Annotated in this window: 47 protein-coding genes and 1 riboswitch (2 of these 48 cut by a window edge); of the genes, 8 read left to right on the top strand and 39 right to left on the bottom strand. The window is 60.3% G+C overall.

Annotated features, from left to right (window positions below):
• The 10 genes from CIC07_RS05850 to CIC07_RS05815 all read right to left on the bottom strand — a co-directional run.
• On the bottom strand, nucleotides 1-234 hold the start of the coding sequence (locus CIC07_RS05850) for an amino acid deaminase/aldolase (RefSeq protein ID WP_076359350.1). The gene continues 954 nt to the left of window position 1, outside the view; 234 of the gene's 1,188 nt are visible here — the first part of the coding sequence; the start codon lies at nucleotides 232-234; its stop codon lies beyond the left edge, outside the window.
• A gap of 602 nt (nucleotides 235-836) precedes the next feature.
• Complete coding sequence (locus tag CIC07_RS25345) at nucleotides 837-1,196, bottom strand: CTP synthase (RefSeq protein ID WP_234993091.1); 360 nt, start codon at nucleotides 1,194-1,196, stop codon at nucleotides 837-839.
• The gene (locus CIC07_RS25340; protein ID WP_234993090.1) at nucleotides 1,175-1,459 is read right to left on the bottom strand and encodes a glutamine amidotransferase-related protein; all 285 of its coding nucleotides are present in this window, start codon (nucleotides 1,457-1,459) and stop codon (nucleotides 1,175-1,177) included. The genes CIC07_RS25345 and CIC07_RS25340 overlap by 22 nt, the downstream gene beginning before the upstream one ends.
• Entirely contained in the window at nucleotides 1,416-1,565 is a 150-nt protein-coding gene (locus tag CIC07_RS25335; protein WP_240923523.1) for a hypothetical protein, read from the bottom strand. Before CIC07_RS25335 ends, CIC07_RS25340 begins: the two co-directional genes overlap by 44 nt.
• Nucleotides 1,566-1,971: 406 nt before the next feature.
• A complete protein-coding gene (locus CIC07_RS05840) occupies nucleotides 1,972-4,044 on the bottom strand; it encodes a beta-galactosidase (protein WP_076359349.1) in 2,073 nt (690 codons plus the stop codon).
• Between the two features lie 199 nt (nucleotides 4,045-4,243).
• Nucleotides 4,244-5,821 (bottom strand): extracellular solute-binding protein, encoded by a 1,578-nt coding sequence (locus tag CIC07_RS05835; RefSeq protein WP_076359348.1) that lies wholly within the window; start codon nucleotides 5,819-5,821, stop codon nucleotides 4,244-4,246.
• A gap of 383 nt (nucleotides 5,822-6,204) precedes the next feature.
• On the bottom strand, nucleotides 6,205-7,029 hold the full coding sequence (locus tag CIC07_RS05830; protein ID WP_234993097.1) for a carbohydrate ABC transporter permease: 825 nt from the start codon (nucleotides 7,027-7,029) through the stop codon (nucleotides 6,205-6,207).
• Between the two features lie 121 nt (nucleotides 7,030-7,150).
• Nucleotides 7,151-8,071: an ABC transporter permease gene (locus CIC07_RS05825; RefSeq protein ID WP_076359346.1), complete on the bottom strand. Its 921-nt coding sequence runs from the start codon at nucleotides 8,069-8,071 to the stop codon at nucleotides 7,151-7,153.
• A gap of 132 nt (nucleotides 8,072-8,203) precedes the next feature.
• Nucleotides 8,204-9,778 carry a response regulator gene (locus tag CIC07_RS05820; protein ID WP_076359345.1) on the bottom strand — a complete coding sequence of 525 codons (1,575 nt, stop codon included), beginning with the start codon at nucleotides 9,776-9,778 and terminating at the stop codon, nucleotides 8,204-8,206.
• Nucleotides 9,775-11,538, bottom strand: a complete 1,764-nt coding sequence (locus CIC07_RS05815) for a sensor histidine kinase (protein ID WP_234993089.1) — start codon at nucleotides 11,536-11,538, stop codon at nucleotides 9,775-9,777. Before CIC07_RS05815 ends, CIC07_RS05820 begins: the two co-directional genes overlap by 4 nt.
• Before the next feature lie 409 nt (nucleotides 11,539-11,947).
• Between CIC07_RS05815 and CIC07_RS05810 the strand changes: the two genes are divergently transcribed.
• Complete coding sequence (locus tag CIC07_RS05810; protein ID WP_076359498.1) at nucleotides 11,948-12,949, top strand: glycoside hydrolase family 53 protein; 1,002 nt, start codon at nucleotides 11,948-11,950, stop codon at nucleotides 12,947-12,949.
• Nucleotides 12,950-13,655: 706 nt separating this feature from the next.
• Here the strand turns inward: CIC07_RS05810 and CIC07_RS05805 are convergent.
• The 8 genes from CIC07_RS05805 to CIC07_RS25810 form a co-directional block, all read right to left on the bottom strand.
• Nucleotides 13,656-15,284: an ABC-F family ATP-binding cassette domain-containing protein gene (locus CIC07_RS05805; RefSeq protein WP_076359343.1), complete on the bottom strand. Its 1,629-nt coding sequence runs from the start codon at nucleotides 15,282-15,284 to the stop codon at nucleotides 13,656-13,658.
• Between the two features lie 296 nt (nucleotides 15,285-15,580).
• A complete protein-coding gene (locus CIC07_RS05800) occupies nucleotides 15,581-16,405 on the bottom strand; it encodes a hypothetical protein (protein WP_076359342.1) in 825 nt (274 codons plus the stop codon).
• Nucleotides 16,406-16,563: 158 nt separating this feature from the next.
• On the bottom strand, nucleotides 16,564-17,418 hold the full coding sequence (locus tag CIC07_RS05795) for an IS3 family transposase (protein WP_234993122.1): 855 nt from the start codon (nucleotides 17,416-17,418) through the stop codon (nucleotides 16,564-16,566).
• A gap of 11 nt (nucleotides 17,419-17,429) precedes the next feature.
• Entirely contained in the window at nucleotides 17,430-17,726 is a 297-nt protein-coding gene (locus CIC07_RS05790; RefSeq protein ID WP_076360304.1) for a transposase, read from the bottom strand.
• A 914-nt stretch (nucleotides 17,727-18,640) separates the two neighbouring features.
• Nucleotides 18,641-19,402, bottom strand: a complete 762-nt coding sequence (locus CIC07_RS05785) for an SDR family NAD(P)-dependent oxidoreductase (RefSeq protein WP_076359902.1) — start codon at nucleotides 19,400-19,402, stop codon at nucleotides 18,641-18,643.
• Between the two features lie 8 nt (nucleotides 19,403-19,410).
• Nucleotides 19,411-19,737: a Dabb family protein gene (locus tag CIC07_RS05780; RefSeq protein ID WP_076359874.1), complete on the bottom strand. Its 327-nt coding sequence runs from the start codon at nucleotides 19,735-19,737 to the stop codon at nucleotides 19,411-19,413.
• A 443-nt stretch (nucleotides 19,738-20,180) separates the two neighbouring features.
• Entirely contained in the window at nucleotides 20,181-21,248 is a 1,068-nt protein-coding gene (locus CIC07_RS05775) for a Gfo/Idh/MocA family protein (protein ID WP_094248348.1), read from the bottom strand.
• A gap of 122 nt (nucleotides 21,249-21,370) precedes the next feature.
• Nucleotides 21,371-22,696, bottom strand: a complete 1,326-nt coding sequence (locus CIC07_RS25810) for an MBL fold metallo-hydrolase (RefSeq protein ID WP_442953373.1) — start codon at nucleotides 22,694-22,696, stop codon at nucleotides 21,371-21,373.
• Nucleotides 22,697-22,891: 195 nt separating this feature from the next.
• Between CIC07_RS25810 and CIC07_RS05765 the strand changes: the two genes are divergently transcribed.
• Nucleotides 22,892-24,055, top strand: coding sequence for a virulence factor (locus tag CIC07_RS05765; RefSeq protein WP_076359870.1), 1,164 nt, complete (start codon nucleotides 22,892-22,894; stop codon nucleotides 24,053-24,055).
• Between the two features lie 153 nt (nucleotides 24,056-24,208).
• On the opposite strand, the gene CIC07_RS05760 is transcribed toward CIC07_RS05765, so the two are convergent.
• Entirely contained in the window at nucleotides 24,209-24,583 is a 375-nt protein-coding gene (locus CIC07_RS05760; protein WP_076359868.1) for a DoxX family protein, read from the bottom strand.
• A 241-nt stretch (nucleotides 24,584-24,824) separates the two neighbouring features.
• Between CIC07_RS05760 and CIC07_RS05755 the strand changes: the two genes are divergently transcribed.
• Nucleotides 24,825-25,400 carry a TetR/AcrR family transcriptional regulator gene (locus CIC07_RS05755; RefSeq protein WP_139334467.1) on the top strand — a complete coding sequence of 192 codons (576 nt, stop codon included), beginning with the start codon at nucleotides 24,825-24,827 and terminating at the stop codon, nucleotides 25,398-25,400.
• A 540-nt stretch (nucleotides 25,401-25,940) separates the two neighbouring features.
• Here CIC07_RS05755 and CIC07_RS05750 read toward each other — a convergent pair.
• A complete protein-coding gene (locus CIC07_RS05750) occupies nucleotides 25,941-26,795 on the bottom strand; it encodes a transglutaminase domain-containing protein (RefSeq protein WP_076359864.1) in 855 nt (284 codons plus the stop codon).
• Nucleotides 26,796-27,012: 217 nt separating this feature from the next.
• A complete protein-coding gene (locus CIC07_RS05745) occupies nucleotides 27,013-27,819 on the bottom strand; it encodes an RDD family protein (protein WP_076359862.1) in 807 nt (268 codons plus the stop codon).
• A 77-nt stretch (nucleotides 27,820-27,896) separates the two neighbouring features.
• Here CIC07_RS05745 and CIC07_RS05740 point away from each other — a divergent pair, with 77 nt between their 5' ends.
• Entirely contained in the window at nucleotides 27,897-28,871 is a 975-nt protein-coding gene (locus tag CIC07_RS05740; protein ID WP_076359860.1) for a stage II sporulation protein M, read from the top strand.
• Here CIC07_RS05740 and CIC07_RS05735 read toward each other — a convergent pair.
• Genes CIC07_RS05735 through CIC07_RS05715 form a run of 5 tightly spaced genes read right to left on the bottom strand, consistent with a single transcriptional unit; the run spans nucleotide 28,831 to nucleotide 33,880 of the window.
• Nucleotides 28,831-30,201, bottom strand: a complete 1,371-nt coding sequence (locus CIC07_RS05735) for a DUF58 domain-containing protein (RefSeq protein WP_076359858.1) — start codon at nucleotides 30,199-30,201, stop codon at nucleotides 28,831-28,833. The genes CIC07_RS05740 and CIC07_RS05735 overlap by 41 nt on opposite strands.
• Entirely contained in the window at nucleotides 30,152-31,069 is a 918-nt protein-coding gene (locus tag CIC07_RS05730) for an AAA family ATPase (RefSeq protein WP_076359856.1), read from the bottom strand. Before CIC07_RS05730 ends, CIC07_RS05735 begins: the two co-directional genes overlap by 50 nt.
• Nucleotides 31,066-32,268: a DUF4350 domain-containing protein gene (locus CIC07_RS05725; protein ID WP_076359854.1), complete on the bottom strand. Its 1,203-nt coding sequence runs from the start codon at nucleotides 32,266-32,268 to the stop codon at nucleotides 31,066-31,068. The genes CIC07_RS05730 and CIC07_RS05725 overlap by 4 nt, the downstream gene beginning before the upstream one ends.
• Nucleotides 32,265-32,882 carry a DUF4129 domain-containing protein gene (locus CIC07_RS05720; RefSeq protein ID WP_076359852.1) on the bottom strand — a complete coding sequence of 206 codons (618 nt, stop codon included), beginning with the start codon at nucleotides 32,880-32,882 and terminating at the stop codon, nucleotides 32,265-32,267. Before CIC07_RS05720 ends, CIC07_RS05725 begins: the two co-directional genes overlap by 4 nt.
• On the bottom strand, nucleotides 32,879-33,880 hold the full coding sequence (locus tag CIC07_RS05715) for a hypothetical protein (RefSeq protein ID WP_076359850.1): 1,002 nt from the start codon (nucleotides 33,878-33,880) through the stop codon (nucleotides 32,879-32,881). The genes CIC07_RS05720 and CIC07_RS05715 overlap by 4 nt, the downstream gene beginning before the upstream one ends.
• 287 nt (nucleotides 33,881-34,167) lie before the next feature.
• On the opposite strand from CIC07_RS05715, the gene CIC07_RS05710 reads away from it, so the two are divergent.
• A complete protein-coding gene (locus tag CIC07_RS05710) occupies nucleotides 34,168-34,791 on the top strand; it encodes a flavin reductase family protein (RefSeq protein ID WP_076359848.1) in 624 nt (207 codons plus the stop codon).
• Nucleotides 34,792-34,867: 76 nt separating this feature from the next.
• Here CIC07_RS05710 and CIC07_RS05705 read toward each other — a convergent pair whose 3' ends face one another.
• The 9 genes from CIC07_RS05705 to CIC07_RS05665 all read right to left on the bottom strand — a co-directional run bounded on the left by CIC07_RS05705 (nucleotide 34,868) and on the right by CIC07_RS05665 (nucleotide 48,298).
• On the bottom strand, nucleotides 34,868-36,568 hold the full coding sequence (locus CIC07_RS05705; protein WP_076359846.1) for a glycerol-3-phosphate dehydrogenase/oxidase: 1,701 nt from the start codon (nucleotides 36,566-36,568) through the stop codon (nucleotides 34,868-34,870).
• A 153-nt stretch (nucleotides 36,569-36,721) separates the two neighbouring features.
• Nucleotides 36,722-38,218, bottom strand: coding sequence for a glycerol kinase GlpK (gene glpK, locus CIC07_RS05700; protein ID WP_076359844.1), 1,497 nt, complete (start codon nucleotides 38,216-38,218; stop codon nucleotides 36,722-36,724).
• 175 nt (nucleotides 38,219-38,393) lie between these two features.
• Entirely contained in the window at nucleotides 38,394-38,981 is a 588-nt protein-coding gene (locus tag CIC07_RS05695) for a glycerol-3-phosphate responsive antiterminator (RefSeq protein ID WP_076359842.1), read from the bottom strand.
• Between the two features lie 157 nt (nucleotides 38,982-39,138).
• Nucleotides 39,139-41,949, bottom strand: coding sequence for a DEAD/DEAH box helicase family protein (locus CIC07_RS05690; RefSeq protein ID WP_094248347.1), 2,811 nt, complete (start codon nucleotides 41,947-41,949; stop codon nucleotides 39,139-39,141).
• A 63-nt stretch (nucleotides 41,950-42,012) separates the two neighbouring features.
• Nucleotides 42,013-42,384 carry a VOC family protein gene (locus CIC07_RS05685; protein WP_076359838.1) on the bottom strand — a complete coding sequence of 124 codons (372 nt, stop codon included), beginning with the start codon at nucleotides 42,382-42,384 and terminating at the stop codon, nucleotides 42,013-42,015.
• Nucleotides 42,385-42,568: 184 nt separating this feature from the next.
• Entirely contained in the window at nucleotides 42,569-42,928 is a 360-nt protein-coding gene (locus CIC07_RS05680) for a fluoride efflux transporter FluC (protein ID WP_076359836.1), read from the bottom strand.
• Nucleotides 42,925-43,326, bottom strand: coding sequence for a fluoride efflux transporter CrcB (gene crcB / locus CIC07_RS05675; protein WP_076359834.1), 402 nt, complete (start codon nucleotides 43,324-43,326; stop codon nucleotides 42,925-42,927). Before crcB ends, CIC07_RS05680 begins: the two co-directional genes overlap by 4 nt.
• 69 nt (nucleotides 43,327-43,395) lie before the next feature.
• Nucleotides 43,396-43,455: riboswitch (Fluoride riboswitch) on the bottom strand.
• Nucleotides 43,456-43,583: 128 nt separating this feature from the next.
• Nucleotides 43,584-45,257, bottom strand: a complete 1,674-nt coding sequence (locus CIC07_RS05670; RefSeq protein ID WP_076359832.1) for a glycoside hydrolase family 3 protein — start codon at nucleotides 45,255-45,257, stop codon at nucleotides 43,584-43,586.
• A gap of 143 nt (nucleotides 45,258-45,400) precedes the next feature.
• Nucleotides 45,401-48,298: an alpha-L-rhamnosidase gene (locus tag CIC07_RS05665; protein WP_076359830.1), complete on the bottom strand. Its 2,898-nt coding sequence runs from the start codon at nucleotides 48,296-48,298 to the stop codon at nucleotides 45,401-45,403.
• A 347-nt stretch (nucleotides 48,299-48,645) separates the two neighbouring features.
• Here CIC07_RS05665 and CIC07_RS05660 point away from each other — a divergent pair, with 347 nt between their 5' ends.
• The 3 genes from CIC07_RS05660 (at nucleotide 48,646) to CIC07_RS05650 (ending at nucleotide 51,767) form a co-directional block, all read left to right on the top strand.
• Nucleotides 48,646-49,995, top strand: a complete 1,350-nt coding sequence (locus tag CIC07_RS05660) for an ABC transporter substrate-binding protein (RefSeq protein ID WP_076359828.1) — start codon at nucleotides 48,646-48,648, stop codon at nucleotides 49,993-49,995.
• Nucleotides 49,996-50,070: 75 nt separating this feature from the next.
• Nucleotides 50,071-50,937 carry a carbohydrate ABC transporter permease gene (locus CIC07_RS05655; protein ID WP_076359826.1) on the top strand — a complete coding sequence of 289 codons (867 nt, stop codon included), beginning with the start codon at nucleotides 50,071-50,073 and terminating at the stop codon, nucleotides 50,935-50,937.
• Nucleotides 50,934-51,767 (top strand): carbohydrate ABC transporter permease, encoded by an 834-nt coding sequence (locus CIC07_RS05650; protein ID WP_175619223.1) that lies wholly within the window; start codon nucleotides 50,934-50,936, stop codon nucleotides 51,765-51,767. The genes CIC07_RS05655 and CIC07_RS05650 overlap by 4 nt, the downstream gene beginning before the upstream one ends.
• A 64-nt stretch (nucleotides 51,768-51,831) precedes the next feature.
• Here CIC07_RS05650 and CIC07_RS05645 read toward each other — a convergent pair whose 3' ends face one another.
• From CIC07_RS05645 to CIC07_RS05630, 4 genes are all read right to left on the bottom strand, one after another.
• A complete protein-coding gene (locus tag CIC07_RS05645) occupies nucleotides 51,832-53,151 on the bottom strand; it encodes an ABC transporter substrate-binding protein (protein WP_076359824.1) in 1,320 nt (439 codons plus the stop codon).
• A complete protein-coding gene (locus CIC07_RS05640; protein ID WP_076359898.1) occupies nucleotides 53,144-54,670 on the bottom strand; it encodes a response regulator in 1,527 nt (508 codons plus the stop codon). The genes CIC07_RS05645 and CIC07_RS05640 overlap by 8 nt, the downstream gene beginning before the upstream one ends.
• Before the next feature lie 2 nt (nucleotides 54,671-54,672).
• Complete coding sequence (locus CIC07_RS05635) at nucleotides 54,673-56,436, bottom strand: sensor histidine kinase (protein WP_076359822.1); 1,764 nt, start codon at nucleotides 56,434-56,436, stop codon at nucleotides 54,673-54,675.
• A 247-nt stretch (nucleotides 56,437-56,683) separates the two neighbouring features.
• A protein-coding gene (locus tag CIC07_RS05630; RefSeq protein ID WP_234993117.1) for an alpha-L-rhamnosidase-related protein crosses the window boundary here: on the bottom strand, nucleotides 56,684-57,671 show its 3' portion. The gene runs 560 nt beyond the window's last position; only the last 988 of its 1,548 coding nucleotides appear in the window; its start codon lies beyond the right edge, outside the window; the stop codon is at nucleotides 56,684-56,686.

Genomic DNA, 57,671 nt, shown 5'->3' with positions numbered 1-57,671 from the left:
ATAGGCCGCTTCCGCGGCTGTGAAGCACATGATGCCCTGGAAGACCGGGCTGGAGCGGAGGATCCGCCTCAGCACCTCGACGCAGCGGATCGACTTGCTGGCGATTCTCACCTTCTTGTCCCCGGCTTCCCGGGCGATGGCCGCCGCATTGGCGTCCAGCAAATCCAGATCGACGAAGGCGAACGGCTTCGGAAGCGATTCAAACATGCCCTTGTAATACGCGTACCTGTCCATTCCAGCCCTCCGCTCCGCGGCGCAAAGACTCGCCATAATTTGAATCCCCGACGATGTGAGCCACTGTTCCTACAGTTAAATCCTAGCCCCCTCGGAAGATTCTGTAAATACGCTTTCAGCAGAAAAATCGTTGCGTGTAGAATTTCTTTCCCATTCGATCGCCCTATCGGACATTGGTTCCGCTATTTCCGCGTTCCTGTTGAATTTCACCACTCTCGATCGCCCTATCGGACATTGGTTCCGCTATTTCCGCGAAAATGCCCATTCAAAAAAATTTAACGGACATGAGTTCCGCTATTTCACAGATTCACCTCAAAATGGAGGCATCAGCCTAAAATAACGGATCGTATGTCCGATACGCAGCAAATATGAGGATTTGATCGAAAATAACGGATCGTATGTCCGATACGCCTTGGATATTCGGATATTCACGTCCAAAACGCTTTAGATTCTAGGATATTGACGTCCGCTGCCGGCAAGCATCCCGTCCTGCCACGCAAAAAAAGCTTCGCACGTCCTGCGTGGCAGTTCGGCGAAGCTTCTATGTCTTACTCCATCCTGCCGGACAATCGTTCAGCCCTGGCGATGGCGGTCCGATCCTTCTATGTCTTTAATCCACCCATGCCATCGTATCCAACAACGCTGCGGACGAATTCCGTAATGAGCGGATGGACAAGCCCCTGCAAGGCGGAACGCTCCGGCTGGAACAAGGTTCCCATAAAAAAGGGATGTCCGTTCAATTCCATGATGCGGATTTCGCCGTTCAGATCGGTTCCGGATACCTTGAAGCCCGCTGCTTCCAGCCTATCGATATAGATAGGATTGGGACCGTAATTGCAAATGCCGTAAGGCTCGGAAATTTCGTCGCTGTCATAGATTCCTTCCACCCTGGAGCCTGTCGCCAGCTTGAAGCGATGAGACTGATTGCTCACCGAGCAGGTCAGCGGAGCGACCAGCAGCACCTCCGCATCCGGGTTTTCTTCCGCATGATCCGCTGAGGCATCCCTAGCCGGTTGCGGGCGAACTCGATTACCATGTGCTGGAAGCCTCCGCAGCTGCCGATTAGCGGAATGGAATGCTCCCGGGCATGCCGGATCGCGTTCAATGCGCCCTGCATGCTCCGGTAAGGACTGCCTGGAGTGATCCACATGCCTTCATAAGTTGCCAGAACATCCGCACTGTCATCTGCCTGCAAACAATCCGTCGAAACCCACTCCGGCTCCACGGCGGCTCCGATGGCTCCGGCAGATAGCCGCAGCGCTTGCGGTCGCCCCGTGGGCCACAACTTCCTCGTTGAAATCGCCGATCAGAGCTATTTTGACCCCGTTCATCCCCGCACCTCTTCCGCAGATAAGATTTGTCCTACGGAATTCAAGTATAAGTCGGGTGCTGCTGTCGGGAAAACAGGAAGGAAGCAACGGATTGCTGCATCAGGTTCCCTCTTTTCCCGGAACATGTCCGAAGAGGCTGATCCCAGCTCACCGCTGCGCATTCCCAAGTCACATTGCCCTGCAAATAATAGACTGGCCGACATCTCGGCATGAAAAAAGCAGAAACGGCCGAAGCTTTCGCCGTTTCTGCTCTTTGTCCTGCTATCTGCCTGCTATCTGACTTCTATCTGCCTGCTATCTGCCTGCTATCTGCCTGCTATCTGCCTGCTTTCTGCCTGCTAGCTGCCTGCTTTCTGCCTGCTAGCTGCCTGCTATCTGTCCCGCTCTCTTCGCCTTACCAAACCTTCTAGCCGATCTCCCTCACCAAGATGCTCGCGCCGTTGACCGGCAGGAAGATCTCTCCTGCCGCCGCTTCCCCCGTCGAGGAGTCCGACCATCCGGCCTCGGATTTCTCCAGCCGCACGACCGCTTCCTTGGCGGAGAAATTAAGCAGGAACAAAAACGCCTTGCCGCCGCCGCAGCGCAGCTGGGCCGTCACTCCCGGAGGCAGCTCCGCCTTCACGGCGCGCCTGGCTCCGCTCTCCTCGACAAGCCGCTCGTAGTATGCGCGGTAGAACTCATCGTCCTTCACTCTCGCGGCCAAATAATAAGCTTTGCCGGCGCCGAAGGCGTTCACGGTCAGAGCCGGCCTGCCGGCGTAGAAATCGTCGCCGTACACCGCCAGCACCTCGGCTCCTTCGGCATGGATCAGCTCGCACAGCTCATGCACTTCATGCGAGCCGCCAAGCCCGAGCGCGTTGCCGTCCCGCATGACGATAGCGTTGCGGTCTCCGTCGTGGAGCCCTTCGATCTCTTCCGCCCAGATGCCCGCCACCTCGCGCAGCGGACCCGGGAATCCGCTCAGATAGCACAGATCATGCTCGTCCACGACTCCGCTCCAGTAGGTGATCGCCGCCGTGCCGCCTCCGCGCACGAACGCTTCGATCTTCCTTCCCGCTTCTTCACGCAGCAGGTAGGCCATCGGCACGACCAGCAGCCTGTAGCCGCTCAGATCGTCCTCCGAACCGACCACATCGGCCGGAACGCCGAGCTCCCACAGGGCGCGATAATGCTGCACGACCGTATCCTCGTAACGCAGGCCGCCGTTGCGCGGACCTTGGGCATCGTTCACCGCCCAGCGGTTGTCCCAGTCGAACAGGATGGCCGCCTCCGCGGGCACATTCGTCCCAACTGCATCCGCCAGCCCAGCCAGCTCGGCGCCGAGCCCGGCCACGTCCCGGAACACGCGTGTATGCTCATGCCCGACGTGGTCCACGACCGCGCCGTGGAACTTCTCGCTGGAGCCCCGGCTTTTGCGCCACTGGAAATATTGCACCGAATCAGCGCCGTGCGCGACCGCCTGCAGCGAGCTGAGCCGATGCATGCCGGGACGCTTCAGCTTGCTCACCGGCTGCCAGTTCGTCAGGCTCGGCGTGCTCTCCATGAGCAGGAACGGCTTCTTTTTGAGCGAGCGGAACAGATCGTGGTTGAAGGAGAACCAGGCCGCCATATGCGTGTCCGAGGCATCCTTATGCCACATCGGATAGGCATCCCAAGAGATGACGTCGATGGCTTCGGCCAGCTTGCGGTAATCCAGATCGTAGAACAGGTCCATCATATTGGTCGTGCATGGAAGCTCTGGATTGACGGAGCGCAGAGGCGCCATTTCGTGCTTGCAAAAATCCGTCGTCCGGTCCGTCACGAACCTCCGCCAGTCCAAATTATGGCCGTGCACCATGTTCTCGCCATGCGGAGCCGGCGACTCCACCTGCTCCCAGCCCGTGTACGTATGGCTCCAGAAGGTCGCCCACCAGGCTGCATTGAGCTTGTCGAGCGTGCCGTACTTCTCCTTCACCCATTCACGGAATGCGTCCTGGCAATACTCGCAGTGGCATTCGCCGCCATACTCATTGGAAATATGCCAGCCGACGACAGCCGGATGATGGCCGTATCTCTCCGCCAGCTTGCCGTTCATGATCGTTACCTTCTCCCGGTAGACCGGGGAGCTGTAGCAATGGTTATGCCGCATGCCGTGCAGATTGCGCACCCGGTTCGCCCCGGTTCGCAGCACCTCGGGGTACTTCTGCGACATCCAGGCGGGGCGGGCGCCGCTCGGCGTCGCCAGCCAGGCATAGATTCCGTTCGCCGCGAAGCGGTCGAGCAGGTCGTCCAGCCAGCCGAACTCGAACCGCCCTTCCTCCGGCTCCAGTGCCGCCCAGGCAAAGATGCCGACCGACATGACATTGCAGCCGGCCAGCTTCATCAGCCGGATGTCCTCCTCCAGCACGGCCGGATCATGCAGCCACTGATCGGGATTGTAGTCGGCTCCATGCATGAGCACGGGCAGCCTGCTGCTGACGGGGGGATGTTTTGGACTCAACGTTACCACTCCTTGATGAAATGAAATGAAAGAAAGGAAGCTTCGCCGCTTTTCTTGGCGACCGCAATGGAATAGGAATCCGCAGCGCCGTCTCCGGAGATTTTCTCCCCTATAAAGAAAAAAGCTCCGAACGGCCGGTCCGCGATGGTTCCAAAAAGATGCAAACGGGAGGAGACGACAGGGTCTCCTCCCGCTTGGCTTATTTCTGCTGGGCCAGGAACGCGTCCACTTGGGCTTGCATTTCCGTCATGACCTTCTCGATGCCGGCTGCTTTCAGCTGCTTGATCAGATCGGCTTGGCCTTTGTCCAAGTCTTTGACCAGACCGTATTCCAGCGGGATCGAATAACGCAGCATGACGTTGCTGATGCTGGCCACTTCTGTCTTCACCTTGGCGTCGTCGAAGACGAACGTTTCCAGCGGGAAGTGATAGATGCTGGACTGCCATTTCTCGAAAATATCGTTCGCTTCCTGCGGATACGAGGAGTCGGTCCGGTTCAGCTGCGAGTTCCAGCCCCAATTGGAGAAGCCGGTGTAGTTCGCTGCGGCGGGGCCGGCGCTGTACTTGTCGTCGCCTTCGGGCACATAGTTCGTGCCGCTGATGCCGTACATCGTGAGATCATGGATCTCCTTGTCGTTCTGCAGCAGGTCGATCAGCATGAGCGAGCGCTCCGGATTTTTGGATGTCGCATGGATCGCCATGCCGTTCTGCGTCGAAATGGCCGCGATTTTTTTCTTGTCCGGCGTGATGTCCGCGATGGCGACCTCCAGGGACGGGTTGTCCCGGCGCATCTCGGCGAGGTTGGAGCCGGCGGTGCCCAGATTTTGCGCAGCGTAGGAAGCGACCTTGCCGGCCTTGATATCCTGCCAGACGTCGTTTTTGTTGCTGACGACGTTTTTGGACCAGACGCCGCTGTCAGAGAGATCCTTGTAGTAAGTCAGCAGCTGCTTGAACTCGGGCGTATCGTAAATGTTGAAGATCTTGCCGGAGGCATCGTCCATCTTATATGCGAGCGGCAGCGTCATGTCGACCAGATTCCAGTCGTTGTGCTGCTCCAGCGTCGCCTGGTCCATCTCATGCCATTTCCAGCCGTCGCCTGCTTTGGCGCCATAGGCGAGCATGCCTTTTTCGTTCGCGGCGATCGCCTTCAAATAAGTGGCGTAGGATTCGAGGCTGTTGATCTCCGGCAGATTGTATTTCTTGCGCAGATCCTCGCGGTACAGAATGACTTTGTCGTTCACTTCGACGTTGTTGTTCGGCACCATGAACAGCTTGCCGTTCACCTTCGCCTGGTCGAAGGAGACCGGAGGCATGTTCTTGACCGTCTGCGGCGCATACTTGTTCAGCATGTCCTCCGTAAGCTCCAGGAAGCCGCCCTTCAGCGCCTGGTCGTTGTAGTAAGCCCAGTTCGCCGTATAGACAAGGTCGAAGTCTTCGTTGGCCGCGAATTTCAGCGGGTATTTCTGGTTCCAGTCGGACCAGTCGAGGAATTCGGCCTCGACCGTCGCGTTGATGCGCTCCTTGAGCTTCTTGTTCAGCTCGCCGTACACTTTGTCGTAGTCGGCCGGCTTGCCGCCGACGAGCAGCATTTTCAGCTTGACCTCCTTGGAGGTGTCGGGCTCGTTGGAAGCGGTTGCGTTGGTCGGCGCAGCGGATGCGTTGACCGCCGGCGATCCCGTATTGGATGCTGTGTTGTTGTTTCCTCCGCAGGCCGCCAGCACCGCGGACATGGAGAGCAGCGCCGCCATCGGCAGCAGGAGCGATTTCTTGGCTTTCATTGTTTTTCCCCCTATGGAATGGATGGAGTTCTGTACTTCATGCAGGCATAAACTCTAGCAAAGCGTAGCTCCCCGGGCTTCCCCCAAAAGGAAGGCGAAGCTCTCCTGGCCTCTCCTCAAAGGAGGGCGAAGCTCTCCGATGAAAGGAGGGCTGAAGACTCATGCAGGCGGATAAGACGTAGAAAGGCGAATGAGCTCTGGAAAAGCGGAGCGTTCGCATTTGAAGGCCGGATTTCCCCCATTGAGGGGATAAAAAATCAAGAAATCCGGACTTCAACAGCGATTGGAAGAGTCATTCGTTTTTCGGAGTGATGGATCTGCCTCATTGCCGCATTCGTTTTTCGGAGTATTGGAACTGCCTCATTGCCGCATTCGTTTTTCGGTCAGCCCTTCACCGAACCGATCGTCAGCCCCTGCACGAAATAGCGCTGGATGAACGGATAAGCGAGCAGGATCGGGCCGATCGCCACGACCGTCATCGCCATTTTCAGGCTCTCCGTCGGGATGCTCGTGCTCACGACCGCGCCGGAGCTGATGAGCGCCTTGCGCATCCCGTCCATGTTCCCCAGCATCTTGTACAGATAGTACTGGAGCGGCATGAGGTTCTCGTTCGAGACGAACAGCAGCGCGTTGTACCAGTCGTTCCAGTAGCCGAGCGCGATGAACAGTCCGATGGTCGCCAGAGCCGGCTTGGCCAGAGGCAGGATCAATCTCGCGTAGATGAGGAAGTCTCCCGCTCCGTCCATTTTGGCCGACTCCACGATCGCCTCCGGAATGCCGCTCATGAACGACTTCATGACGATGATGTAGAACACGTTGAGCAGCATCGGAAGAATGAGCACGACAAGCGTATCCTTCAGATGCAGGTAGTTCACGACGAGCAGGTACCAAGGCACGAGTCCGCCGCTGAACAGCGTCGTGAAGAAAAAGAAGAAGGAGAAGGAGCCTCTCCACTTGAAGTCCTTGCGCGACAGCACGTATGCGGTCATGGAAGTCAGAAACAATCCCAGCAGCGTGCCGGCCGCCGTTACGCCGATCGTCACCCCGTACGCGCGGAGCATCTGCTCCGGATACGTGAAGAGGATCCGGTACGCCTCGCCCGAGAACGCCGAGGGCAGCAGCTGGAAGCCGTTCTCGATGATCGAGCTTTCGCTTGTGAGCGAGGAGGACAGGACGAGCAGGAACGGCAGCAGGCAGATGGCGGACATGACTCCGAGAACGGCATAGCCGATCAGTTGGAACAGCAGCAGGTCGCCCTTGATCCTGCCTGCCTTCTGGCTGGCGGAAGCGGCTGCTGTCTGTGGTTGAGCTTGCATCTTGATATCCCCCTTAGAACAACGCCCGGTCTTTGTCATATCGGCGCACGGCATAGTTGGCCAGCAGGATCGTGACGAAGCCCAGAATGGATTGGTAGAAGCCGGCTGCGGACGACATGCCGATATCGTTGTTCGTCGTCAGGGAGCGGAACACGTACGTGTCGATGACATCCGTGGAGGAGAACAGGATTCCGTTGTTGCCGACCATGTTGTAGAACATCCCGAAGTCGCCGCGGAAGATGTTGCCGACGGCCAGCAGCACGAGGATGATGACGGTCGGATACAGGTTCGGGATCGTGATGTGCAGCATCCGCTGGAAGATGTTCGCGCCATCGATTTCCGCCGCCTCGTACATTTCCCTATCCATGCCGGTGATCGCCGCCAAATACATGACCGAGCCGTATCCCAGCGCTTTCCATGCCGAGATGACCACGAGCAGCAGCGGCCAATACGACGCGGTGTTGTACACATCCAGCGGCTGCATGCCCAGCGCCTTCAGCACCACGTTGAGCGTGCCGTAATCGTAGTTGAACAGATTGTAGGCGATCGCTCCGACGACGACCCAGGAGATGAAGTAAGGCAGGAACATCATCGTCTGGAAAATCTTGCGGAACCACGGTCTGGCCGCTTCGAACAGCAGGATGGCGGCGGTGATCTGCAGCACGTTGTTCACGATGATGAACGCGATATTGTACAGCGCCGTGTTCCGAGTCACCCTCCAGGCATCGCCGGATTCGAAGAAGAAGCGGAAGTTGTCCAGCCCGTTCCATGGGCTTCCGAATACGCCTCCGGCGTAGTTGAACTGCTTGAAGGCCAGTACGATTCCGGCCATCGGAATGTAGGCGAACAGAATGAAAAACAGGACGCCCGGCAGCAGCATCAGCAGCAGCGTCCGGTATTTGAGGACGTCGCCCAAAAAGCCGCTTCGATTCATGTCTTCTCCCCTCTCGATGTCCTTATGCCCTTAGTATAGGACTTCGGACCGCGAGCCCGTCAGTGCGGGGAGCAACTAAAACCGATACTTATTCCACGATGTTCACGGGGCTGGGAGCAACGGGACCGGCGTTCAAATTTGCTGCTTCTTCCGGTATTCGCCGGGCGACATGCCGGTGGATTGCTTGAACTGCCGGTTGAAATACACGATATTCTTGTAGCCCATCCGGTCCGCGATTTCATAGATTTTAAGGGAAGGGTCCTGCAGCAGGGAGCAGGTCCGCGCCAGCTTGCGCTCCAGCAGAAACTCGCTGAACGGCTGTCCGGTCTCCTCCTTGAACAGATGGCCCAAATAGTTCGGAGTGAAATTGAAGCGCGCCGCCGTTTCCTTCAGCGTCACCCGCTGCTCGAGCCTCTCCTCCACATAGCCGATGATGTCCTCGATCAGCTTGCGGTTGTGGCGCCGGCTCTTGAGCAGCAGCAGCTCGGACAGCTCGAAGAGGCGCTTGCGCAGCCAGGACAGCACATCGCTTACCGTCTCGAACTGGAACAGGACGGAAGGCTCATGGCTTTCCCATCTCAGCAGCTCATACAGATTCTCGTTCATCGCCTTGAGATCGGCATGCAGCTTGGAGGTCATGCGGATGATGAGAGGGTAGGCGTCGCTGCGCTGCCGTCCCGGCATGCCGAACAGCTCCATCAGGCCGTTGTCGATGCCGACCAGATCATACTGGAGGATCGCCTCCAGCATCCGCTCGACGATCCGGTCCAGCTGCACGCCCGCCTCCGCATCTCCATGCGACGCGGGATCCTCTGTGATGACACGGTTCTTGCCGAGCAGCCACTTGGCGCTGAGAGCCGCCTGGGCTTCCCGGTAGGAGGCAGGCAGCTCTTCCCAGCGCTCCGCCGCCGTGCCGCAGCCGATCGTCACCGTCAGCGGAAATGCCGCGGCGACGGCATCGACCAGCTGCTGCAGCTCCTCTCCGTCAGGCATGCCAGCCGTCGAGCGCAGCAGCAGAGCCCTGCCTCCCGGAAGGCCGGAGACGAACAGCCCCATTCTTTTCTCCCTCACGTATGCTCCGATGAAAGCGATGATCGCCTCCGTCAGCTCCTTGCGGCCGGCATCCGGCAGATGGCGGGTCTTGCGCTCCAGATCGTCGAGCTCGATCAGCGCGGCGGCGGCGCGCGACGGAACAAGCGGCGCGATATGGGGACGCAGATGCTCCTGCGCGGAAGGCTCCGCGTCGCCGGCGAGCCAGCGCAGCAGCCATTCCTTGGAAGCCAGCGTCAGCGCTTCCGATACGCTGCGGGTCGCCTGCCGCTCCCGCTCGATGCCGGCGCACAGTCCTGACAGCATGCCGAGCAGCTCTTCGTCGTCGACCGGCTTGAGCAGGTAGCCGGAAGCTCCGAGCTGGAGCGCTTCCTTGGCGTACCGGAAGTCCTCATGGCCGCTGATGAAGACGACCTTGGCGGCCGGCATTTTATCCTTGGCCCTGCGGGCGAATTCGACTCCCGACATGATCGGCATCCGGATATCGGACAGGATGATGTCCACCGGCTGCCGCTCCAGGAACTCCATGGCGGCAAAGCCGCTGTTCACCGTTCCGGCGATCTCGACCGGAAGCCCGCTCGCGGCGATGCGCCGCCGCAGCCATTCGAGATCGACCTTCTCGTCATCCACGAGCAAAATGCTGATATCGGCTGTCATGCTGTCGTCCTCCTGTCCGCCGGCTGCAGTCCGGCCCCGTCCTGTTCCTCCGCAAAATCCGAATCCGCCGGAAGCAGAATCCGTACTGTCGTGCCGGCTCCATAAATGCTGGCCGCATCGACCCCGTATTCCGGGCCGTAGCGAAGCTTGATCCGTTCATTGACGTTCCGGATTCCGTAGCCGCCTTCGTTCCGGTTCGGTCCGGATATGATTTCCCGAAGCGCATCCGGCCTCATCCCGATGCCGTTGTCGATGATTTTGAGCTCCAGCATCCCGCCGACTACCCGGCCGGCGATGAGAATTCCGATGGAATCTCCGAACCAGGCATGCTTGAATATATTTTCCACGAATGGCTGCAGAATCAGCTTCATCACCTGCAGCTCCCGGATGCCCTCTTCGATATCCATGTATACCGTGAAGGAATCCGCGTACTTCACTCGCTGGATGTCCAAATAAGTCTGGATCTGCTCCAGCTCGAGTCCGAGCGGAATATACACCTTGCCTCCGTTCAAGGACAGCCGGTAAAAGCGAGACAGCCCCTTGACCATCTCCGTCACTTCCTTGGCCTGTCCCATGTTGGCAAGGCTGCTGATCGTGGAGAGGGTGTTGTAGAGGAAATGGGGATTGATCTGCGCCTGCAGGGCTTCCAGCTCGGCCTGCTTGCGGCTCAGCCCTTGGACGTACACGCTGTTGATCAGCTCCTTGATATGGGAAGCCATATTGTTGAACGCCTGCGCGATCTGGACAAATTCGTCGCGGCCGCCGAAGCGGATCCGCTTCTCGAAGCTGCCGTCCTGGAAGGACTGGAGCAGCGTCACGATCTTCCGCATCTTGCGTCCCGACAGCCGCGCCACGAGCAGCCCGATCAGCGCCATGACCGCGAAGCTCGCGGAGCAGACGCCGAGGATGAGCAGGCGCAGCCGCTTGGCATCCTCCTGCAGGTACTCCTGCGATACGAGCGCCCGCAGCGAATAGCCCGTTCCCGGAATCGCCTCGTTGAGAGCGAGGTATCTTTCTTCCGCAGCTTCCGCCCCGCCTTTCTGATACGTGACCGCTTCCGACTGGTCGTCCAGCAGCTGGAGCGTGATTCCCTTTTCTTCGGGAAAAGCCTCGAAGCGCCCGAGCAGCTCGTCCAGCGAAGTCGTGATGCGGATATACCCGATGACAGTCTGATAGTCATTGTAGGAAATGAGCCTCGTCAAGTGGGAAAGGTTGCCCAGAGCGGCATCGCTGTCGACCTGCATCCACTTGGCTCCGACGCCTTCGCTCGCCTCGCTCACCCAGGCGCTGCCGGCTACCCTGTCGGCGGAGAGGACGTAATAGTCGCTGTCCTGGATCGGCGTGTTCAGATCGTCGCCCTCGATCTCGTAGAGATCGGGATTGGTCGTATAGAGCACAATGCGCAGATTGCTGCCGAACAGCTGCAGAGGCGCTCTGAGCTGAGGCACGACTTCATCGAGCATCGTCAAGTACGTCTGCAGATCGTCTCCATGCTTCTGCAGAGCCTTTTGGAAAGGAACGCTCCCGAACAGCGTATCGGAAATGCGCGTGATCTCGTCCATCTGGTATTTCATGCTGCTCCTCGTCTGCTGCATCGCCGCCCGGATGTTCGTCTGGGCGATCTCCGTGCGGGAGTCGACCAGCATCCGGTAGGAAATCGTCCCGATGAGCGCATCCGTCAGCAGGACGAGCAGCAGATAGGGAATCATCATTTTATAGGAATAGGGAATATAGGATCCCATTCGAAGTTTTCTGCGCAACTGCTTCCCCTCCGGTCATCGTGCTGCCGTCATCCAATACCCCATTGTAACCTGCCGGGCTCCTCATTCCCATGGAGGAAGACAACGCTTTCTTATACCTTTTCCACGATATCGGCAATGGCTGTCCGCTGCCGGGGCTCTCCTCCCCGCACCGGAGCGATGCCGGAAAACAACGTTGAAAACCGTGAAGAAATCATTGCTGCGCTCAGCTGTCCGCCGAATGGATAACGCTTACAATTCAAGGTGAAAGGAGGCTCCGGCATTATCTGCCATTGCTGTTCCCATCAGAAGAGGAGGAATCGGAATCATGAAATGGACCTTCAAAAGCAAGGCGATCAAAAGCAAGGCGATCAAAAGCAAGGCGATCAAAAGCAAGGGATGGCTGCTCAGCCTCGCGCTGGCTGCCGTCATGCTGATCTCGCCGCTCGCCTATCATGGCGGGGGCCGCGCGGAAGCCGCGCCTGCGTTCGCCAAGGGAGCCGACATCAGCTGGATAGCCGGCATGGAAGCCCAAGGATACAAATGGAAGGACAAAAACGGAACGACCCGGGATATCCTGAGCATTCTGAAAACCGATTACGGCCTGAATTCCGTCCGCATCCGGGTGTGGGTGAATCCGAACATGAGCGATTACGGCAACGGCTACATGAACGCCGACAAAGCCGCCGCCCTGGCCGTCCGCGCCAAGGCTCAAGGCATGAGCGTCATGCTGACGCTCCATTACAGCGACTCCTGGGCGGATCCCGGCCAGCAGACCAAGCCTGCGGCATGGAAATCGTACACCTTCCAGCAGCTGATGGATGCCGTGTGGTCGCATACCGTGTCCGTCATGAACACGATGAAAGCCCAAGGAGTGACGCCGGACTGGGTGCAGATCGGCAACGAGACGAACAACGGCATGCTGTGGGAGGACGGCAAGGCGTCCGTCTCGATGAAGAACTACGCCTGGCTCGTCAATACAGGCAACAACGCGGTCAAAAGCGTCTTCCCTTCCGCCAAGACGATCGTCCACATCGCGAACGGCTACGACAACGCGCTGTTCGTCTGGAACATCGGCGGACTGATCAGCAACGGGGCGACCTTCGACGCCATCGGCATGTCGCTGTATCCGACGGCGACGGATTGGCAGGCCAAGGTCGACCAGACGATCGCCAACGCCAATGACATGATCAGCCGGTACGGAAAAAGCGTCATCATCTCCGAGATCGGCTTGGACTACAACCAGCCGGCAGCCGCCAAAAGCTTCATCGCCGACATCAAGACGAAAGCAAGAAATATCGCTGGCGGCAAAGGCCTCGGCGTCTTCTATTGGGAGCCGGAAGCGACCCCCGGGTACAACTCCGGCTACAACAAGGGCGCGTGGCAGGCGGACGGCAAGCCGACCGTCGCTTTGGAAGGCTTTTTGAACTAGCGCTGCTTGAATTCCGTGGACGGGCCAGACCAGGCGGACTGCACCCTGGATGAGCTGGAGGCGCTGTTCGGCAAGCTCGACGGAATGGGCCGGCAGGTCTGGCAATGATTGAAAGACACCGTACAGAACTTAAAATCAAAGCTCGAAGCTTAAGGTTCAAACGAAAATCCAAGGTCCGAAGCCCAGAGACCAAAGACCAAAGACCAAAGACCAAAGACCAAAGACCAAAGACCAAAGCTCAGAAAAAAGCCAAAGCTCAGAGACCAAAGGCCGAAGGCCAAAGCTCAGAGACCAAGGCCGAAACTCAAGCCAAGGCCAAAGCTCAGAGACAAAAGGCCGAAGGCCAAAGCTCAGACCAAGGCCGAAGGCCAAAGCTCAGAGACCAAAGGCCGAAGGCCAAAGCTCAGAGACCAAAGGCCGAAGGCCGAAGCTCAGACCAAGGCCAAAGCTCAAGCCGTTTATAAGCTAAAAACAAAGCTCAAAGGTCAGGTCAAAGGTCAAAGGTCAAAGCGGTTTTAAAGTTAAACCCAAGCCCAATGTTCCCAACGCCGGCTCAACCCAAAGCCCTCCCAGCATAAAGCTCCTTCAGAGTGGGATTCAATAACCAAAACCCGGTCATGCCGCTCGGCCTTTAGACCAAACCCAAAAAAGAAAAAACCGCTGTTATCCGGTCCTTTCGGTCCGGGTAACAGCGGTTTTGGCTTGATTAAACTCCTTGCACCGCGTACATGCGGTCGCGCAAAGCTTGAATGTCTTTATTTTCAAGGTACTCGTCGTAGGTCGTCATCCGGTCGATGATGCCTCCCGGCGTGATCTCGATGATGCGGTTGGCGATCGTCTGCACGAACTGATGGTCATGCGACGTGAACAGGACGGTGCAGTCCGTGTCGATGAGCCCGTTGTTGAGCGCCGTGATGGACTCGAGGTCCAAGTGGTTGGTCGGTTCGTCCATGATGAGCACGTTGGAGCCCGAGAGCATCATCTTGGAGAGCATGCAGCGGACCTTCTCTCCTCCGGAGAGGACATCGGCTTTTTTCAGCGCTTCGTCGCCGGAGAACAGCATGCGTCCCAGGAAGCCGCGGATGAACGATTCGTCCTGATCCTTGGAGTACTGGCGCAGCCAATCGACAAGATTGTCCTCGACGCCGTCGAAATACTTGGAGTTGTCCTTAGGGAAATATCCTTGGGTCGTCGTAATGCCCCATTGGAACGAACCCGCGTCAGGCTCAAGCTCGCCGGTGATGAGCTGGAAGAACACCGTCTTCGGCAGAGTGTTCGGGCCGACGAAAGCGATCTTGTCGCCCTTGTTCACCGTCAGCGTCAGATTGTCGATCAGCTTCTCGCCGTCGATCGCCTTGGTCAGGCCGTCGATCAGCAGCAGCTGCTTGCCGGCTTCGCGCTCGCCCTTGAAGTTGATGAACGGATATTTCCGGCTGGAAGGCCGGATGTCGTCCAAAGTGATCTTGTCGAGCATCTTCTTCCGGCTCGTCGCTTGCTTGGACTTGGATTTGTTGGCGCTGAAGCGCTGGATGAACGCCTGCAGCTCCTTGACCTTGTCTTCCTTCTTCTTGTTGGCGTCGCGCTGGAGCGCGAGGGCCAGCTGGCTGGACTCGTACCAGAAGTCGTAGTTGCCGACGTACATCTGGACTTTGCCGAAGTCGATGTCAGCGATATGCGTACATACCTGGTTCAGGAAGTGACGGTCATGGCTGACTACGATGACGGTGCCTTCGAAGGTGGAGAGGAACTTCTCCAGCCATTCGATGGACTGCATATCCAAGTGGTTGGTAGGCTCATCGAGCAGCAGGATGTTCGGGGTGCCGAACAGCGCTTGCGCGAGCAGGACGCGGATTTTGGCGTTGCCGTCCAGGTCCTTCATCAGCTTGTCGTGCAGATCCGGCGTAATGCCGAGGCCGTTCAGCATTTCCGCGGCTTCGGATTCGGCTTCCCAGCCGTTCATGTCCGCGAACTCGGCCTCGAGCTCGCCTGCGCGCATGCCGTCCTCGTCGGTGAAGTCCGCTTTGGCGTACAGGGAGTTCTTTTCGTTCATGACTTCATAGAGCTTTTTGTGGCCCATGATGACGGTCATGAGTACCGGCACTTCGTCGTATTCGAAATGGTTCTGCTTCAGGACGGCCATGCGCTCGCCCGGAGTGATGTGGACCTCGCCCGTGTTCGGCTCGATCTCGCCGGAGAGGATCTTGAGGAACGTCGATTTGCCCGCTCCGTTCGCTCCGATGAGGCCGTAGCAGTTGCCCGGCGTGAACTTGATATTGACGTCTTCAAAAAGCGCTCGCTTGCCGTACCGAAGCGATATTCCGCTCGTACTGATCATTGGTGTGAATCCCGTCCTTCATCTATAGTTTGGCGGATGGCCGCCTGTAGTCAACGGTGTTGAGGTTTGCAATCCTTGCGGCATTGACAATTGCGCCGTCTGTATGTCCAGTTTGAAACGACGTTGGGGTTCGGGCATCTCAGGATGCATGTTCTAGTCTTTGGAGCCTTGGAAATTGCATCTCGATTCATTTCAGATGCGATCTACCGCAAGACAGACTTTCTTAAGTATAGCATATTTCCCGGCAGGTAGGGAAACGTTCGGAGAAACAGGGGAATGAAGCAGCGGCCCTCCGATCAACGTCTTTCCGAAAGAAGCTGCAGCCCTTTTTCCCCAAGCCGGTAGCGGTGGATTCTGGTTTTTCCGATATGCTCGGGCACAATCCACCCGTCATCCATCATTTTGCGCACCCTTCGTCTTGCTGCAGACTTGCCGACTTGAAGCCAGAGGCCGGCCTCTGTCATGGTGAACAGTCCGCCACGGGCAGCATGCCGGATCAGTTCTCGCTCCCGTGGATCGAGCCGCTGCATTCCACCCGCGGATTGATCATACCTTCCAAGCAGTTCATAGATCGATCTCTTGCATGAATCAGGCTTCTTCTCCAGCTCATCCCGGCTGAAAGGCACAAAAAGATAGCCTCCCAAAGCCATGCATCTCAATCGTTGCCGGTCCAGCGAGAATCGATCCCTGGTCATCAGCTCCACGTGAGGCACGTACCCGTCGCACTCGATTATCATCCGAAGCGGCTCGTAGTACACGTCGGCAAAAAACCTGTATCCTCCCGGACCGGCAAACTCGTATTCCAATTGAAAGCCTTCCAACGATCCGAAGATCGGCATGATGACGTTGCGGAGCAGCAGAATTGTGCCGTGCAGATCCTTACCCAGCATCTCCTGTCGCTGTCCTTTTGCTGATTCGCGCTGGCAGACGATGAAATTTTCTATGGTTGTGTCCATTAGGCCCGCTGCTCTTGAATGGCCTCTTTGCATGTTGAACCTCCCTCTATGAAATAAAAAAAGCCGCTTGCCCGGAGGGACAAACGGCGTGTTCTTCACGCTCGACTGTTCAAACATGGTTTTTTCATCTCTTTCAATGATAAGGTGCTGCTGCTGATATGACAAGCTTGAACTTCCCTCAGGATGATTCGCCGCTTTGGACCAAGAAATCCCTTTATAAGGCTCGTTTCGAGCCTTATTGCGTGCTTACAGGCCCCGGTCCGGCCTTGCAAGGCTCGTTTTGGACCTACGTCAAGAAAGTAGATAGTCGATAACGGACACCTTTAGGAAATCTGCTTAAACGTAGCTGCAAAACGAGCAGGTGAAAGATACCCAAGCGAACCGTGGATTCGCTTCCGGTTATAGAAAAACTCAATGTAGTGGTAGAGATCATGGTAAGCCTGCTCCCGAGTCTTAAAACGGGTACAGTAAATGAATTCTTTCTTCAGAATACTGTGAAAAGACTCCATGCTGGCGTTGTCATAACAGTTGCCTCTACGGCTCATACTCGCCTTCATGTTGTACTGAGTTAGTTGGCTACGGTATTCGTGGGAAGCGTACTGGCTTCCTCGATCCGAGTGGTGCAAGAGTCCCTGCAAAGGTCGTTTGGCGTCGTGAGCCATCTTCAGCGCGTCGAGCACAAGATCCGTTTTCATATGGGGAGCCAGCTTCCAGCCTACAATTTCACGCGTACAGAGATCCATGACGCTAGCCAGAAACAGTCGTCCCTCCCGACAGGGAATATAGGTAATGTCAGCGACCCAAACCTGGTTCGGTTTCTCAACCGTAAATTGCTGGTTGAGAGTGTTGGGGGCAATGGCAAGGTCATGACTGGAGTCGGTTGTTGTGACTTTAAACGTGCGGGAGACACAAGAGCGGAGACCAAGTTCGGCCATATATAGGCCTACGGTTCGTTCGGTGATGCGGTGCCCTTCCTGGTGAAGCATGTGCGTAATCTTCGGTGCACCGTAGCGCTGTTGGGCATCGTGAAAGAAGAACCGAATTCGCTCCTGCAGCTGGGCTTTGCGGAGCGTTTGAGCACTAGGCTTTGTACAGCGCCACTTGTAATACCCGCTCCGGGACACCTCAAGAACACTGCACATCTTCTCCAGACGGAACTCGGAGCGATGGTCTTCAATGAACTGAAAATTCAGTTCCGTGGTTTGCTGAAGATGTGCACGGCTTTTTTTACAATGGCCAGTTCCTCTTCCACATCGGCGATCCGACGTTCTTTTTCTTTCAGCTGCTGTTCAAGCTGGCGTATGCGTTCCGCGCTGTTAACCGGCTCCGTTTCGAATTGTCGATACTGAGAAAGCCATTGATTCAACGTGCTCTTGGGGATGTCGAGCTCCTCTGCGATCTCTCGGACTGACTTGGTCTGTTCTTGTATGAACTTCACGGTTTGTTTCTTGAATTCTTCATTGTACCGCTGCCGTTGCTCACTCATGTGAACACCTCCATTTACGGTTATTATTGGCTGTCCGTTATTTGGTGTCCACTTTTTATTCTAGCTGCATTTCGAGCCTTATTGCGTGCTTACAGGCCCCGGTCCGGCCTTGTAAGGCTCGTTTCGAGCCTTATTGCGTGCTTACAGGCACCGATCCGGCCCTGCAAGGCTCGTTTTGAGCCTTATTGCGTGCTTACAGGCCCCGGCACAGCCTTGTAAGGCTCGTTTTGAGCCTTATTGCGTGCTTACAGGCCCCGGTCCGGCCTTGTAAGGCTCGTTTTGAGCCTTATTGCGTGCTCACAGGCACCGGTCCGGCCCTGTAAGGCTCATTTTGAGCCTTATTGCGTGCTCAGGGGCACCGATCCGGCCTTGTAAGGCTCGTTTCGAGCCTTATTTCGGGCTCACAAGCACCGGTCCGGCCCTGTAAGGCTCGTTTTGAGCCTTATTCCAGGCCCACAAGCACCGGTACAGCTTCGTAAGGTTCGTTTTGGGCCTTATTGCGTACTCACAGGCACCGGTCCGGCCTTGTAAGGCTCGTTTCGAGCCTTATTGCGTGCTTACAGGCCCCGATCCGGCCTTGCAAGGCTCGTTTCGAGCCTTATTGCGTGCTTACAGGCCCCGATCCGGCCTTGCAAGGCTCGTTTTGGGCCTTATTGCGTGCTCAGGGGCACCGATCCGGCCTTGTAAGGTTCGTTTCGAGCCTTATTCCGGGCTCACAGGCACCGATCCGGCCTTGTAAGGCTCGTTTTGAGCCTTATTGCGTGCTCAGGGGCACCGATCCGGCCTTGTAAGGCTCGTTTCGAGCCTTATTGCGTGCTCACAAGCCCCGGTCCGGCTCGTTTTGAGCCTTATTCCAAACTCACTGGTACCGGCACGGCTTCACAAGGCTCGTTTCAGCGCCCTGTCCTTTTTTCTCAAATCCCGGGCATCACATTGCCGCCATTCACCGGAATATAAGCTCCCGTGATGAAGCTCGACAGATCCGAGGCGAGGAATGCGACGGCGTTCGCAATTTCCTGATCGGTGCCGCGGCGCTTCAGAGGCACGGTGCTTTCGTAGCTTTCGTTGCGCTCCGTGCCGTTCTCGCGGTCCCGCTCGCTGATCGTCCAGCCCGGCGCCACCTGGTTGACGGTGATGCCGTCGCCGCCGACCTCCTTGGCGAGCACGCGATAAATGCCGTCCATTCCCCGCTTGCCCGCCGTATAGGCGGATTGGCCAGGGAAGTTCTGCATGGCGCATTCCGTGTTGATGCCGATGAAACGTCCCTTGCCTTTGGCTTGCATGCCGGGGATGAAGGCTTTGGCCAGATGCACGCTTTGCAGCACGCAGGACTCGAACTGGCTGACATAATCCTCCACAGGCTGCTTCAGCACGGAAGTCCACTCATATTGAATGACGGCATTAGCCACAATAATATCGATGCTGCCGAGGCCGGCGGCCACGGCATCCCGCATCGCCGTTACGGAATCCAGCTGAGTGATGTCCGCCTGGGCGACCATCACATTCCGGCCCATGGCGGAAATCTCCGCATGCAGCTCCAGAGCCTTTGCCTCGCTGCCTCGGTAATGCAGAACCACATCCGCGCCGCATTCCGCAAGCGTGCGTGCAATGACGCGCCCGAGCTGTCCCGTTGCTCCCGTCACCAGCGCCGTTCTTCCCGACAGGTCAAGCCTCAGGCCGCCGCTCATGAGCCAACCCCCGCCGGGACGAGGAAATCGATCTCCATGAAGCAGGAGACCTCCGATTCCCAGCGTTCCTTCACGAAGGATGCATGGGAAGAATGCTCATTGTAGAGCCGGTAATCCTCTTCATCCTTGAAGTCCATCGTAAAGACATACTGGTAGTCATTTTTCAAGCTGATCTGTCCGCCTGCCGAGAATCGACGCACAGACGGAATAGAGGTCAGGATGCGTTCCCCGTCCTCGAGAAATGCGGCTGCTTCGCCAGATCCTTGCGGGTGCTTGAGATCGAAAATAACCATGTGGCGGATCCATTCCTTGCTCGTAGACATGATCGTTCCTCCTGGCAGATGAGATTCATGGTTCAGCCAACAACTAGAAGCCTGGACTCTGCTTTTTCAGGCAAGAGCAAAACCTTCTTCCCCGCGGTAAAAACTCAAGCGAACATAAGTGCAGGCTTCGCCGTGAAAATACAGCTTGGCCTCCTCATGGCGAGGAGAGCAAAGCCTTCTCCCCGTTCGAGCATTCGCTTTGTGCGCAGCGTAGAGAATGTGCGCAGCGTAGAAATGCACGAGCGTAGAGGACTCCGGATAGAAAGCGGGCTTCCCGGCTTCCGGGCTTCCGGGCTTCCGGGCTGCCAGCCTTCAAGGCTGCCAGCCTTCAAGGCTTCCCGGCTTCCGGGCTGCCAGCCTTCCAGGCTTCCTGCCTTCCGATCTTCCTGAAAAACAAGGCCTGCCGGGAATCCGGCAAGCCTTCTCTCTCGTATGAAGAAACCTCAGTTCCAGGTCAGCTTGACTTCGTTGCCTGTACGGGAGGATTCGTAGATTGCATCCAGGATGCGGTTGTTCGTGTAGCCCGTCATCGCGGAGCTGATCGGCTCGCGGCCGGTGCGGATGCAGTCCAGGAAGTGTCGGCTGAGCAGGATCCGATCGTCGTCGCCGGACAGCGGAACGATTTCCTCCTGCACGACGCCTTCCTCGCTATGCGTCACGTAGAGGCCGCTGCTGCCCGCGTAATAGGCTCCGCCTTCGGTGCCCATCAGATGGATGAACGGATCTTCGCCGAGACCGGCGGAATGGGCCGCCCAGCTTACTTCCAGCGTCAGCGTCGCGCCGTTGTCCATCTTGATCATCGCCGTAACCAGATCCTCGACGTCGTAATAACCGTCCCAGTTCGGCGTGCCCCAGTTGCCGATGCCCTCGCGGCGCGGGCCGAACTCGGCATAGGTCGTGCCGTAGACGCTGACCGGGCGGGGATTGCCCATCAGATACAGCGACAGGTCGAGCATATGCACGCCGATGTCGATGAGCGGACCGCCGCCGGCCATGTCCTTGCGGGTGAACCAGGAGCCCCAGCCCGGGATGCCCTTCTTGCGCCACCAGCCCGTCTTCGCGTTGTACACGCGTCCCAGCCTGCCCTCGTCGATGTAGCCTTTGATCGCGCGGCTCAGGCCGCCAAAGCGCATCTGATGCGCCACCATCAGCACCTTGCCGGAAGTATGCTTGGCGTCCAGAATGGCGCGGGCGTCCTCCAGGCTGATCGCCATCGGCTTCTCCAGCAGCACATGCTTGCCTTGCTTGAGGGCTTCGATCGCGAGGGAAGCATGGAACTGGTTCGGCACGCAGATGACGACAGCGTCGAGAGCAGGATTTTCCAGCAGCTCCTGCGGGTTCCCATGAACGGTCGGGATGCCGTGCTCCTCGGCTCTTTTCTCGGCCAGAGGCAGGAATGCATCGGTGACGGCCTCTATCTTCACTTCCGGAATCTGCTTGAAAATATCCATATGGACATTGCCGATGCCGCCTGCTCCAATGATGCCTATGCGCAGCGGTGATTGGGTCATGGTCGAATCCTCCTGTATCGTGCTTGTCCCAACCAGTATATCACTGTTGGAACCGCTTAACGATGTGGGATCTTGGCGCCTATATGTCCAAAGTTGGCACGGCTGCCGAGGCCGGAAGGAACTCAGCCGCCCATCTTCCACGTCTCTCCATGGGGAAGCATGACGAGCCTGTCGGATTCCAGGCCGCAGGAGCATCGCCCGGATTCCAGCCGCTCAAGCGCCTCCTGCGGCGTATCGTCGGCCAGCTTGAAGGCGCCGTAATGCATAGGGACGAACAGCCTGGCGCCGAGATCGCGGAAAGCCTGCAGCGCCTGCTCCGGCGTCGTATGCTGGGGCCCCATGAACGCTTCGGGATCGTATGCGCCGATCGGAAGCATGGCGACATCGATCTTGAAGCGCCGGCCGATGTCCGCGAAGCCACGGAAATAACCGCTGTCTCCCGCAAAATAAATCGTCGGATACAGCCCTGCGCAAGGACGCGGAGCTTCCGGGTGGAACGGATCGTACGGCCCTCTCATGGCCGCGTCCGAAGGCCTCCCCCTCCTGCCGCCTGCATCGGCTGCCTGAGCATCGAGCACGGCTCTCGATGCCGGCTCTTGATCCGGGCAGCCCTCAGCAGCTTCTCCAGAAGCTCGCTCACGGGCATTTTGCCAGAAGCTTTCCATACTGCTCCCGCCGTCAGCTTCAGCGGCGTCCAAAGCCCGCTCCCTTTCCCGCTCCCCAGCCTCTCCCGCCGGATGCCCGCCCGCAGCTTCAGCGGCGCCCTCATGCGGGAGGCTTGGACCACGGCTTGACCGTGATTCGCCTGGAGCCGCTGCAGCCGCTATCGTTCCTTCGCCTGGCACATGGCTCAAGCCATGCTCCGGCTGGATGACCCAGCCGCCCCAATGCGAGGCGTTCATATCCCAAGGGCTGCGGCGGGTCCAATGCTGGCTCGGAACGAAGGTCAGCTTGAGTCCGCGGAAGTGGAAGCTCTCCCACCAATGAAGCTCATGCACGCGGGCGAAGCCTTTGCCCCGCAGCTTGGCGCCTAGACCGGCCGGGACGAGAATCGTCTTGGAGCCCCCGAGCCGGCGAAGGGAGGCCATGTGGAGATGGTCGTAATGCGAATGCGACACGAGCACGAGGTCGATCGGAGGCATCTGCTCCAGCTCGACGCCGGGCGGCGTAAGGCGGCGCTGAAACGCCATCTTGCCCGCCCAGACGGGATCGGTCACGATATTTACGCCGGCCAGCTGGATCAGGAAGGTCGAATGCCCGATCCAGGTGAGCGACGGCTGCTGGCGGTTGCGGTGCAGGAAGTCCAGGTCGGGAGCCGCGTTCGGCACCGTGAACGAGTAGTCCCGGTCCTGGCGGTTCCATATTTTCTCCTGCCTCCAGCGCTTGAAGTGCTTGGAAGTCTTCTGTGTGGAGACCGGGTCCATATTGCCGAACTTGGATTTGGCCATGATGTGATTCCTCGCTTTCGAAGGCTGGCGGACGACCGGACGATACGCCGGACCGCCTGTCTTGTACCCTACCATATCAATCTGCCGGTCTCCGATCAACTGCATCAGGCCGGCCGTCATTCGCTTCGGTCCTCCGATTGAGTTACACTGGAGGCAGAGCTTCATCTTCTTACCCCTTAACAGGAGGAACGAATAATGAATCTAATATCCATTGAGCCTACCCCGAGTCCCAACTCGATGAAATTGAACGTGAGCGAAATGCTGCCGAGAGGCCGCCGGTTCACGTATTCGCCTGCCGAAGCGGACACCGCCCCGGAGCCGCTGCAGTCGCTGCTCTCGATCGACGGCGTGCGCGGCGTGTTCCGCACCGCCGACTTCATCGCCCTCGACCGCAAGCCCGGCGCGGACTGGGCCGCCATTCTGGCGGAAGCCCGCCGCATCCTCCAAGCTGAGGACGGAGGCCAGGCTGCCGCGGCCGGTCCTGAATCGGCGGCCGGCTTCGGCGAGGCGCATGTGCTCGTCCAGATGTTCCGCGGCATCCCGATTCAAGTCCGCGTCCGTCTTGGCGACGGAGAGACCCGCGCCGCGATGCCGGCCAAGTTCACCGATGCGGTCGGCCGCGCTGCCGGCTCCACGATGATCCGCGAGCGGAGGCTGGAGGAATTCGGCGTCCGTTACGGAGAGCCGGAGGAGATCGCCGCCGAGATCGTGCGCGAGCTCGAAGCGGCCTATACGTCCGAGAGGCTGGACGCTCTCGTCGAAGCCTCGCTTGCAGCCGGTCCCGGCGAAGCCCCTGCCGAGGCGGCGGCACGTCCTGCGCCGCTGAGCGCGGCCGAAGCCGAGCCGCTCATGGCGGCGGAGGATTGGCAGAGCCGCTATGCGGCGCTCGAGCGGCTGTCGCCGGACGAGAGCGCGCTGCCGCTCCTTGAGCGCGCTCTCGGCGACGAGAACGCCAGCATCCGGCGCCTCGCCGTCGTATATCTCGGCGACCTGCGCGAGAGTCCGGCGGCGCTGCCGCTGCTCATCCGCGGGCTGCGCGACAAGTCGGCCTCGGTGCGCCGCACGGCGGGCGACACGCTGTCCGATCTCGGCGATGCGGGCGCGACCGGCGCCATGATCGAGGCGCTCAAGGACCGCAACAAGCTGGTCCGCTGGCGCGCGGCCCGGTTCCTGTACGAGGTCGGCGACGAGAGCGCGCTTGAAGCGCTCGAGGATGCCGCGCAGGATGCCGAATTCGAGATCAAGCTGCAGGCGCAGATCGCGCTGGAGCGCATCCGCCGCGGCGAGGAAGCCGCCGGCTCCGTCTGGCAGCAGATGACGGCGATGCGCAGCCGCGAGAGCGAAGCCAAGCCGGAATAACCGCGAGGCGCAAACAGCCCTTTGGCCGAATCGGCCGAAGGGCTGTTTGCGTTGTTCATTCAAGTCCGTCCATGGGCAGACGCCCAATGGGTTCCCAAGCTTGCGGCTCATCCTTCGCTCATGTCCCAATAGGCAAGGGAGAAGGCTTCGCGATCAGGATGATCCCGGGAAAGCCGACAGCTCCGAGAAGCGGAGCGCCGCCAGGGCCGCTGCGAGCAGCGTCAGCACAAGCGCCGGTACGGCTTTGCCGAAGGAATCCCCGGCCTTCACATGGAAGAATACCGCTCCCAGCATGATGACGGCCAGCAGCAGCGCGCCCCATGCCAGCCAGCTCGGCAGCCAGAATCCGGCGATGAGGGCGCCGGCGCCAGCGAGCTGCAGCAGTCCGGTCAACACTCTGAACCACTGGGGCAGCCCGAGCGCGCTGAAATTATCGACCTGCATTTTATTGCCTGTCACCTTGCTGAACCCCGATCCAAGAAAAGCGGCGCCGAGCAAAATCTGAAGCACGATTACGGCGATGTCCATGTCTCTGTCCCTCCCCATTCCAACTTAAACAACATCCGTTGCGAAAGCTATGTTAAGCTAAAGCGGCAAGAGCGGCAACCGTCACTTGAAGCGGATTGATCGCTTAGGCGACACATGAGGCGATCTGTTGCCGAACCGCCAGAAAACCAATCGGAAGGGGGAGGCGCGCTTGGAGACGCCCAAGCTTGATCCTCGTGTGGTCCGCACAAGAAAGCTTATTCAGGACGCATTCATTTTCTGCATGAAGCATAAGGATTTCAGCGATATCACCGTCAAGGACATCACGGCCAAGGCGACCGTCAACCGGGCGACCTTCTATGCCCATTTCACGGACAAATACCAGCTGATGGATCATACCCTGACCGATGTGCTGTGGGAAAACCTGAAGAAGCAGCTCCAATGCCATGACGGCTTCAACCGGGAAACGCTGCTCAAGATCATCGTCATCATGTGCAGCTTCCATGAAGAGGTCAGCGGGCACTTCAAGCGCAGCTACGGGTCGCTCGCCCCCCATATCGAAAGCCGAATCAACGAGGCGCTGGAGGAGTTCTTTCTGTCCATGATCCGCCGGAGCCCCGGTCCCCCGGGCTCGGCTCCAGGCGCTCCAAGCGCTTCCGGCCCTTCAACGGCAGGCACGGAGAAGGACAAGCTGGTCGCCACCCTTCTCAGCCGGAGCATCTACGGCATGTCGCATGCCTGGAACAAGGAAGGCCGCAAGTCGAGCCGGGAAGAGTTCGCATCGCTCGCCATCCTTGCTTTGGAGGAGGTCGGCGGACTGTTCGCCGTTCCCTCCCCGCCTGTCCAGCAGCCCGGCTGAGAGCCGCGCTTTCGGAACAAGGCCTTCCACGGTCATTCTCATGGATAGATGTCTCAGACAACAGGAAAGCCTTCAAGGACACTTGCAAGTCGACTCGCTTCCCCTCCTCCTCGTCAGAGCCCCATCCATGATCGATAAATAAACTCCTGAAGGGGAAAAATCCTGCAGCTCCAGCAAATGATCGCCCCAGGGGAAAAAACAGCCGCCCCTTCAGCTGGGGCGGCTGGCTTGTATCCATTGCCTGCCGGTTGTCGCAATCCGGTCTCTTTTGCTTGCCGTATCCGCCGCAATCCGGTTTGTCTTCCGTGCCTGGCTTGGCGCTCCCTTCCGTTCCCGGCATCATCCAACCCTTTCTCCCTTCCGTTCCCGGCATCATCCAACCCGCTCTTCCTTCCGTTCCGGCATCATCCAACCCGTTCTCCCTTCCGTTCCCGGCATCATCCAACCCGTTCTTCCTTCCGTTCCCCGCTCATCCAACCGGTTCTCTCATCCGGGCCGCCTGCTTGGTTCCGGCTCCGATCCACCGCAGCCGATCTCGCCTCAGGATGGCGAAGCTGTTCCCTTATACGCCTGCGGTGCGGCAGGATAATCGCGGGTCCACGAATGATCCTTGCGGATCTGCTCATCGGACAGAAGGAAATACGTGTGCCGGACACGGCTGCCCCGGTCGGGAACGGGATCGTCCCAGGTCGCGTCGACATGGTACCAGCTTCCGCCCAGCCGCACCAGATTCCAGGCGTGATCGCCCGAATCGACGGTGCCTTCGACAATGCGGGCTTCAATGCCGGCGTCGGCAGCCATGCGGTACATCAGCAGGGCGTAGCCTTGGCAGACGGCTGTTCCGTTGACGACGGCGTCGTAAGCCGTGTACCGGGTCAGCGACTCGTCATAACGGACATGTCGCACGATCCAGTCATGGATGGCCCGGAGCTTCTCTTCATCGTCCATGCCCGGCCGTATGATTTCCCCGAGCGTCTGGCGGGACTTCTCCTTCACCACCGCTGTCTGCTCCGGAGTTTCCCGGTAGCGGACCTTCACCCGGATGGAAGAGTTGTCGCCTACCGTGCGGATTTTATAGGAATAGGACTCCAGCACATAGGCGGAATAATCGTCCCGGAAAAGCGCCTGCTTGACGAGATCCGGCATCGCCTTCACCAGTTCCGCATGGTCTCCCTTGTAGGAGGTCTGGATATCGGTGCTCCTCCCCTTGAAGCCTGCAGCCAGCTCATCCACGAGCTTGGCGCGGGGGCTGTAGGAGACGGCCGCCGCCGCGGCGGGCGGCTGGATGGTCTCGCTCCCGGCCTGGACCGGCGGCTCGAGCCTGCCTTCGAGCATGAAGACGGACAGAGCAAGGGATGCGGCTAGCAGCGAGTTGACGATAACATGTCGGCGCATCGGATGACCTCCCCGGAAGCTGTGCTTTGCAAAACCTTCATTTATGTATATGTAGACGTTCCGGGGTCATGATGAATCAAGCAGCAGCCGCTCCCCGGCTCCATGCGGAGGAAGAGCGGCTGCGGTCGCGAGGCGGGGGCGTTCCCCCGAAAATACTGTCGAGGCGAGCTTGATTGATGCCCGGTCCTTCTGTTTGTCTCTCCAAGTTAGCTGCCCTCTAAAACTCCCAATCCCCGCGCAAATCCATGTACAACGCAGCCAGATAGGCTGCAGGAGCGGCGTACAGCGTGCGCAGATGGCCCAGACGCTCCGTGAAATGAATGAAGATCCGATATTCCATCTCCATCATTCTCCGCTCCGGAGAAGGCTCCAGCCGCTCCGCCCAGCCCTGGAGCAGCTGCCAGTCCTCCGGCGTCACCAGCTTGCGCTGCTCTTCCGTCAGAGCGAGCTCCGGCAGCGCCGTCGTCTTCTGCAGGCGGAGCAGCTTGCGCTCGACGCCGGTTCGGCGCTTCTTGTTCTCGGCGCCGGATTCCAGCACGACGACCGTGCCGGCAACCATGTCGCCGATGCGCTTGTCGGACGGGCTGAACATCATGGCCACTGCCCCGGCGAAGTAGCCGACGGGCAGCAGGTCGATCAGCCGGAACAGGTTGCGGATGATGACCGCGAGCAGCGAAGCCGAGCCTCCGCGCGAGTTCACGACCCGCAGGCCGAACGCTTTTTTGCCGACCGTCTGGCCGCCCCTGTAAGCTTCCATCACGATGAAATAACCGATGATCACGACGAGCATCAGAATGATCATGATGGCGGCCAGATAATCGTTGCCGCTGCTCGGCAGCCACGTCTTGGACAGCAGATACATGGCCCCGGCGAACCCGAGCAGAATGAGAAGCGCGGCTGCGAGCATGAGCAGCGCGTCGACCAGATGCGCGAGCGCCCGGCTGCCGATGCCGGCGGTGCGGTATTGCAGGCGGACCTGCTCCGGCGTCAGAAGGGTCGTCCCCTTTTCAGGCAAGTCATGCAAGGAGATCCACCGCCTTCTGCTAATAGTGATGTCATGATAGAATAGACAAATAATATGGGAACTTAAGGAGAACCTTGATGGAAATAACAGCCTTCATCCGCCGCAACAAAAGCCAATGGTCCGAGCTGGAGGGCCTGCTTGCGCTGCTGGGGAGACGCGGCAAGCGGGCGCCGGCCGACCAGCTGGACCGCTTCCATGAGCTGTACCGCTCGGCATCGTCCCACCTGGCGTACCTGCAGACTCACGCTCCCGGCAGCGAAACCGCCGCAAATCTCAACGATCTCGTCTCCCGCGCCCATAACACGATGCATGGAGCCGGGGAAGGAAGCAGCCGGCTCGGCGGCTTCTTCCGGACGGGCTTCCCCCATCTCGTGCGGCAGCGGGGATGGTTCATCGGAGCGGCCACGCTGCTGTTCCTGCTCGGAGGGCTGCTCGGCTACCTGTCGGTCTGGCAGGATCCCATGGCCGTCCACTCCGTCCTGCCGGCCGGCATGTCCGATGCAATCGATCCTTCCAAGACGAACAGCGACCGCGGAGACGTGCACAGTCCGATCATGTCCACGACGATCATGACCAACAACATCCGCGTCGCGGTCATGGCTTTCCTCAGCGGCATCACCTTGGGCATCGGCACCATCTACCTGATGGTCTACAACGGCCTCCTGATCGGCGCTCTTGCCGCCGTATTCGCGAGGGAAGGCTACAGCTACACGTTCTGGGCCTATATCCTGCCGCATGGCATCATCGAGCTGACGGCCATCTTCATCGCCGGCGGAGCCGGCCTCTACATGGGGTACCGGTTCTTCGTGCCCGGCGGGCTTCCGCGAAAGCTCGTCTTCCTGCAGGCCGCCAGAGAATCCGCGCTGCTGCTGATCGGCTCCGTGCCGCTCTTCGTCGTCGCCGGCCTGATCGAAGGCTACATCACGCCGGTCTACATGCCGCTATGGATCAAATACGCCGTTTCGCTGCTCACGCTGGCCGTCCTTGCCGCGTACTACGTGCTCGGAACGATCAGAATGCGCCCCGCTCCCGCGATTCCAAATAGGCGTTGATCGCGGTCACGGCCAGCCTGTCGGCCGGCGCGTCGACAAGCGGAATGCCGCCGCCTGCCAGCTTGCGCGAGAGCAGCTGGCGCTCTCCGTTCTCCTTGGCCGCGATCGACTGGACATAAGCCCCCTGGACATCCTCCGGCCGGGCTTTTTCGAGTTCATGCAGCACGGGATTGCGGATGGAGAGCAGCAGCAGATGGTGGCTCCTCTTCGTCCTGGCCGCATAAGGCAGCAGCTCGGGATCATGGCGGTAATGGTCCATGTCGGAGAACAGCACGGCGAACGAGCGGCGCCGCAGCCTGTGCAGCAGATAGCCGAGTCCGACGCCTGCGCCCGACTCCTCGTAGTCGCTGCGCAGATCGCTGACCGCCCTCGTCATCGCCTGAAGATGGGCCAGTCCCCTTCCCGGCGGCAAATACAGCTTCACCCGGCTCGAATAAGCGATGAGGGCGACCTGGTCGTCCTGCTTCAAGGCGGCCGCGGCTACGGCAAGAGCCGCTTCCAGCGTGCGGTCGAGCTTGACCTGATTGTCCAGCTCGACGCCCATCTGGCGTCCGCAGTCGAGCAGGATCGCGACCGTCTTGCCTTTTTCCGGGCGATACAGATTGGTCAGCAGCTTGCCGGCCCGCGCCGTCGCTCTCCAGTTCACCTCGCGGATGTCGTCCCCGAAGGCGTACTCGCGGATGGAGTCGAACTCCGTGCCTCCGCGCTGCCTCTTGTATATGCGCTGCCCGTCGATGAGCAGCGAGTCCTGGGCGGAATTCAGCACATCCCGCACGCCGGACAGATCCGGATCGATCCGAATCTCGCTCTCCTCGGAGAGCTGCGTCTGCCGCTCCCAGAGGCCAAGGCCCCCGCTCCAGCGCAGATCGATGCTCCCGAGCCGGTAGCGGCCGCGCTCGGATGCCGCCAGCCTGGCATGGATGCGTCCTCCGCCCTGAATCCTTGCCTCGGGGAACGCAGGCTCCGAGCGAAATACCAGAGGCAGATCGTCCGCCAGCCTTACCCGCACAGCCTGCTTGGAGCGGCAGCGGATGTCGAGCACCGCTTCGAATTCCTTGCGGATCTCGGCGCTCTCCGGGAGCTGCCGCTTCACGCTCCAGTCGCCCCGGCGCGGAAGCAGCAGCAGATCGCAGGTGCCGGCGGCGGCAAGCAGCCCCCACCATAGGATGAACGGCGGCCAGGGCGATGCGCCCGCCGCAGCCGCTGCAGCCGGCAGCGCAGCGCCCGCCGCGGCCAGCCAGACCATGCGGCGCGTCGGCAGGATGAACCGCCGCAGCCGTCTAGCGAGGAACCGGGACAGTGGCCAGCGTCTGCCGGACGATGCTTTCACTCGTCATGCCCTCCAGTTCTGCCTGCGGCGTCAACATCAGCCTGTGCCTCAGCACCGGAAGCGCCATCTCCTTGATATCGTCGGGAGTGACGTACGCGCGGCCTTCCAGCAGCGCCCAAGCCGACGCCGCACGGATCAGGGAGATGCCGGCGCGGGGGCTTGCCCCCAGCTGCACGCCCTCCAGCGTCCGGGTCAGCCGGACCAGCGCCGCCGCGTACGCATAGATGGAGTCCTCGACCGCGACGCTGCCCAGCTGCCGCTGCAGCGCCGCGATTTCCTCGGCGGCAGCAACAGGGGCATCAGGCTCCTTGGCGGCTCCGGGACTCCGGTTTCCTTTCAAGATCTCAATCTCCGCTTCCTCGCCCGGATAGTCCAGGATCAGCTTGAACAAAAAGCGGTCCAGCTGCGCTTCCGGCAGCGGATAGGTTCCTTCGTATTCAACCGGATTCTGGGTCGCCACGACGAAGAAGGGCTCCGCAAGCGGATAGGTCGTGCCCTGGATCGTCACCTGGCGCTCTTCCATCGCTTCCAGCAGCGCCGCCTGGGTTTTCGGCCCGGACCGGTTGATCTCGTCGGCGAGCAGCACGTTCGTGAATACCGGTCCCTTGACGGTGGAAAACGACTGATCCTGCATATTGTAGGTGACGCTGCCGGTGATGTCTCCCGGCATCAGGTCGGGCGTGAACTGGATCCGTCTCCAGCCGTACCCCGACGCTGCCGCCAGCTCCCGCGCCAGGCTTGTCTTGCCGAGGCCCGGCACCCCCTCCAGCAGCACGTGGCCGCCGGCGACGAGCGCCGTCACGAGCAGGCGGATGTTGCGCTTCTGTCCATAGATCCGCCGTTCCAGCGATGTGATGATATCGTTCATTGTCCATCTCCCCCTCCGGGCTGCCTGCCGCTCTCGAGCATGGCTGTCAGCTCCGCGTTGTCTCTTGACCGCCGCATGAATTCCTGCCTGGCCGCCTTGCCTCTTCCGGACGGCAGCGGCAGCGGCTGCAGCGCCCGCTCCAGCCGCTGCGCATCCTCCGCGCTCCAGCGGCTTCGCGCCGCTGCCGCCGCCTGGGCCGGAGAGGTGTCCGGACCAAGCCCCCAGCGCTGGGCGAGCAGCTGCCTCAGCCGCCGGCGTCCATGTCCCAGCGCATCCTCCATCAAGCCGCCGCGCCGGTACCAGACCGCAAGCGCGCGGACGGTCTCATCGCCGCGGCGAACGGTCCATTCTCTCGGAACATGGACCGGACCGAACCGCTTGCCCTTCAGCCACAGCCACAGCGCGAGCGCCGACGCCAGCTGGATGCTGGCCAGCAGCAGCCAGGCCGGGTAAAGGGCGAACAGCCCCGGCTTCACTCCGTAGCCGTGATGAGTTTCGTCGAACAGAACCGCTGTCCTCTCCTCGGCGAACAGCGGCCACATCAGATCGAGATGGGAAGCCTTCAAGGCCTCGCCGTTCTGCAGCCATTCCGGCTCCAGCACGAGCGTCGCGCTGCCGCCGCCCACCTTCATCCGGCTCGCGAGCACGCCTTGCTTGTCGGAGACGAGCACCTCGTCCCCTGGGCCCGGCACGATGCGCACCGGACTCAAGGCCAGCGCCGCGAGTCCGCTCCGCCCTTCGAGCAGCGGAGCCTCGACCGGCACGGGCGCCGCCTCCGAGCCGCCGGTGCCGGAATTGCCTCCGGTGCCCGCGGCAGCCGAAGAGTCCGGCTCCACGATATCGGACGTATCGAATCCGAACAGGCCGTCAGGCTTGCGGTCGAGCAGAATCAAATGATTGCCGGCGTTCATCCAGCTCTCGAGGGCCTGCCATTCCTCTGGCCCCACACCGAGCGGCTCGGCGACGACGAGCAGCTGGCCGCTCCCTTCCGGGAGGCGTTCCCAGCGCAGCTTCCATTCGCTCGTACGGGGCTGTCTGGACTCCACCAGCTCGCGCCAGCCCTTCAGCCCGTCCGTATCGGCCGAGAAGCTGAGCCATGGCGGCCGGTCCTTGACCGAAGGCTGGGACACCAGAAGGCCGATGCAGATGAACAGGACGGCGCAAGCCAGCAGCGCCGCGTACCGCTTGTTTATTTTCATCGCTCCGAATCACCCGCTTCCTTCATGAGCGACTCCGCCTGCCTGCGGAAGGCCTCCAGCTGCTCGCCCGTCACTTCGCCGCGGCCGTACCAGCTGCGCTCGAAAGCGGTCGCAGCCTGGAGGAAGCCGGCAGCGGCGCCGGCATTGGACTCCGCCAGCTCCTCCGCATATTCCCGGTTCGTTTTCCAAGGCTCGACACGGAGCCGTCCTCTCTGCTCCAGATAAAAAAGAAGGGCCAGGAAAACAGCCCTGACTCCGTCTCTCCAGGCTCCCAGCTCCGCATGCCTCTCCGCCTGCGCCCAGTAATGCTCCCAGGAGCGGCTTGCCTCTCCGGAAGCCATATAGTCCCTGGAGCGCAGCCTGCCTCCGCCCGAATAGCGCCGCGCGATCAGGACGCCGATCCAAGCGAGCAGACCCGCCAGCGCCAGCACCAGAACCAGAGCGAAGACGTTGAGCGTGCCTTCGCCGGGCTTCAGGTCAGGCAGCAGCCAGCTCAGGAACCGGCCGATCTTCTCGAGCAGCCAGTCCCAAAAGGAAAAACCGCCGCCTTGATTGCGGTAGGCCTCGTATTCGCTGCCGGAGAGGATGTCCTCCAGCTGTTCGCGCGGACTCATGGACGGTTGTCCGGCGGCCCTTCGTTGTTCCAGGAAGCCGGTGGAGGCGGCGGCGCCATGCCTGGGAAGGCCGGCGTGCCATCAAGCAGCGAATCCAGTCCATAGCCCTCGCGGCGCACGCGCAGATCGAAGAAGCTGACGGCATAAGGAAGAATCCACAAGGACCCGATTACGATGGTCACCAGCCCGTACAGGATTTGGGAGAGGACGCCTCCGCCAAACAGGCCTGTGATCAACCCGAGGACGATCGTAAGGATATAAAGGATGATGCCGAGAACGATATACATGAGCAGCAGCCTCCAGAAGCTGCCCTTGGTCACCCTCCAGCTGCGGCCGATGCCGACGCCTTCCTCGCCGAGGGCGACATAGGGAAGGAAGTAGGACCAGCGGAGCACGAAAAAGGAGATGCCGAGCACGACGGCGGGAATCGCGATGATCATGAGGACAATCAATCCTGCCGAAGAGCCGGAGCCGCCTCCGCTGAGGGCTGTAGCCACCAGGATGCCGAATACAAGCGCAAATACGACTACAACCAGCATATACAGGCCCATGCTGATGAAGCCGAACAGCAGGGAGCTTCCGATCAGCTGCCAGAAGCGGCGGAAGCTGCGCTTCAGCAGCTCGCCCGGTCCAGGCATCGGCTCGCCGTCTACCTGCGCCCGCACCAGATGGACGATCGCGCCGATGACGACCGGCGACAGCAGCGCGGTGAGGAGGATGCCGAGAATGCCGAACAGAACCGCCGCGGCGGACATGTCCGAGCTCTCCGTGTCCACAGTCGTTTCGAGGTACGACTCTAAGCTGCCGGATTGGAGCTGCTCGATCAGGCTGCCGTATTGGCTGCCGGAATTCCCGATCAAGGCGCTTGCGAGCAGCAGCATCGGCCCGTACATGACGAGCATGAGGATGGCCAGCGTCACGAAATGCGTACGGTAGAGCTGGAAGCTTCGGTCAAGGATGCGGCCGATTCCCATCGGCCTGAGAATTTGTTGGGACATTTGGATGACTCCTTTTGAAATATGTATATGGATCCAGGGTCCGCGATCTATAAACCTACTCTATTATACACATTCCGACAGGCCGGATTGTATTTATTTCCTGAATTGGCACCCCGTTTTTCGCCGTGATGAAAAAAAAGCAGAGAAACAACAGGCGCGCCCTCCAAGGAATTGGAAGGCGCGCCAAACGCCGTTTTATGCGATCTTGCGCTTTCATCCCAGGCGCCGTCCGAAGCCGGCTTTCCGTGGTACAGTTTCGGCATCCCCCAAATAAGGAGCTGTAGGCCATGCATCGTGTCATCGAACCGAACATCCTCTATTTCGGCACATCCGTCGTCCTGATCAGCACGCTGAACGAAGACGGGACGCCGAATCTGGCTCCCATGTCATCCGCCTGGTGGCTGAACCGCTCCTGCATGCTCGGCATGAGCAGCCGGTCCAAGACGGTCCAGAATCTGCTCCGCGAAGGGGAGTGCGTGCTCAACCTCCCCACGGCGGCATTGGTACCGGCGATCGAGCGCCTTACCTTGCTGACAGGCAGCCATCCGGTGCCGGAGTCCAAAGCCCTCCGCGGCTACAAGCATGAAGCCGACAAGTTCGGCGTCGCCGGGCTGACTCCGCTGCCCGCGCTTGAGGTCAAATCCCCCCGGGTGAAGGAATGCCCTGTCCATCTGGAAGCCGAGCTCGTCAAGCTGCATGCGTTCGAGGAGCCGAGCTCGCTCGCCGCCATGGAGGTCCTCATCAAGAAAGTCCATGTGGAGGAGGAGCTCCGGGTTCCCGGCCATCCCAACCACATCGACCCTGCCCAGTGGAAGCCGCTCATCATGAATTTCTGCGAATACTTCCCTCTGGGCGGCCAGCTGCCGCCTTCCCGGCTTGCTCCGGTATTCGGTCCGGCTGCGGGAATGTAAGCCGGCGGAGTCCTCCGGCTTTCCTTCGATTTGCTGAATGCATACGTTCACTCCTCCGGCTTGGCAACGGCCTAAGTCATCCTGTCCGGCCTGCCGAGTCCGGCTTGGCATCGACTGCGTCCCGCAGCTCCGTCTCCAGCTCCGCCATGAACGCCTTCATCGTCTCTTCGCCATAGCCGAGCTCGCGGGCCATGATCGCCGCAGCCGCGTCCTTCCACAGAAGCGCGCTCGCCCGGTCGAAGAACAGCGCTCCGGTCCGGCGGATCAAGAAGTCCGCGGGCTTCGCCGCCATCTCATGCCGGATCGCGTACAGCAGGGCGGCATGGATTTCCGGCGGCAGCTTGCCGACTCCTCCTATCCGCATGGCCTGCGGGCGCTCGCCGTCTCCCGGCAGCAGCGAGCAGACGATGCCGGCATTGCTGCCGTAGCGGCCGGCAAGGAGCGCGGCTGCCGGTGCGGACAAGCCCTGCATCCGGCCCATCGCCTCCGACTGCTTGCGGAAGCCGGGGAAGCCGGATGAGCCTCCGACATCGCCGCCCGACAGCGGGATGTCCTTCGTGCGGCATTTCGGATACTTCCGCCCGCTCTCGCGTCCGAGCTCGGCGGCGAGCATGTCCGTCACCGTCTCCGCCATCCGCCGGTAGCCGGTCAGCTTGCCGCCGACTATCGTGAGCAAGCCGGAGTCCGAACGGAACACCTCGTCGCGGCGCGAAACCTCGGAGGGGGACTTTCCCTCCTCGTAGATGAGCGGTCGCAGTCCCGCCCAGCTGGACTCCACGTCGGCCTCGGTCAGTCCGAGCGACGGGAACATCGCTGCCGCCGCCTCCACGACATACTTCCGGTCGGCCTCCGTCATCTTCGGCGCGGCGGCGTCTCCGTCGTAATCGGTGTCGGTCGTGCCGACATACGTTTTGCCGTCGCGGGGGATGGCGAACATCATGCGGCCGTCCGGCGTATCGAAGTAGACGGCCTGGCGCAGCGGAAACCGGCTGCCGTCGAAAACAAGGTGGATGCCCTTGGTGAGGCGCAGCGTCTTGCCCTGCCGGGACCCGTCCAGCTCGCGGATGCCGTCCACCCACGGGCCGGTCGCGTTCACGATATGCCGGGCCTTGATGACGCATGTCCCGCCGCCGATCACGTCAGCCGCGCGGACTCCGCGGATGCGGCCGCTCTCGTAGAGCAGCTCCTCCGCCTTCACATGATTGACGGCCTTCGCCCCAAGCTCGGCGGCTTTTTTCATCACCTCGATCGTCAGCCGCGCGTCGTCGGTCCGGTACTCGACATAATAGCCGCCGCCCTTGAGGCCCTCTTTCCTGAGCAGCGGCTCCTTGGCCAGCGCCGCCTCGACGCCGAGCATCCGCCTCCGCTCGCGCAGCTTGACGCCGGCCAGCCGATCATACACCGCAAGCCCGATGGAGGTGGACAGCTTGCCGAACGTGCCTCCCCTGTAGATGGGCAGCAGCATCCACTCCGGCGTCGTCACATGAGGCCCGTTCTCGTAGACGACCGCCCGTTCGCGGCCGACCTCGGCCACCATCTTCACCTCGAACTGCTTCAGATAGCGCAGGCCGCCGTGGACCAGCTTGGTCGAGCGGCTGGAAGTGCCCGCGGCAAAATCCTGCATCTCGATCAGCGCGGTCCTCATCCCCCTCGACTGCGCGTCCAGCGCGATGCCGGCGCCCGTAATTCCTCCTCCGATGACGAGCACGTCCCAAGTCTCTTCCGACAGCTCCTTCAGCAGCGAGCTTCTATCCAACGCTGAAAATCGGGTTTCCATGGATAAGCCTCCTCGAATCCAATTCCTCTGAAATCCAAACAAAAAGCCGCAAGCCGTCCGGGCTGCTCCATGAAGGGGCAGCCGGACGCTTGCGGCGTTCTCCGATATCTACAGGCCGATATTAACTTGCTTCAAGCGTACCAGAATACCGCGCTAATGGAAAGCCCGAGTTGCCGCAACGGCTTTTTTCCACCCTGCGTAGAGGCCGTCCCTCTCCTCCGCCTGCATCGCGGGCTCAAAGCGGCGGTTCATCCGCCAGCTTCCGCCCACCTCCGAGCGGTCCTTCCAGTACCCGACGGCAAGACCCGCTAGATAGGCCGCGCCGAGCACCGTCGTTTCGTTGATTTCCGGACGCTCCACCGGCACGCCCAGAATATCGCTCTGGAACTGCATGAGGAAATCGTTCTTCACAACGCCGCCGTCCACCCGCATCGAGGCGAGCGGCATGCCGGAATCCTCTTCCATGGCGGCGATGACATCCTTGGACTGGTAGGCCAGCGACTCCAGCACGGCGCGGATGAAATGCTCCTTCTCCGCTCCGCTTGTCAGACCGAACACCGCCCCGCGCGCCTCGCTGTCCCAGTAGGGAGTGCCGAGACCGACAAAGGCCGGCACGACATACACGCCCTTGGTCGAAGTCACCCTAGCGGCATACGCCTCGCTGTCGGCAGCCGACTTGATCATGCGCAGGCCGTCCCGCAGCCACTGCACGGCCGATCCGGCGACGAAGACGCTGCCCTCCAGCGCATACTGCGGCTCCTCGCCCTCCGCGCAGCACGCGACCGTCGTGAGCAGCCCGTGAGAGGAGGTCACGGGCTTGGAGCCGGTATGCATCAGCATGAAGCAGCCGGTGCCGTACGTGTTCTTGGCCATTCCCTCCTCGAAGCAGGCCTGGCCGAACAGCGCCGCCTGCTGGTCTCCGGCGACGCCCGCGATGGGAATGCTGCAGCCGAAAAAGTGATGGGGGACCGTATGTCCGAACACGCCGGAGGAAGGCAGCGCTTCGGGAAGCATGGCGGCTGGGACGTCCAAAGCCTCCAGCAGCTCCCCATCCCATTTCATTTCGTGGATATTGAAGAGCAGCGTCCTCGACGCGTTGGTGTAGTCCGTCACGTGGGAAGAGCCGCCGGTCAGCTTCCAGATGAGCCAGGAGTCGATCGTTCCGAACAGCAGCTCCCCGCGCTCCGCCCGCTCCCGCGCTCCGTCGACATGATCGAGGATCCACTTCACCTTGGTGCCGGAGAAATACGGATCGATCAGGAGGCCCGTCTTGGAGCGGAACAGCTCCTCCTGCCGGGATCGGCGCAGCTCCTCGCAAATATCCGCGGTCTGCCTGGACTGCCAGACTACGGCGCGGTAGACCGGATTGCCGGTGCTGCGGTCCCAGACGACCGCCGTCTCCCGCTGGTTCGTGATGCCGATCGCCTCGATCTGGTCGGGGCGCAGGCCAGCCTTGGACAGCGCAGCCGCCATGACTCCCAGCACGGACACCCAGATCTCGCTCGCGTCATGCTCCACCCAGCCCGGATGGGGATAATGCTGGGCGATCTCCTGCTGAGCCGATGTCACGAACTCGCCGCCGCGGCCGACGATGACCGCACGCGTGCTGGTCGTACCCTGGTCGATGGACAAGATATAGGTATCGCTCATAGCTGCTCCTCCTTTTGCTTCGGCAATGGCAACTCATTCAACCTGCTCTCATCCCCATCTTCGTTGAACTCTTCTTGAGCTCTTCCTTGGAATATTCCTTGAACTCTTTCTTGAAATCTTTCCTGCAATCTACTCGCCCTCTTCCCGCCTTGCTTTCCATCGCAATCCTTCCCGCCTAATCCGGCTTGGGAGCCGCCGCGTCGTCCTTCCGGTCGAAATGCTTCCACAGCTCCACGCGCGAGGTCGTAACCGCCGCCGCTCCGGCCGCCGCCGCCTTCTCCACATCCCAGACCGAGCGGATAAGCCCTCCGGCGAAAATCGGAATGCCGGTCCGATCCTTCACCTCGGCGATCACATCCGGGATGACTCCCGGCAGCACCTCGATATAATCGGGCTGCGAGCGCTCCAGCAGCGCGTAGCTCTTGTTCAAGGCGCCGGAGTCGAGCAGAAATACCCGCTGAATGGCGAGCAGGCCGTTCTGCTTGGTCTTGGCGATGACGCTCGCCCTCGTGGAGAGGATGCCCGCCGGCCTCATGACCTGGCAGAGGAACTCAGCCGCATACTCGTCGTTCTTGAGCCCCTCGATGAGATCGGCGTGGATGAGCAGCTGCTTGCCGCCCGACCTGGCGAGATCGAGAATCGGCTTCAGCTGGCTGATATGGCTGTCGAGCAGAACCATATATTCGTAGGAGAAGCCCATCAGCTTCTCCAGATCCTTCGGCTTCCGGATCGCCGGCAGGATCAGCTGTCCCTTGAAGGCCATGCCGTCTTCCTCCCTCGTATGACAGGCAGCAAAAAGGAAAAAGCCCGCGCCAAGCTGCCGTTTGCAATGAAACAGCACTTGATGCGGACCTCCCTTTCTCCGTCGCCCTATTAACTTGATTTCATTATATCGGCCTGCTGGAAACGTTGTCAACGAACTATCTCCAGGCGCTGATTCGCTCGGTCTTCTCGACGAAGGCGGCGGACATCGCCCCCGTTCGGGCGGCGAGCAGCTTTTTTCTCCCCGCTGTCGTGCGGGTTGCGATCAGCTCGGCGGGACCCAGCTTCTTCTTCCATAGAGCGTGGAAGCGTTCGGCATCCTCCTTGCGGCTGCCGATCTCATCGGGTACGGCGTGATAGTCCTTCCTCTTGAGCAGTCCCAGCCGGGATTCCCGGTAAAGAATGTACCTTGGGTTCTGGATCGGCTCCAGCAGCTGCCGGAGAGCGTTCAGGAATACCGTCTTCTCCTCCGGAGTTCCGCCTTCCATCCAACAAATGAATTCGCCTCTGGACGACTCTGTTTTCAGACGCTTGCGGCCGGGCTCCGGTTCGAGGCGCTTCATTTCATGCAGCGATTCGTAGACGACTTCCGCGGCGGCTCTCAGACTGGATTCCAGCGACTGATGCCGGAAATACAGCTTGATCCCTTTATAGAGCCAAGGAGAGGAAACGACCAGGCCGAATATCGCCGCTACAAACAGCTTGAGCCACAGAGGCTGTTCTCCTGTGATCATCCTCGGACTGCGGAGCGCCTGGAAGAAGGCGCTCGCCGAGGCGGCCGCTCCAAAGACAAGCAGAGCCTTGATCGTGCTGCTGAAATAAAAAGGGCGAGGCACGGAGCCGCCTGCCGCGGCGACCCCTTCCTTCATGGCTTCGTGGACGGCGATGGCGGATTGCCATTTCGCCTTCAGCCGGCCTCTGAGATCGGCCCTTCGAAAGGTTTCCTCGTTGTATCCCTCCACAAAAGAGCGGGAAAAGTCCGTTCTGCCCGCCCCTTTCTTTGCCCGTTCCAGAGAAGGGCCTCCGAGGCCCATGCGGCCGATGCCTGTCTCGATGCTGTCCTCTTCGACGGAAAGGCCTACAAGTGAACGGAAGCGGCGGCCAAGCGACTGCATATCCTTGCCGCCGCCAGGCATTCCGATGTCGACGCAGGCCAGATGCCAGATGGCGGCCGTTTTGTTCGGATTGCCCTTATCCGTGCGGATCGCCCTGCCTCTCATCTGGTTGGAGAGCATGTATGAGCCGACATAGGAAGCCATGATCAAGGAATTGATGCCCGGAGCATCCCAGCCCTCCCCGAGCAAGGCAGCCGTTCCGACCAGAATTCGAACATGGCCCTGCAGAAAGATTTCCGTCATAACCGACACGGCAGCCGCCCGGTCCGAATCCTTGCTATCCAGCATCAGATAGCCCGGGTCATGAGGCAACGGCCTGAAAGAAAAGCCCGCTCCCCTGCGGGAGGCGGCCTCCTGGGCCGCAGGCAGAGCGTCAGCCGGCAGCACGACGAGCGATCCAGACAAAATGGCGATGGGAGCTTCGGCGCCCATCTCCCTGCGGATCATCTCGAAGATCGGCACCACTCCCAGTCTTCCCGGCTTCTGCGGCTCTTCTCCCCGGCCAGGGAGCTCCTCCTTGCGGATGTAATCCGTCAGAATCAGCATGCGCAGATCATCGCCAAGCTTGTCCTTCTCATAAGCAGCTATTTTCCGGATGCTGTTCAGCTTGGAGGCGCTCTGGACCAGCATCTTGTCGAAGGCAGGCGTCGACTTCAGATACACCTTCTTCCTCTCCACGGCTCCGTCCCCATGAAGCCGGCGCCTCAGCCGCTTCAGCTCCGAGTCTTCCTCGGCGGCCGGCTCTCCGGTGAACAAGAGGCCCGTCAGCAGCTCCTCCATCCATTCATCCTGCAGCGGCGGAACCTGCGCTTCTTCCATCCCCATCGCCTCAGCCGCCTGCTTCCAGAGAGGATGGCCCGCTGCCTTGAGGTAGATGACCATGCTGGAGAAGAAGGCCGGAGAAGCCAAGATCTCCTCCAGTCTCTCATCGGTTCCCGTCATCCAGGGATGGGAAACGACTGCATCCACGAGCGCCTGATTCCGGGGAAGCTCCCGCCTCAGGGATGCCGCGCGTTCCCGGAATTCCCTAAGCTTGGCCTGCTCCTCCGGACTTGGAAGCGATAAATGAATGTAGTCCTGATGAGGGCACAGCTCATCCTCCCGCACGAGCTCCGGGACGCTGATCTCGGCGTCGATCGGGCTGCACAGCTCCATATAGCGGTCCCACTCCGCAATCGCCGCATCGTAAGGCGGAGTCGCCGTCAGCGCCACGATTACGGGCTTGTCCAGCTCCGCACGGAAGCGCATGGCGCTCTTCCACCAGCTGGTCCGCAGATGATGGGCCTCATCCAGAACAAAAGCCGAAAAGCCGATGCCCAGCAGCTGCTCCAACGCGGCGCGCGCTTCATCCGAACTTGCAGGCTCCTCGGATGGCTCGCCGTCAGCCTCGCTGTGTCCGGAGGCTTTAGGCTTGGCTGCCGGTTCAGGGAACCCCTCCTCCCCTTCCTCATGCAGCAGCCGCTCCTCCCCATCGGCAGTTTCGGCTTCTAGCGCCGAATCCGCCGCGTCAGCAGCCTTGTAAAGCGCCTGAAGGGCCTGATAGGTCGTAATCGTGAGAAAGGCCGGCCTTTTCAAGCTCGTCGACAGCCAGTCCGGTCTCTCGTCCTGCTGGAGGAACAGCTCCGTGAACCGGTCAGCCCACTGGTTCTTGATTGCCAGCGTCGGCGCAAGAATGATGGCGGGGCCTCCTATTCGCAGCATCACCTCAAGCCCGAGCACCGTCTTGCCCGAGCCCGGCGGAGCGACGATATGCAGATGCCTGTTGGCGAGATGCCCGCCGAGACCGTCGAGAATCCGTTTTTGATAGGATCGCCATGGATGGCAGAAGAGGATTCCGCGCGGAAATGACTTCATGGCCTGCACCCTCCTTTCCGGCAAAATGACAGGCGCTGTTAGAAACCAGCATATGAAAAGCCCTTAAAGATCCGGCAGCCCTCCCGGCTTATGGGAGAGGATGTTGATCAGCTTGCCGAAAGGATCCCGTACGTAGAAACGCCGGACTCCCCAAGGCTCGTCCACGGGGCCGTAAACCACCTGACATCCCAGGCTCCGGAAACGCTCCAACGCAGCATCCGCGTCGTCGACTTCGATGGACAAATCGGGCGTATCCGTCCCGGAGCCGCCTTCCGCGGCGAAGCTGATCTGGACGCCGGGCACATCCCCATCGCCATAGGTGGCGATCCACCCGTGATCCATCAGCAGCTCGAGTCCAAGCGCATCGCCGTAAAATTCTTTAGCGGCGGAAACGTCCTTCGTTTCGATATTGGCGACAATACGGAAAACCTTCATTATTTAACCTCCCGAATGACGAGATAATCGTTCCATTGCCAGAGTTCCTGGATTGGCCTGCAGCCGCAGCCTTGTCTTTTGCCTGATTCCGTTTCTTGCACAAAAGCCGCCGGCCTCGTTAAGGCGTCTTCCAACTATTTTAGCTGTTCAAGCTGACATGCTCCAGAAGCTCCTGCAGCTCTCCTCAACGAAGCGCAGCACCGGCCGAATGTCCGGCCGCGGCGAGCAGCAATCCAAGCACGATGCTGACGGTCAAATAAACGGACAACGGCTTCCACTGCTTCATCCGCCCGTAACCGACCAGCTCATACTGAAACGTGGAGAAGGTCGTAAAGGCTCCCAGGAAGCCGGTTCCGAGCAGCAGAATGAGCCGCGAATCCGAAGTCGCGCCGTACAGCAGGCCGATCAGAAGCGAGCCGGACAGATTGACCAGCAGCGTTCCGTAAGGAAAGCCGGACGAGCTCCTTCTGCGCACAAGCTCGACCAACGCGAAACGCAGGACCGCTCCAGCAAAACCTCCGATTCCGATATATACCCATGTCATGCGCCTCGCTCCTCTCCCGTCTGCCTGTGCTTGAGCGTCCCCAGCCTCACTCCAGCCGCCGTCGCCAGAAAGCCTCCCAGCAGACTGCCGGCCGCATACAGGGCGGCGCTCCCGAGATGCCCTGCTCCCATCAGATCCGTCATTTCCCGGGAAAAGGCCGAAAAGGTCGTGAAGGAGCCGACAAATCCGGTTCCAAATGAAGAGCGGAAATGCGGATGGACGGTGAACCGGGTCGTCGTAGCGGCATAGAAGAAGGCCAGCACGAAGCATCCTGCAAAGTTCACGATCAGCGTGCCCAGCGGGAAGAGCGCCACTCCCCCGGTTCCAATCCATTCGCCTAAGCTGTAGCGCAGCAGCGCCCCCAGCATGCCTCCGATTCCCATCAGCAAATAGATCATGCTGCGCCTTCTTTCTCTTTTGGATTGAATCCGCATAAGGACAAAAAAATAGACTCCTACCAGCAAGCATCGCTGGTAGGAGTCATCAGCCCTCGGGCGGTTGCGGCGAACTCCATCGCCTCGCAGCGGCCGGAGAGCGAGCTCTGATCCGGACTGTGCAGTTGAATCCATCTTAGCTCCGGAAAACAACTTTCGTCAATAGCCGCCGCAGACCTATTCCGATCCTGCGCAGCCGCATTTACGCTCGGAAGGCCCGCTTACAGCCTTGCCCATTCCTGGCCGCAGAAGGCGTCGACCGGCGATCGTCCGAGGAAAGGCCGCTGCCCGAGCAGGCAGGACAATACCGCCTCCTGCACCGCGGCCGAAGCGTTGTAGGCATTGACGACCGTCGGCATGGACGGCATTTCATACAGAATGTAGGGGCTGCCGAGCGACACGAACAGCGTCGGCACCGATGCCGGATACCAGACGAACGGCCCTCCCGCTTCCTTCGGCGTGAGCCGGAGCGAGCTCGCCATGAAGCTGGGCGACTTCTGGACGAGATACAGCACCAGGTCGATGCCGTTGTCCTCATGACGGGGATGATGCTCCCGCTCCACCTCGAAGCCCCGACTCGCAAGCATGCGCTCAAAAGCGGCGCCTCCATCGCCACGCTCCGCGAAGACGGCTTCCTCGTCCGCCGAATACAGCAGCAGAACGCGCTTATGCTTCTCTGGCGAGATCGGCAGCAGCCGCTGTGTGTCCTTCACGAGCGTCACGGACCGGGCGGCCAGCTCGCCGGCCAGCTCGAGGTGGGCGGCGGAGCCAACGGCTTCCAGCCGGAATTCCTCCCCCGGCAAGGCTTGCCGATGCCGATGCAGCCCCAGGGATGTCTTCAGGCCGAGAATTCTCGCCACGGCCTCGTCCAGCCGCTCTTCCGTGAGGACGCCGTCCTGCAAGCCTTGCAGCATCGCGGCGTAGTCGTACGCGATATCGCTGCTGAACAGGAACATGTCGACACCGGCCGCGATGCATTGCGGGACGATCGACTTGCGCGGGCCGAAGCTTGTCATACCTACCATGCTCGTCGCATCCGACACGATGAGGCCGTTGAAGCCCAGCTCCTGGCGCAGCAGGTCTTCATTCAGCTCGCGGGACAGCGAGCCCGGCGTATGCCGGGTCCGGATATCCTTATTGCCCAGCTCGTCGAAGTAAGCAGGCAGCGCGATGTGCGCGCTCATCACCGTCTTGACGCCTGCCTCGACCGCCGCGCGGAATACGCGGCCGTAAGATCCCCTCCATGCTTCCATGGACATGCTGTTGACCGTGAGCACCTTGTGCTGGTCTCTATCGTCCATCCCGTCGCCCGGCCAATGCTTGGCGCAGGCCGCCATAACTCCATCCGCCTGGATGCCTTTCAGCGCCGGAACGGCATACGCCTCGACCGTATCGGGCGCGTCGCCGAAAGCCCGCGTGTTGACGATCGGATTCTGGAAATTGTAGTTGATGTCGGCTACAGGCCCGAACACCCAGTTGTAGCCCATCGCCGCGCCCTCAGCCGCGATCGCGGCTCCGAACGCCTCCGCGAGCGCCGGGTCTCCTGTCGCCGCGACCTGCATGTTCATCGCCAGATTCGTGCCGTCGCAGGCGCCGCCGATCCCTCCGCTTTCCAGATCACCTGATATAAGGAGAGGAATGCGGCTCTCGCTTTGATAGCTGCCGATCATGGAGCTTTGCCTGCGCTTGGTCGCTTCCGGTCCCATGGCGAACAGATGAATCCCTCCGGGCTTGATGCTCATCAGATCTTGCTTCACCGGAGAAAACGGAATCTCGGCGACTATGAACAGCTGGCCGATCTTCTCTTCCGTCGTCATTTCCGACATCGTCTCCCGCACCCACTCGATATCCTTGTCCGTCAAGTGGAAAGGCTTCGCCCTCAACTGCTCCAGCATGCCGCCTGCCTCTCTTTCCCGCGTTTCGACGCGTTGGCCTGACCTTCTAAGCCAGCATTCCGCCTGCCTAAGCATTCATCCTTGCCTTCAACGCCGCCGCCCTGTCCGCCTGTCCCAATCGCGCTGCCGATGCTCCATCCCGCTCAAATCCCGGACAGATCGGCCAGAAGATCCCGCACCATTTCCGGCGACACGCCGGACATCGCGTTCTCCGTCAGCTGCTTCAGCGTGTAGCGGCTCATGAAGTTGATCATGGGACTTGCCAGCAGCTGCCTGAAATGATTTCCCATGATCGCCGCGGCTGCCTCGTCCAGCAGGATTTCGTCTACGCGGGACTCCTCGGTATACCGGATGCGGAACAGATTTACGCCCGGATAGGCGAACCGGTACGAGCCGGAGCCGACCTGCAGCGCGACGCCGCTCCCGTCCTCGACAGCCTCGAGCACGCCCTCGACATCCCGGAACGGGCGGCCGCCTTCCGTCAGGACAGCCAATGAAGCGCCTTGCAAAAACACTTCCGCAGCCGTATTGGCCGGAACCTCCGCCGTCACCTCCACCTTTTCGCCCTCCACGGTCCAGCCGGCCGAGAGTCGCCCGTAGCTGGATTCGTGGACAGCTTTGGCATAGGTCAGCTTCCTGGCCCCGAACATCGGCGCGATCCGGCTCCGCTTGAACGCAGCAACGTCATGAGCGGGCTCAAGGCCGGCCAGCTTGCGGTACATCCACTCGCCGATCGCTCCATAGGCGTAATGGTTGAACGAATTCATGTCGTCGCTCCAGAACGAGCCGTCCGGCTTGATGCTGTCCCAGTGCTCCCAGATTGTCGTCGCTCCTTTGGAAACAGAATACAGCCAGCCCGGGTAGCTCTCCTGCATCAGAAGACGGATGGCGGTCTGATGGTAGCCGTTCTCGGACAGTGCGAAGCAGAGATAGGGCGTGCCGATGAAGCCGGTCGACAGATGATAGCCGTTGTCCGCGATCAGCGTATTCAGATCCTGCGCCACGCGGGGCTTCAGGCTGTCGTCGACCAGATCGAACACAAGCGCCAGCACATGCGCCGTCTGCGTCGGCGCAGCGATCCGCCCTGTCTGCGTGACGAATTCGTCGCGGAAAGCCTGCGAGATCTGCGCCTGGAGCCTGCGGTAAGCGGCGGCATCCTCTTCATAGCCGAGCACCCCTGCCGCCTCCGACAAAAGCCTTGCGGAGTAGGCGTAGCATGCCGTCGCGACGAGCGGCAGCGGAGTCGCGCCGACATAGCTGTCTTCCTTGGCATCCAGCGCCAGCCAGTCCCCAAAGTGGAAGCCCGTGTTCCACAGCTCTTCCCTATCGCCCTGCGCCCGGATGTATTCGACCCAAGCCTTCATGCTGCCATATTGCTCGGCCAGCAGGCGGGTGTCACCATAATACCGGTATGCCTTCCACGGACAGATGACGGCCGCGTCGCCCCAAGCCGCCGAGCTGGAGCCGTCGGCCGTGTCGGGAATGACGAACGGCACGCCGCCGTCCGGCAGCTGCTCCGCCTTCAAGTCCCGCAGCCACTTCGTGAAGAATGGCCCTCCCTGATAATTGAACAGCGCCGTCCCGATGAACACTTGGGCGTCTCCCGTCCATCCGAGCCGCTCGTCACGCTGCGGGCAATCGGTCGGCACATCGAGGAAATTGCCCCGCTGCCCCCATTGAATGTTGCTCTGCAGCCGGTTGAGCCGCTCGTCCGAGCATTCGAATTCCCCGGTCCGGGGCATGTCCGAATGCATGACCTCGCCGGCAAACGCCTCCAGTGGCAGGCCGCCCTCTTGTCCCGGATACCCTTCCACCTGAACATAACGGAATCCCTGGAAGGTGAAATGCGGAGCATACTCCTCCCGCCCGGAGCCTTTGGCGATGTATTCCACCTGCTGCCGCGCGGATCGCAAATTGCCGAAATAGATGTTCCCGTCGCGGTCCAGCACCTCGGCATGGCGCAGTACGATGCGCGCGCCGGCCGGCGCCTCGACAGTCATGCGCATGCGGCCGACCATGTTCTGTCCCATGTCCAGCACATGGTCTCCGGCAGGCGTGACGAACGCGGAGACCGGCTTGATCGTCTCCGTCACCCTCGTCGGCCAGTTCTCCTGAGCGACCAGCGTCTTCAACGGCAGGCCAACCGTGACCGCCGCGCTCCAGGAGCTGTCCTCGAAATCCGCCTCGCTCCACCTCTCCAGCTCCAGACGGGCGTCGTACGTCTCCCCATGATAGATGGAGGAGTAGCGGATAGGCGCAAGCGCCGCTTTCCATGATGGTCCGCTCGCCACGATTTCTTCGGTGCCGTCTTCAAACTGAAGATGGAGCTGGACCAATGCGGCCCGCCTGTCGCCGTACTTGAAGTTTTTGCCCTCGAAGCCCATGCCGCTCCGGTACCAGCCGTCGCCGAGCAATACACCGATGCCGTTGCCGCCTTCCCGCACCAGGCCGGTCACATCGTGAGCCTGATATTGCAGCCGATGGGAATAGCTGGTCCAGCCCGGCGCCAGCAGATCGCGGGATACGCGCTCGCCGTTCAAATACAGCTCATAGACGCCTGCTGCCGTCGCATACACTCGCGCCCTTGCAATGCTGTTCGTCGCCTGGAACGACAGCCGAAGCATATACGCCGCTTCCGCATTCGGATCGATCGCGGCTGCGTCGGGAGTGATGAAAGCCCCCTCCCAGTCGCTCTCGCTCAGCAGTCCCGTCTCCCACCAGGCCGCCTCGCTCCACTCCGACTCCCTGCCGTAATTGTCCCATGCCTTGATCCGGTAATACACGCGCTGACGGGAAGCGAGGGGCGGGCCTTCGTAAGGAACCTGGATCGAATCGCCGCTCCGGCGGATGCCGGTAGTCCAGAGCGGACGGTGGAAGCCGTCCTTCTCGGAGGCGGCTTCGATGCAGTATGCGGTCTGCATGGTTCCGCGGCGGTCCGATTCGAGCTTCCAGCTCAGACGGGGCTGTTGCACTCCGATGCCCAAAGGATTGCTCCGATATTCGCAGGTTGGATCGTATACGTGAAACCGGGTCAAGCTCATCCACTCCCGTTGTCCAAATTTGGCGCCGACGCTTCTCCTTCCAGCATCTGCGGCCGAAAGGCGCCTGCAGCAGAGCCATTATAAGGCCATTGCCTCCGTTCCATAAGCGACGCATTTTTCGGAACTGTCCGATTTGTTTGGATCGGACCGCATGCAAGCGGCGAATCGGCCCCTTACCTGAAAAATGAGGACATCGCTAAAGAATGCGGCCGTTACGCCTCTCCAATGCAAGCCCTTACAATTGGACTCGCAAGGGATCGGAGTTCTGGCGACAGAAGCTCCCGTCCCCTCCAACGGTCATGGCGCCGATGGCGCCGGCACACAAATTAGAGGAGGAAACAGCAACGATGCAAACCACTTCCAAACGATGGATTGCCATGGCGGCGGGCATGGCGGTCGCCGCCGGACTTCTGGCCGGATGCGGCAGCAATTCGGAATCGGGGGCAAACAAAGCAGGCAGCAACGCTTCGAATACATCCGATGGCGGCTCCGAGCGGTACGACAAGCCGGTGACGCTGAAGCTGCTCATCGACAACCAGACTTCGACCGAAGGCATCAAGGCCGTCACCGACGAAATCGAGAAACGCTACAACATCAAGACCGAATTCGATCTGCGTCCGGGCGGCGGCGAGGGCGACAACCTCGTGAAGACGCGTCTTGTGTCCGGAGAGATGGATGACCTCAACTTCTACAACTCCGGATCCCTGTTCAAATCCCTGCAGCCCGATAAATACTTCCTGGACCTCTCGAACGAGCCGTTCATGGCGAATGTGCTGGATTCCTTCAAGCCGACGGTAAGCGTAGACGGCAAAGTCTACGCCGGCCCGAGCGGCTCCTCCCAGGCAGGCGCATGGCTGTACAACAAAAAGGTCTATGCCGACCTCGGGCTGTCCGTTCCGAAGACATGGGATGAATTGAAGGCGAACAACGAGAAGATCAAGGCGGCAGGAAAAACAGCCGTCATCGGCTCCTTCAAGGACAGCTGGACAGCGCAGCTCATTCTTCTGGCCGATTATTACAACGTCCAGGCCGCCGCCCCTTCCTTCGCCGACGACTTCACGAACAACAAGGCCAAATTCGCCTCGACGGCTGCGGCTCTGCGAGGCTTCGAGAAGCTTGCCGAAATGAAGCCTTATCTCAACAAGGACTATCTGTCGACGACATACGACCAGGCGCTGAAAATGCTCGTGGACGGAACCGGCGTGCAGTATCCGATGCTGACCTTCGCCCTGTCCAACATCTACGCCAACTATCCGGATCAGATCGGCAACATCGGCGTGTTCGCCCAGCCCGGAGACTCCGCCGACAAAAACGGCCTGACGGTCTGGATGCCTGCCGCCATCTCCATCTACAAGGAGAGCAAAAACATTGAGGCCGCGAAAAAATGGCTCAACTTCTTCGTCACGCCGGAAGCGATGGCGCTGATGGCGACCAAGGCGAAGCCGGAAGGACCTTACGTCGTCAAGGGCGCGACCCTTCCCGATGATGCCTACCAAGGCGTCAAGGACATGCTTCCTTACTTCGACAACAACGCCACGGCACCTGCTCTTGAATTCCTGTCTCCGCTGAAAGGCCCGAATCTGCCGCAAATCGCCGTCGAAGCCGGCGCCGGCATGAAATCCCCCGAGGACAGCGCCAAAGCGTACGACAAGGACGTCGAGAAGCAGGCCAAGCAGCTCGGCATCGGCGGCTGGTAACGGAAAGAACCCCGATGAAGGACGGCCCTGCGCTGCGCAGGGCCGATTTCTTAACCGCATATGGGAGAGATCATAATGACCAAAGCAAACAGGCGGCTGTACACCTACGCCTTCCTGCTTCCCGCAGGCCTCATTTATACCGTTTTTTTCCTGATCCCGACCCTTCTGTCGTTCTTCTTCAGCATGACGCGCTGGGATCTGGAGGAGTGGAAGTTCATCGGCTTTGAAAATTACGCGACCTTCTTCTCGGAATCGTCGCTTACGATCGGCTTCCGGAACACGCTGGTCTACGCCGTCGTCACCTGCGGGCTCAAAGTTCTGCTCGGGCTGCTGCTAGGCGTCGTCCTGACGTCCAGCCTCCGGACGAAGGGTTATCTGCGCTCGGTCGTCTTCTTCCCTACCCTGCTCAGCACGATCGCCGTCGGCATCGCCTTCAGCACGCTCATGCATCCGACCCAAGGCCTGATCAACAAGGCGCTGGCGCTGGCCGACATCGCCGGTCCCGACTGGCTCGGCGATACGCGCATCGCCCTGCTGTCGGTCGCCTTCGTGGACGTCTGGAAGGGCGTCGGCATGGCGACCGTCATCTTCATCGCCGGCATCATGTCCATCCCGCAGGAGTACGGCGAGGCGCTTCAGATCGACGGCGGCACGGCATGGGACAAATTCAGGCATATAACGGTTCCGCTCACCGCGCCGGCCATGAACTCCGTCATTATCCTGGCCTTCATCGGCGGCCTGCGCTCCTTCGATCTCGTCTGGGCGATGACCAAGGGCGGACCCGGCTTCAGCACCGATCTGATCGCCTCGATCATCTACAAGCAGTATCAAGGCGGCTTCTACGGCCTGGCTACCGCCGGCAACGTCATCCTGTTCATCGGCGTCTCTCTGCTCGCTTTCCCGCTGTTCACTTTCCTGTCCCGAAGAGAGGTTGACCTGTGACCGCCAAACGAAGAAACCCCATCCTCCTCGAATCCGTCGCCGTCCTGCTCTCCATCGCCATATTCTGGGTACCCTTCTATTTCGTCCTCATCAACTCGTTCAAGAACCGCGCCGAGTCCTCGCTGCTCACGATCGACTGGCCGAGCTCCCTGCACATCCTCGACAACTACAAGGAGGTGCTGACCGCGCAGGACGGCATGGTCGTGCGAGCATTCCTCAACAGCTCCGTCATCACGCTGCTGTCGATCGCGCTCATCATCGTCATCTGCGCGATGGCAGGCTATGTCCTGCAGCGGCGGACGGACCGCTGGTCCGGACCGATCAACTTCCTCGTCCTCGCCGGACTGATGATTCCGCCCGCCATCGTGCCGACGATCTGGGTGCTCGATTCCATCCACCTGTTCAAGACGATCAGCGGCATCGTCCTCATCGAGGCGGCGCTCGGCATCTCCTTCTCCACCATTCTGTACCGGGGCTTCATGGCGACGATTCCAAGAGAGATCGACGAGGCCGCCGTCATGGACGGCTGCGGCAGCCTCCGCCTGTTTTTCCAGATGGTCTTCCCGCTGCTCATGCCCGTGACGTCCACCGTCATCGTGCTGTCCGCGGTGAGCATCTACAACGATTTCGTCAATCCGCTCTATTTCCTGCCTGGCGCCAAAAACGCCACGATCCAGCTCACGCTGTACAATTTCACGAGCATGTACAACACCTCCTGGAATCTTCTCTTCGCGGATATCATTCTGATCTCGATTCCGCCGCTGATTCTGTTCATCTTCTTCAACAAGCGGATCGTGGCGGGCATGACGGCCGGCGCGGTCAAAGGATAACAAGGCGGATTCCGACCGCGAGAAAGGCTCCGGAGCATGCGCATGGATGCTCCGGAGCCTTTTGTCATTCCTTCTTCTGCTTGTCGAGCACCTGCTGCAGCTCCTCCATATACATCGACGGCGTGAAGTCCTCGTTGGAGACGAGCAACTGGGCGTTGTTCCAGGCGACCGTCTGAGCCTCTGGATCGAACAGCGCCTCGAACCACAGCGTGCCGTTTTTGACGCCGTCTATTTTCTGCTGCACCATTTTGGTCAGCGGCGGCAGCTCATCCGGCATGCGGTCGACCTTGAAGCCGGGCAAATAGCCCATTTCATGGATAGCGCGGTCGCCGTAATCGCGGAATACCGACTTCATCCAGCCCTTCATCTTATCGTCGTAAGCGGCAGCCGAGAAGGAGGTCGTCAGTCCGGCATGCAGCAGCCAGTCCTCTTCCGTTCCGGCACCTCCCTCGACGAGCGGAATGTTGAACAGGCCGATAGCTTTCGGACCGATCGCATTCGCGGTAGGATCGTTGAAGTCCCGCAGACTCCAGCTGCCCGAGTAGAACATGGCCGCCTTTCCGTTCAGGAACATCGCGGCGGCTTCGTTCAGATCGGTCGTATTGACGTGATCTCCCAGATAGCCCTTGAGCGCCATGCCTTGCACGACGCCGGCCGCCTCGATGAAGCCGGGCTCCGTCACCCGGACCTCTCCCCGGCTCACGCGCTGCATGATCGCCGAGCCGTACAAGCGGATGACATACCCGTTGATCAGCCTCGTGATCGGCCATTTCTCCGCCCCGGCAAGCGCGAAGGGCTGGACGCCATGGCGCTGGAGGACGTCGGCGGACTCCATCAGCTCGGTCCAGGTCCGCGGCTCGCGCAAGCCGCAGGACTCGAAGATCCGCTTGTTGTACCAGAAGCCCTCGATATTCATCTCCAGCGGCAGGGCATAGAGGCCTTTGCCACCGACCATCGACTTCAGCAGCTTCACCGCGGCCGGATTCAGCCTGTCGTACAGGCCGAGCTCCTTGAAGGCCTGCTCCAGATCGACGACAAAGCCGTGATCGGCCAGCTCCTCCAGCGGCTTGCCCGATTCGAAGGAGAACAGCTCGGGCAGATCGTTGCTCGCCGCGAGCAGCTGGATTTTCTGAAGCAGATCGGAGGTATTGACGTTCTCGAAGGAATAGCGGACCTCCGGATGCTTCCCTCCGTACTCGGAGGCCAGCTCGCCGATAATCCTGGCGCTGCCTTGCGTCTCCAGCATCGACGACACGTAATGGATGGTCCGCTCCGAATCCTGGACGCCCGTATCGCGGGGCAGCCCGCCGACCCCGGAGCCGCAGCCGCTGGCTGCGGCAAGTACGAGCGCCAGAACGCCCAGCGCGCGCAGCCCTTTACTCATCGCCTTGCGCCTCCTCTTGTCCGGGCATGCATCCATGCCGTTCCCGGTACTGGCTCGGCGTGCAGCCGTAGTGCTTTTTGAAGATCTCCGTAAAATGCCGGTATTTGTAATAGCCGACCTTCTCGCTGACCTCGTGGACCCGCCCCCCGCGCCGAAGCAGAGCCTTGGCCTTCTCCAGCCTGAGCCTGGTCACGTGCTTGATGTAGGAGAGGCCCGTCTTCTCCTTGAACAGAAGGCTGAAGTAGGTCGCGTTCATGCCGACATGGTCGGCGACCTCCTGCAAGGTCAGATCCCGATGATAGTTGGACTCGATATAAACCTGCGCCTTCTCCACTGCGGAGTGCCTGGTCGAGCTCCGGGCCGCGGCCGTCCAGTCGATCCACGCCTCCAGATGCCGCCGCAGCCACAGCAGCATCGTTTCCCTGCTGTGCATGCCCCCGAGCTCCCGATGCTGGATTTTGGACAGGGTCCCCATCCGGGCCGTATCGGCTGCCGTCTCCGCGACTGACTGCATGCCGACATACGCCATCTTGAGCACTTCCTGCTCGGCAGCCTCCGGATCGAGCCGCTCGCTCTCCATCCATTGGCCGAATGCTTCCAGCTGCTGCAGCAGCCCTTCTTTATCCGCCGTCCTCATATAGAACAGAATCGCTTCCTCGCGGTCGGACAGGCCGCCGGGATGGGGATAGGTCTCGCCGACATCCTCGATCCGCGTCCAGCCCTTCTCCTCCAGAAACCTGCCGCAACGCAGCGCCCGCAGCGCCTCCTTGAAGCTCTTGCCGGCATCGGCGGGCGAGCCATACGTCTGCCCGGAGCCGAATGTCTCCTGCATGCCGGCGGACAGCTCGGACAGCTGCTCCCACAGAAAGTCTCCCGGCAGCTCGAAGTGAAAGAAGGCCATCACCCATTCCGTCCCGATCTTGAGCTCGACCATCCGGTAAGACGGATGGGCGGGCGCAGCCTCGGGCCGGCCCGGGAACACAAGCACCGTCACGCCGACGACTTCGTCCGCGTCGCTTCCGAAGCTTTGCCTCCACTTGTCCTCCGCCTCCCCGCCAAGGAAGAGCAGATCCAGCGTCGTTTTGGCTAGCAGCTCCTCCCGGTTCGCCTCCAGCCTGCTCTTGAGCTCCTGATATTCCTGCTGCTGTCCGATTTTGTTCATCGTCCGCTGCAGCGCTTCCTCGATCTTCCCGATCGTAACCGGCTTCTCCAAATAATCGACGACGCCGAGCTTCATCGCCCTCATCACGTACTCGAATTCATTGAATCCGCTGAAGACGATGCAGATCGTATCCGGCGCTTCCCGCAGGATGATCTCGATGAGCTGCAGACCGTCGAGTCCCGGCATCCGGATGTCCGTCATAACGATGTCCGGGCGCAGTCTCCGGAACAGCTCCAGCGCCTCGATCCCGTTCGCGGCCGTTCCCGCGAGCTCCACGCCGCAGCGGCTCCAATCGATCATCGCCTTCAATCCTTGCAGAACGATATACTCGTCGTCGAACAATAGGGCTCGCAGCATGTTCATGCCTCCTTTGATCTTGCCGGCCATGGAAATCTGATCTCGATGCATGTTCCCCGCCCGGCTTCGCTAATGACCGCAAACGAGCTACCGGGACCGTAATAGAGCTTCAGCCGCTCTCTGACGTTGCCGATTCCGTAGCCCTGCTTGATGGCCGACAGATCCTCCATGCCGATGCCGTCGTCGGTCACGGCGAACAGGACATGGCCGTACTCGATGCTGCCCCGCAGCTCCACCGTTCCGCTCCCCATTTTGGGCTCCAGTCCGTGATAGATGGCGTTCTCCACGAGCGGCTGGAGCATCAGCTTCATGATTTCCAGCGGCATGAGCGCCGGCGCGACATTCTCGACATAACGGAACCGGTTGTTGAAACGCAGGTTCTGGATCGTGATGTAATGCTCGATATGCTTCAGCTCCTTGAACACCGGAATCGTTTCCTTCCCTTTGTTCAAGCTGAGCTTGAAACTTTCCGAGAGCGCGACCGCCATCTGCGCGATGTCGTCGTTTTTTTGAAGCACCGCCATCCAGTAGATCGAATCCAGCGTATTGTACAGAAAATGCGGCTTGATCTGGGATTGCAACGTTCTCAGCTCGGCTTCCCTTTCCTTGAGCCGGGAGTGTACCAGCCTCTTCTCCAGCTGCTCGTTTTCGGAGGAAATCCGCTTGAACGTTTCCCCGATCGCGCCGATTTCGTCCTCCTCGAACGAAGCGCCCTGATGCTGGCTGCCGGATCCTTTCGACCAATCGATCATCATTTTCTTGATCAGCAGCAGCGGACGGATGATGCTCCCCGACAGAATCAGCGACAGGATGACCGCGATGGCGGCGATGGATGCGGCGATGACCGACGTCGCGGCGGTGATGCGGTTGGCGTCCTTGAGCAGGGAGCCGGACTTGACGACATGCAGGAACGTCCATCCCGTCGTCTCGTTGCGGTATCCGATCGACAGGTATCCGTCGCCCCGCAGCCGCTGCAGCAGGGAAGCTTCGCTTTCATTCCGCTCCACGCCGGTCGCAAGGCCGGCATCCTGGGCGTAGACCAGGTTCAGCTGGTGGCGGTCCGCAGGGTCGACGACAAGAAAGCCGCTGTCCTGATCGTCGTTCATGACGGCGCTGAACATCGTTTTCTTCAAGTTGATGACGAGCAGTCCAATGTCCTGGAACGTATAGGGATCGCGGATCAGCTTGACGCTCGAGAAGGCTTGTCCGCTGTAGGTTCCCTGAAGCACGTTGTAGCTGAAAAACACTTCCTTTCCCTTTGCGGCGGCCGCTTCCTTGTACCAGGGGCTGCTTGGAATCAGCGCTCGGCTGGAAGCGAAGGCGTAGATGCCGGCATTGGCATCGGTGCTGCCGTAACAAGCGGAATGGAAGCCCATATCGAACAGGCAGATGGAGGAGATGTGACGGGTGTCGATGAGATTGGTCACGACGACGTTCTGCAGCCTAGACGCCGTCCGGACATCGAGGACCCGTTCTCCCGCCGAGCTCGCCTTGAGCTCCGAGCGGAGCTGCTCGTTGGCAAGAATCAGCCTGTGCATGTTGATCGCGTTGCGCAGCAGCAGATCAGCCACCTCGCTGGCTGTTTTCAGATTATGGGCGTTGTTGGCCAGATGGTTGCGGACGATCGTGTCCTTCGATATGTTGGACGAGATCGTGCCGAGTATGAGCAGAGGCGGAACCGACAGCATGATCAGGGCGATCAGGATTCGGGTTCTCAGCCTGCGCGGCTTGAAGCGCTGCAGTTTTCTACGGAGCGAAGAAAGCATCGTATACCCGCCTTTAGGTCAGAGATAGGGATGCTTGAATTATAGTCAAAGCTTCCGGTTCTTGCAGTCAGGAAATATCATCCAGCCCACTCTGAGCACTCCATGCCCGATGAGCGAGGCAAGCGCAGAGCATAGAGAAGAAGCTCAAAGCAAAAATGCTAAAGCTCAAAGCAAAAGCTTAAAGCAAAAGCCCAAAAGCCCTAGCCCGTCTTCAGAGCTAAGGCTTGGCAGGGCGGCGTCTGCGCCGTCAGCGCATATACGTGCGGATGAAATAAGAAGGCGTGCAGCTCCAGGCGTGGCAGTAGCTGTTGATCAGGTTGCTTCCGTACGGGGACAGCTTCTTGTCGTCCGGGTTGTACAGCTCCCAGAACGTATCGGCGCCGTCGGCCATCATCCCCCCCCAATAGGACCGCAGCTTCTCCAGCGCCAGCTCCGGCAGGCCCGCCTCGAACAGCGCCTCAACGAAATGATGCGCCATATACGGCGTCGTCATTCCGATCGCGGGATCGCTGGCGATCAGCTTGCGGAGCAGCCGGGCATTGTCCGCCTGCGGCAGTACCTCCGCGAGCGCCATCCATACCTGCGAAGCCCAGGAGATCTGGCGGTCCTGCCCGCTTGCGAACAGCCCCGTATCCGGATCCAGCAGCACATCCAGGGCGGCAGAGGACGTCCGTTCGACAGCCTCGGCGATGAACTTCCGCTCCGCTGCCAGCCCCAGCGCCTCCGCCAGACGTTGTCCCCGCTTCAAGCTGTAAATGAGGACAGCTTGGGCAGATGCCTGCTTGTTCAGCTCGCCGTGCCAGTCCGTAAAGCACCACCAGGTCGGGTCGTCCACTACGGCGCCGTCTTCGCCCAGCCGCTGCAATCCGATCTCAAGCTGTTCAAGAGCGATCGGCCACAGCTCCCGCAGCGTCTCCATGTCGCCGGAAGCTTCATAGTAATCATGCAGCGTCGCCGCGAAAAGCAGAGAATAATCGTAAAGCCTTGTGTCATCCGCATGAGGATGGGGCTTCTCGAACACGCATGCGGCCACGGCGCCGTCCGGCAGCCGCATGCCGGCGAACAGGTACAGGCAGCGCTTCACCAGATCGAAATTGCGGAAGGTGGCATAGTTGGCCTGCGCCTGCAGCCGAAGATCGCCGATCCACAGGCGGCGGTCCCGCTTGGGCCCGTCCTCGAATACGGTCTGCATGCAATCCTGCAGCGTCTTGACCGCGATACGGTCCATGGCCCGG

The sequence above is a fragment of the Paenibacillus sp. RUD330 genome (assembly GCF_002243345.2).
In the GTDB taxonomy this organism is placed as follows: Bacteria; Bacillota; Bacilli; order Paenibacillales; family Paenibacillaceae; genus Paenibacillus_O.
Note: the sequence above shows the minus strand (reverse complement) of the source record. Positions and strands in the feature narration are given on the sequence as shown.

Excerpts from the sequence above, each read along its gene's own strand:
- CIC07_RS05665 (WP_076359830.1), bottom strand. The coding sequence starts at position 48,298 with ATGAGCTTGACCCGGTTTCACGTATACGATCCAACCTGCGAATATCGG.
- CIC07_RS05640 (WP_076359898.1), bottom strand. The coding sequence starts at position 54,670 with ATGCTGCGAGCCCTATTGTTCGACGACGAGTATATCGTTCTGCAAGGA.
- CIC07_RS05775 (WP_094248348.1), bottom strand. The coding sequence starts at position 21,248 with ATGACCCAATCACCGCTGCGCATAGGCATCATTGGAGCAGGCGGCATC.
- CIC07_RS05765 (WP_076359870.1), top strand. The coding sequence starts at position 22,892 with ATGAATCTAATATCCATTGAGCCTACCCCGAGTCCCAACTCGATGAAA.
- CIC07_RS05725 (WP_076359854.1), bottom strand. The coding sequence starts at position 32,268 with ATGAAAATAAACAAGCGGTACGCGGCGCTGCTGGCTTGCGCCGTCCTG.
- CIC07_RS05790 (WP_076360304.1), bottom strand. The coding sequence starts at position 17,726 with ATGAGTGAGCAACGGCAGCGGTACAATGAAGAATTCAAGAAACAAACC.
- CIC07_RS05820 (WP_076359345.1), bottom strand. The coding sequence starts at position 9,778 with ATGACAGCCGATATCAGCATTTTGCTCGTGGATGACGAGAAGGTCGAT.
- CIC07_RS05755 (WP_139334467.1), top strand. The coding sequence starts at position 24,825 with ATGAAGCATAAGGATTTCAGCGATATCACCGTCAAGGACATCACGGCC.
- CIC07_RS05695 (WP_076359842.1), bottom strand. The coding sequence starts at position 38,981 with ATGGCCTTCAAGGGACAGCTGATCCTGCCGGCGATCCGGAAGCCGAAG.
- glpK (WP_076359844.1), bottom strand. The coding sequence starts at position 38,218 with ATGAGCGATACCTATATCTTGTCCATCGACCAGGGTACGACCAGCACG.
- CIC07_RS25810 (WP_442953373.1), bottom strand. The coding sequence starts at position 22,696 with ATGGCCAAATCCAAGTTCGGCAATATGGACCCGGTCTCCACACAGAAG.
- CIC07_RS05805 (WP_076359343.1), bottom strand. The coding sequence starts at position 15,284 with ATGATCAGTACGAGCGGAATATCGCTTCGGTACGGCAAGCGAGCGCTT.
- CIC07_RS05705 (WP_076359846.1), bottom strand. The coding sequence starts at position 36,568 with ATGGAAACCCGATTTTCAGCGTTGGATAGAAGCTCGCTGCTGAAGGAG.
- CIC07_RS05680 (WP_076359836.1), bottom strand. The coding sequence starts at position 42,928 with ATGACATGGGTATATATCGGAATCGGAGGTTTTGCTGGAGCGGTCCTG.
- crcB (WP_076359834.1), bottom strand. The coding sequence starts at position 43,326 with ATGATCTATTTGCTGATGGGAATCGGAGGCATGCTGGGGGCGCTGCTG.
- CIC07_RS05635 (WP_076359822.1), bottom strand. The coding sequence starts at position 56,436 with ATGCTTTCTTCGCTCCGTAGAAAACTGCAGCGCTTCAAGCCGCGCAGG.
- CIC07_RS05655 (WP_076359826.1), top strand. The coding sequence starts at position 50,071 with ATGACCAAAGCAAACAGGCGGCTGTACACCTACGCCTTCCTGCTTCCC.
- CIC07_RS05690 (WP_094248347.1), bottom strand. The coding sequence starts at position 41,949 with ATGAAGTCATTTCCGCGCGGAATCCTCTTCTGCCATCCATGGCGATCC.
- CIC07_RS25335 (WP_240923523.1), bottom strand. The coding sequence starts at position 1,565 with ATGAACGGGGTCAAAATAGCTCTGATCGGCGATTTCAACGAGGAAGTT.
- CIC07_RS05760 (WP_076359868.1), bottom strand. The coding sequence starts at position 24,583 with ATGGACATCGCCGTAATCGTGCTTCAGATTTTGCTCGGCGCCGCTTTT.
- CIC07_RS05710 (WP_076359848.1), top strand. The coding sequence starts at position 34,168 with ATGCATCGTGTCATCGAACCGAACATCCTCTATTTCGGCACATCCGTC.
- CIC07_RS05750 (WP_076359864.1), bottom strand. The coding sequence starts at position 26,795 with ATGCGCCGACATGTTATCGTCAACTCGCTGCTAGCCGCATCCCTTGCT.
- CIC07_RS05825 (WP_076359346.1), bottom strand. The coding sequence starts at position 8,071 with ATGAATCGAAGCGGCTTTTTGGGCGACGTCCTCAAATACCGGACGCTG.
- CIC07_RS05835 (WP_076359348.1), bottom strand. The coding sequence starts at position 5,821 with ATGAAAGCCAAGAAATCGCTCCTGCTGCCGATGGCGGCGCTGCTCTCC.
- CIC07_RS05660 (WP_076359828.1), top strand. The coding sequence starts at position 48,646 with ATGCAAACCACTTCCAAACGATGGATTGCCATGGCGGCGGGCATGGCG.
- CIC07_RS05730 (WP_076359856.1), bottom strand. The coding sequence starts at position 31,069 with ATGAACGATATCATCACATCGCTGGAACGGCGGATCTATGGACAGAAG.
- CIC07_RS05830 (WP_234993097.1), bottom strand. The coding sequence starts at position 7,029 with ATGTCCGCCATCTGCCTGCTGCCGTTCCTGCTCGTCCTGTCCTCCTCG.
- CIC07_RS05810 (WP_076359498.1), top strand. The coding sequence starts at position 11,948 with ATGCTGATCTCGCCGCTCGCCTATCATGGCGGGGGCCGCGCGGAAGCC.
- CIC07_RS05645 (WP_076359824.1), bottom strand. The coding sequence starts at position 53,151 with ATGAGTAAAGGGCTGCGCGCGCTGGGCGTTCTGGCGCTCGTACTTGCC.
- CIC07_RS05670 (WP_076359832.1), bottom strand. The coding sequence starts at position 45,257 with ATGCTGGAGCAGTTGAGGGCGAAGCCTTTCCACTTGACGGACAAGGAT.
- CIC07_RS05715 (WP_076359850.1), bottom strand. The coding sequence starts at position 33,880 with ATGTCCCAACAAATTCTCAGGCCGATGGGAATCGGCCGCATCCTTGAC.
- CIC07_RS05780 (WP_076359874.1), bottom strand. The coding sequence starts at position 19,737 with ATGTCTACGAGCAAGGAATGGATCCGCCACATGGTTATTTTCGATCTC.
- CIC07_RS05720 (WP_076359852.1), bottom strand. The coding sequence starts at position 32,882 with ATGAGTCCGCGCGAACAGCTGGAGGACATCCTCTCCGGCAGCGAATAC.
- CIC07_RS05740 (WP_076359860.1), top strand. The coding sequence starts at position 27,897 with ATGGAAATAACAGCCTTCATCCGCCGCAACAAAAGCCAATGGTCCGAG.
- CIC07_RS05685 (WP_076359838.1), bottom strand. The coding sequence starts at position 42,384 with ATGAAGGTTTTCCGTATTGTCGCCAATATCGAAACGAAGGACGTTTCC.